Annotated in this window: 51 protein-coding genes (1 of these 51 only partly in view); 30 read left to right on the top strand and 21 right to left on the bottom strand. The window is 71.7% G+C overall.

Annotated elements, in window-relative coordinates; genetic code table 11:
* Nucleotides 1–147: 147 nt before the first annotated feature.
* On the top strand, nucleotides 148–807 hold the full coding sequence (locus ABD340_RS22080; RefSeq protein ID WP_344591219.1) for a recombinase family protein: 660 nt from the start codon (nucleotides 148–150) through the stop codon (nucleotides 805–807).
* A 408-nt stretch (nucleotides 808–1215) separates the two neighbouring features.
* Here ABD340_RS22080 and ABD340_RS22075 read toward each other — a convergent pair whose 3' ends face one another.
* Genes ABD340_RS22075 through glf form a run of 5 tightly spaced genes read right to left on the bottom strand, consistent with a single transcriptional unit; the run spans nucleotide 1216 to nucleotide 7829 of the window.
* Nucleotides 1216–2712 (bottom strand): sulfatase family protein, encoded by a 1497-nt coding sequence (locus ABD340_RS22075; RefSeq protein WP_344591218.1) that lies wholly within the window; start codon nucleotides 2710–2712, stop codon nucleotides 1216–1218.
* A complete protein-coding gene (locus ABD340_RS22070) occupies nucleotides 2709–3611 on the bottom strand; it encodes an ABC transporter ATP-binding protein (RefSeq protein WP_344591217.1) in 903 nt (300 codons plus the stop codon). The genes ABD340_RS22075 and ABD340_RS22070 overlap by 4 nt, the downstream gene beginning before the upstream one ends.
* Before the next feature lies 1 nt (nucleotide 3612).
* The gene (locus tag ABD340_RS22065; protein ID WP_344591216.1) at nucleotides 3613–4560 is read right to left on the bottom strand and encodes an ABC transporter permease; all 948 of its coding nucleotides are present in this window, start codon (nucleotides 4558–4560) and stop codon (nucleotides 3613–3615) included.
* A 10-nt stretch (nucleotides 4561–4570) separates the two neighbouring features.
* The gene (locus ABD340_RS22060) at nucleotides 4571–6643 is read right to left on the bottom strand and encodes a glycosyltransferase (RefSeq protein WP_344591215.1); all 2073 of its coding nucleotides are present in this window, start codon (nucleotides 6641–6643) and stop codon (nucleotides 4571–4573) included.
* Between the two features lie 16 nt (nucleotides 6644–6659).
* Nucleotides 6660–7829: a UDP-galactopyranose mutase gene (glf, locus tag ABD340_RS22055; RefSeq protein ID WP_344591213.1), complete on the bottom strand. Its 1170-nt coding sequence runs from the start codon at nucleotides 7827–7829 to the stop codon at nucleotides 6660–6662.
* Nucleotides 7830–8206: 377 nt separating this feature from the next.
* Here glf and ABD340_RS22050 point away from each other — a divergent pair, with 377 nt between their 5' ends.
* The 7 genes from ABD340_RS22050 (at nucleotide 8207) to ABD340_RS22020 (ending at nucleotide 19895) form a co-directional block, all read left to right on the top strand.
* Nucleotides 8207–9472, top strand: coding sequence for a hypothetical protein (locus ABD340_RS22050; RefSeq protein WP_344591211.1), 1266 nt, complete (start codon nucleotides 8207–8209; stop codon nucleotides 9470–9472).
* A gap of 10 nt (nucleotides 9473–9482) precedes the next feature.
* Nucleotides 9483–10697, top strand: coding sequence for a hypothetical protein (locus ABD340_RS22045; RefSeq protein ID WP_344591210.1), 1215 nt, complete (start codon nucleotides 9483–9485; stop codon nucleotides 10695–10697).
* On the top strand, nucleotides 10690–11613 hold the full coding sequence (locus ABD340_RS22040; RefSeq protein WP_344591209.1) for a glycosyltransferase: 924 nt from the start codon (nucleotides 10690–10692) through the stop codon (nucleotides 11611–11613). The genes ABD340_RS22045 and ABD340_RS22040 overlap by 8 nt, the downstream gene beginning before the upstream one ends.
* Nucleotides 11610–13016 (top strand): acyltransferase family protein, encoded by a 1407-nt coding sequence (locus tag ABD340_RS22035; RefSeq protein WP_344591208.1) that lies wholly within the window; start codon nucleotides 11610–11612, stop codon nucleotides 13014–13016. Before ABD340_RS22040 ends, ABD340_RS22035 begins: the two co-directional genes overlap by 4 nt.
* 67 nt (nucleotides 13017–13083) lie before the next feature.
* Nucleotides 13084–14526: a hypothetical protein gene (locus tag ABD340_RS22030; protein ID WP_344591206.1), complete on the top strand. Its 1443-nt coding sequence runs from the start codon at nucleotides 13084–13086 to the stop codon at nucleotides 14524–14526.
* A gap of 159 nt (nucleotides 14527–14685) precedes the next feature.
* Nucleotides 14686–16818 carry a hypothetical protein gene (locus ABD340_RS22025; RefSeq protein WP_344591205.1) on the top strand — a complete coding sequence of 711 codons (2133 nt, stop codon included), beginning with the start codon at nucleotides 14686–14688 and terminating at the stop codon, nucleotides 16816–16818.
* Between the two features lie 74 nt (nucleotides 16819–16892).
* Nucleotides 16893–19895, top strand: coding sequence for an ATP-binding protein (locus ABD340_RS22020; protein ID WP_344591203.1), 3003 nt, complete (start codon nucleotides 16893–16895; stop codon nucleotides 19893–19895).
* A 22-nt stretch (nucleotides 19896–19917) separates the two neighbouring features.
* On the opposite strand, the gene ABD340_RS22015 is transcribed toward ABD340_RS22020, so the two are convergent.
* Together ABD340_RS22015 and ABD340_RS22010 are read right to left on the bottom strand one after the other, a co-directional pair.
* On the bottom strand, nucleotides 19918–20733 hold the full coding sequence (locus ABD340_RS22015; RefSeq protein ID WP_344591201.1) for a hypothetical protein: 816 nt from the start codon (nucleotides 20731–20733) through the stop codon (nucleotides 19918–19920).
* Nucleotides 20734–20912: 179 nt separating this feature from the next.
* Nucleotides 20913–22226: a hypothetical protein gene (locus ABD340_RS22010; RefSeq protein WP_344591200.1), complete on the bottom strand. Its 1314-nt coding sequence runs from the start codon at nucleotides 22224–22226 to the stop codon at nucleotides 20913–20915.
* 348 nt (nucleotides 22227–22574) lie between these two features.
* Here ABD340_RS22010 and ABD340_RS22005 point away from each other — a divergent pair, with 348 nt between their 5' ends.
* Both ABD340_RS22005 and ABD340_RS22000 read left to right on the top strand, forming a co-directional pair.
* Nucleotides 22575–23825 (top strand): MurT ligase domain-containing protein, encoded by a 1251-nt coding sequence (locus ABD340_RS22005; protein WP_344591198.1) that lies wholly within the window; start codon nucleotides 22575–22577, stop codon nucleotides 23823–23825.
* Nucleotides 23826–23887: 62 nt separating this feature from the next.
* Nucleotides 23888–24607, top strand: coding sequence for a type 1 glutamine amidotransferase (locus tag ABD340_RS22000; protein WP_344591197.1), 720 nt, complete (start codon nucleotides 23888–23890; stop codon nucleotides 24605–24607).
* Here ABD340_RS22000 and ABD340_RS21995 read toward each other — a convergent pair.
* Together ABD340_RS21995 and ABD340_RS21990 are read right to left on the bottom strand one after the other, a co-directional pair.
* Nucleotides 24604–25662: a TerC family protein gene (locus ABD340_RS21995; RefSeq protein WP_344591195.1), complete on the bottom strand. Its 1059-nt coding sequence runs from the start codon at nucleotides 25660–25662 to the stop codon at nucleotides 24604–24606. The genes ABD340_RS22000 and ABD340_RS21995 overlap by 4 nt on opposite strands.
* 70 nt (nucleotides 25663–25732) lie before the next feature.
* Nucleotides 25733–26095, bottom strand: coding sequence for a DsrE family protein (locus ABD340_RS21990; protein WP_344591194.1), 363 nt, complete (start codon nucleotides 26093–26095; stop codon nucleotides 25733–25735).
* Between the two features lie 236 nt (nucleotides 26096–26331).
* On the opposite strand from ABD340_RS21990, the gene ABD340_RS21985 reads away from it, so the two are divergent.
* From ABD340_RS21985 to ABD340_RS21970, 4 genes are all read left to right on the top strand, one after another.
* The gene (locus ABD340_RS21985) at nucleotides 26332–26817 is read left to right on the top strand and encodes a heme-binding beta-barrel domain-containing protein (RefSeq protein WP_344591193.1); all 486 of its coding nucleotides are present in this window, start codon (nucleotides 26332–26334) and stop codon (nucleotides 26815–26817) included.
* A gap of 307 nt (nucleotides 26818–27124) precedes the next feature.
* Nucleotides 27125–27571: a Fur family transcriptional regulator gene (locus tag ABD340_RS21980; protein WP_344591192.1), complete on the top strand. Its 447-nt coding sequence runs from the start codon at nucleotides 27125–27127 to the stop codon at nucleotides 27569–27571.
* 43 nt (nucleotides 27572–27614) lie between these two features.
* Nucleotides 27615–28613, top strand: a complete 999-nt coding sequence (gene ygfZ / locus ABD340_RS21975) for a CAF17-like 4Fe-4S cluster assembly/insertion protein YgfZ (RefSeq protein ID WP_344591191.1) — start codon at nucleotides 27615–27617, stop codon at nucleotides 28611–28613.
* Between the two features lie 81 nt (nucleotides 28614–28694).
* On the top strand, nucleotides 28695–29216 hold the full coding sequence (locus ABD340_RS21970; RefSeq protein WP_344591190.1) for a hypothetical protein: 522 nt from the start codon (nucleotides 28695–28697) through the stop codon (nucleotides 29214–29216).
* Between the two features lie 190 nt (nucleotides 29217–29406).
* Here ABD340_RS21970 and dtd read toward each other — a convergent pair whose 3' ends face one another.
* Nucleotides 29407–29841, bottom strand: coding sequence for a D-aminoacyl-tRNA deacylase (gene dtd / locus ABD340_RS21965; protein ID WP_344591189.1), 435 nt, complete (start codon nucleotides 29839–29841; stop codon nucleotides 29407–29409).
* A gap of 19 nt (nucleotides 29842–29860) precedes the next feature.
* On the opposite strand from dtd, the gene ABD340_RS21960 reads away from it, so the two are divergent.
* Complete coding sequence (locus tag ABD340_RS21960) at nucleotides 29861–30688, top strand: beta-keto acid cleavage family enzyme (RefSeq protein ID WP_344591188.1); 828 nt, start codon at nucleotides 29861–29863, stop codon at nucleotides 30686–30688.
* A gap of 9 nt (nucleotides 30689–30697) precedes the next feature.
* Here ABD340_RS21960 and ABD340_RS21955 read toward each other — a convergent pair whose 3' ends face one another.
* The gene (locus ABD340_RS21955) at nucleotides 30698–31627 is read right to left on the bottom strand and encodes an NAD-dependent epimerase/dehydratase family protein (RefSeq protein WP_344591187.1); all 930 of its coding nucleotides are present in this window, start codon (nucleotides 31625–31627) and stop codon (nucleotides 30698–30700) included.
* A gap of 62 nt (nucleotides 31628–31689) precedes the next feature.
* On the opposite strand from ABD340_RS21955, the gene ABD340_RS21950 reads away from it, so the two are divergent.
* A complete protein-coding gene (locus ABD340_RS21950) occupies nucleotides 31690–32286 on the top strand; it encodes a TetR/AcrR family transcriptional regulator (RefSeq protein WP_344591185.1) in 597 nt (198 codons plus the stop codon).
* A gap of 1 nt (nucleotide 32287) precedes the next feature.
* On the opposite strand, the gene ABD340_RS21945 is transcribed toward ABD340_RS21950, so the two are convergent.
* The 4 genes from ABD340_RS21945 to ABD340_RS21930 all read right to left on the bottom strand — a co-directional run bounded on the left by ABD340_RS21945 (nucleotide 32288) and on the right by ABD340_RS21930 (nucleotide 36699).
* Entirely contained in the window at nucleotides 32288–32542 is a 255-nt protein-coding gene (locus ABD340_RS21945) for a hypothetical protein (RefSeq protein ID WP_344591183.1), read from the bottom strand.
* Between the two features lie 356 nt (nucleotides 32543–32898).
* On the bottom strand, nucleotides 32899–34134 hold the full coding sequence (locus tag ABD340_RS21940; RefSeq protein WP_344591182.1) for a CynX/NimT family MFS transporter: 1236 nt from the start codon (nucleotides 34132–34134) through the stop codon (nucleotides 32899–32901).
* The gene (locus ABD340_RS21935) at nucleotides 34131–34829 is read right to left on the bottom strand and encodes a FadR/GntR family transcriptional regulator (protein ID WP_344591181.1); all 699 of its coding nucleotides are present in this window, start codon (nucleotides 34827–34829) and stop codon (nucleotides 34131–34133) included. Before ABD340_RS21935 ends, ABD340_RS21940 begins: the two co-directional genes overlap by 4 nt.
* Nucleotides 34830–34911: 82 nt before the next feature.
* Nucleotides 34912–36699 (bottom strand): DUF2207 domain-containing protein, encoded by a 1788-nt coding sequence (locus tag ABD340_RS21930; protein WP_344591180.1) that lies wholly within the window; start codon nucleotides 36697–36699, stop codon nucleotides 34912–34914.
* 121 nt (nucleotides 36700–36820) lie between these two features.
* Between ABD340_RS21930 and ABD340_RS21925 the strand changes: the two genes are divergently transcribed.
* The 5 genes from ABD340_RS21925 to ABD340_RS21905 all read left to right on the top strand — a co-directional run bounded on the left by ABD340_RS21925 (nucleotide 36821) and on the right by ABD340_RS21905 (nucleotide 40523).
* Nucleotides 36821–37789 carry a neutral zinc metallopeptidase gene (locus tag ABD340_RS21925; protein ID WP_344591179.1) on the top strand — a complete coding sequence of 323 codons (969 nt, stop codon included), beginning with the start codon at nucleotides 36821–36823 and terminating at the stop codon, nucleotides 37787–37789.
* A 177-nt stretch (nucleotides 37790–37966) separates the two neighbouring features.
* Nucleotides 37967–38458 carry a helix-turn-helix domain-containing protein gene (locus ABD340_RS21920; RefSeq protein ID WP_344591177.1) on the top strand — a complete coding sequence of 164 codons (492 nt, stop codon included), beginning with the start codon at nucleotides 37967–37969 and terminating at the stop codon, nucleotides 38456–38458.
* Nucleotides 38455–38898 carry a hypothetical protein gene (locus ABD340_RS21915; protein ID WP_344591175.1) on the top strand — a complete coding sequence of 148 codons (444 nt, stop codon included), beginning with the start codon at nucleotides 38455–38457 and terminating at the stop codon, nucleotides 38896–38898. The genes ABD340_RS21920 and ABD340_RS21915 overlap by 4 nt, the downstream gene beginning before the upstream one ends.
* Before the next feature lie 161 nt (nucleotides 38899–39059).
* Entirely contained in the window at nucleotides 39060–39398 is a 339-nt protein-coding gene (locus ABD340_RS21910; RefSeq protein ID WP_344591173.1) for a DUF2516 family protein, read from the top strand.
* A 321-nt stretch (nucleotides 39399–39719) separates the two neighbouring features.
* The gene (locus tag ABD340_RS21905; RefSeq protein ID WP_344591171.1) at nucleotides 39720–40523 is read left to right on the top strand and encodes a hypothetical protein; all 804 of its coding nucleotides are present in this window, start codon (nucleotides 39720–39722) and stop codon (nucleotides 40521–40523) included.
* Between the two features lie 10 nt (nucleotides 40524–40533).
* Here ABD340_RS21905 and ABD340_RS21900 read toward each other — a convergent pair whose 3' ends face one another.
* Entirely contained in the window at nucleotides 40534–41406 is an 873-nt protein-coding gene (locus ABD340_RS21900) for an SGNH/GDSL hydrolase family protein (RefSeq protein WP_344591170.1), read from the bottom strand.
* Nucleotides 41407–41489: 83 nt separating this feature from the next.
* Between ABD340_RS21900 and ABD340_RS21895 the strand changes: the two genes are divergently transcribed.
* On the top strand, nucleotides 41490–42230 hold the full coding sequence (locus ABD340_RS21895) for an alanyl-tRNA editing protein (protein ID WP_344591169.1): 741 nt from the start codon (nucleotides 41490–41492) through the stop codon (nucleotides 42228–42230).
* A 359-nt stretch (nucleotides 42231–42589) separates the two neighbouring features.
* On the opposite strand, the gene ABD340_RS21890 is transcribed toward ABD340_RS21895, so the two are convergent.
* Both ABD340_RS21890 and ABD340_RS21885 read right to left on the bottom strand, forming a co-directional pair.
* Entirely contained in the window at nucleotides 42590–46990 is a 4401-nt protein-coding gene (locus ABD340_RS21890; protein ID WP_344591168.1) for a cation-translocating P-type ATPase, read from the bottom strand.
* 97 nt (nucleotides 46991–47087) lie between these two features.
* Entirely contained in the window at nucleotides 47088–47525 is a 438-nt protein-coding gene (locus ABD340_RS21885; RefSeq protein ID WP_344591166.1) for a hypothetical protein, read from the bottom strand.
* A 284-nt stretch (nucleotides 47526–47809) separates the two neighbouring features.
* On the opposite strand from ABD340_RS21885, the gene ABD340_RS21880 reads away from it, so the two are divergent.
* From ABD340_RS21880 to ABD340_RS21855, 6 genes are all read left to right on the top strand, one after another.
* Nucleotides 47810–48367: a hemerythrin domain-containing protein gene (locus ABD340_RS21880; protein ID WP_344591164.1), complete on the top strand. Its 558-nt coding sequence runs from the start codon at nucleotides 47810–47812 to the stop codon at nucleotides 48365–48367.
* Nucleotides 48364–49251 carry a Vgb family protein gene (locus tag ABD340_RS21875; RefSeq protein WP_344591162.1) on the top strand — a complete coding sequence of 296 codons (888 nt, stop codon included), beginning with the start codon at nucleotides 48364–48366 and terminating at the stop codon, nucleotides 49249–49251. The genes ABD340_RS21880 and ABD340_RS21875 overlap by 4 nt, the downstream gene beginning before the upstream one ends.
* A gap of 297 nt (nucleotides 49252–49548) precedes the next feature.
* The gene (locus ABD340_RS21870; protein ID WP_344591160.1) at nucleotides 49549–50394 is read left to right on the top strand and encodes an MHYT domain-containing protein; all 846 of its coding nucleotides are present in this window, start codon (nucleotides 49549–49551) and stop codon (nucleotides 50392–50394) included.
* 51 nt (nucleotides 50395–50445) lie between these two features.
* On the top strand, nucleotides 50446–51096 hold the full coding sequence (locus ABD340_RS21865) for a nitroreductase family protein (RefSeq protein ID WP_344591159.1): 651 nt from the start codon (nucleotides 50446–50448) through the stop codon (nucleotides 51094–51096).
* A 2-nt stretch (nucleotides 51097–51098) separates the two neighbouring features.
* Nucleotides 51099–52031 (top strand): tetratricopeptide repeat protein, encoded by a 933-nt coding sequence (locus ABD340_RS21860; protein WP_344591157.1) that lies wholly within the window; start codon nucleotides 51099–51101, stop codon nucleotides 52029–52031.
* Nucleotides 52032–52524: 493 nt separating this feature from the next.
* On the top strand, nucleotides 52525–53430 hold the full coding sequence (locus ABD340_RS21855) for a DMT family transporter (protein ID WP_344591155.1): 906 nt from the start codon (nucleotides 52525–52527) through the stop codon (nucleotides 53428–53430).
* A gap of 246 nt (nucleotides 53431–53676) precedes the next feature.
* On the opposite strand, the gene ABD340_RS21850 is transcribed toward ABD340_RS21855, so the two are convergent.
* The 3 genes from ABD340_RS21850 to ABD340_RS21840 all read right to left on the bottom strand — a co-directional run bounded on the left by ABD340_RS21850 (nucleotide 53677) and on the right by ABD340_RS21840 (nucleotide 56177).
* Nucleotides 53677–54627: a hypothetical protein gene (locus ABD340_RS21850; protein WP_344591153.1), complete on the bottom strand. Its 951-nt coding sequence runs from the start codon at nucleotides 54625–54627 to the stop codon at nucleotides 53677–53679.
* Between the two features lie 100 nt (nucleotides 54628–54727).
* On the bottom strand, nucleotides 54728–55147 hold the full coding sequence (locus tag ABD340_RS21845; protein WP_344591152.1) for a DUF5959 family protein: 420 nt from the start codon (nucleotides 55145–55147) through the stop codon (nucleotides 54728–54730).
* A gap of 28 nt (nucleotides 55148–55175) precedes the next feature.
* The gene (locus ABD340_RS21840; RefSeq protein WP_344591150.1) at nucleotides 55176–56177 is read right to left on the bottom strand and encodes an ArsR/SmtB family transcription factor; all 1002 of its coding nucleotides are present in this window, start codon (nucleotides 56175–56177) and stop codon (nucleotides 55176–55178) included.
* 215 nt (nucleotides 56178–56392) lie between these two features.
* On the opposite strand from ABD340_RS21840, the gene ABD340_RS21835 reads away from it, so the two are divergent.
* Nucleotides 56393–56806, top strand: a complete 414-nt coding sequence (locus ABD340_RS21835) for a hypothetical protein (protein ID WP_344591149.1) — start codon at nucleotides 56393–56395, stop codon at nucleotides 56804–56806.
* A gap of 162 nt (nucleotides 56807–56968) precedes the next feature.
* Nucleotides 56969–56982: the 5' end (the start) of a hypothetical protein gene (locus tag ABD340_RS21830; protein ID WP_344591147.1), read on the top strand. It continues 223 nt past the right edge of the window; the window shows 14 of its 237 coding nt (coding positions 1–14); the start codon lies at nucleotides 56969–56971; the stop codon falls past the right edge of the window.

Raw genomic sequence — 56982 nt, 5'->3', positions numbered from 1 at the left:
CCCCGCCGAACCCAGCCCCGAGCACCCGAAAAACCGGACTCCAGGTGAGGAAACACCTCCCCGGTGGGCCGCTGGGAGCCCTGAAATGACGACAGGATTTTCCGACAGCTAGAACGGGGCTCCGCGCCCATCGCTGGAGGAGCCCCGGTGCAGATCGTCTACTCCCGCGTCTCCACCGCGACCCAGTCCCTGCTCCGTCAGCGGCACATCCTCACCGAGGCCGGCCTTCTGGTGCGGACCGAAGGCGTCGCCGAGGGCTTCCGCCCCGCCGAGGGCGTGCGGCTGTTCGAGGACCCGGCGACCACCTCAAAGATCCCGGCGCTGGAACGGCCCGCCTTCGCAAAGATCGCGGCGATCGCCCACCCCGGCGACACCCTGACGGTGTCGGAGCTGTTCCGCCTGTGCCGCGACCTGGTCGACATCCACAACGTCCGCGCCTGGTGCCAGGCCCGCGGTGTCGCCCTGCGCGTCCTGTCCGGGCCGCTGTCGAACTTCCACGATCTCGCGGCCAGCGACGCGACGACGGCGCTCATCATCAACGTGATCACCTCGGTCGGACAGTTCCAGCGCGACCTGCAGAACGAACTCACCGCCGATGGGATCGCCGCCGCCGAGGCTGAAGGCCGCTACCGCGGCCGCCCGCCCGCCCTCACCGGCGCCGAGCTGGAAGGCCGGTCGGCCTACACCGACCAAGGCACCTCGATCGCCGCACTCGCCCGCACCCACGGCGTCAGCCGCGCCGCCATCCGGACCGCCCTGGCCGACCTGCTGCCCGACCCCAGCGTCCCAGCCCCTCGTTCACCCTGACCGACAAACACCCCTGCCGACCTGCGGATCAGCGCTAGGCGCTAATACCCGGCCGGATCTCCCTCGCTACCCCGCGTCCGCTCGTTTGGGGCTCATGACACGTTTCTTACCGGCACCCCTGGTACGGCGGGACGGGCCGGACGGTCGACATCGGATGCGACTTCCGTGCCGGAGCATGGTGGTTCTGCTGGGCGGCGGACGGCCGGACGATCGCGCCCGCTGAGGACATCGCTGGAGCGCTCAGCGTGATCGCGCGCGAGTTCGCCGCGGTGCAGCAGTGAGCGGAATACCGGCGGACCTGGGCGAGATGACGCTGGGCATCCTGGTGTTCGGCGCGGCCTGCATGGCGGTGGGCCGGCTGTTCGGGTTCCTGATCGGGAGTGAATGAACGGGTGGGCGCCGTGGGGATCAGGTGCCCTGGTCGGCGGAGCGGCAGGCCGCGCCGGCGCATTCCTTGAGCGCCGCCAGCAGCCCCGACAGCTGGTCCCGGCGCGGAACGGGCAGTTGCGCCGCCATGTTCTGCCTCGACCCCAGGTCGACGCGCAGGTCGTAGTACTCGCGCTCGCCCGCGTCGTACTCGATGTATAGCTCGTTCGTGGTCCGCACCGCCATGTACGACGGCGGATTGCCCCAGCCGCGGCCCGGATAGTCCGGGTCGCTCGGGTCGCTGACCGGACCGGCGTGCTCGATCAGGACGGAGTTGCGCCACGAGCGGACCTTCTGGCCGCGCAGGAAGGGGACCAGCGACCGGCCGTCCGCCTTCGGCGCGGTCTTGACGCCCGCCAGCTCCTCGAACGTCGGCCGCAGATCGGTGTTGGCGGTCAGCCGGTCCACGGTCCGCCCGGCGGGGACGCCCGGCCCGGTCACGATCAGCGGGACCCGCACGTCCGGGTCGTAGGCGGTGCCCTTGCCCTCGACCAGCCGGTGCTGCCCCATGTGGAAGCCGTTGTCGGAGCCGAACACGATGTAGGTGTTCTTGTCCAGGCCCCGGTCGGCGAGCGCCTGCTGGACGCGGCCGATCATCTCGTCGACCGCCTGCACCATCTGCACCCGTCCCCGGTACTTGGCGTCGATGGTCTGGATGCCCTTGGGCCCGATCCGCGGCCATGCCTGCATCCACTTGGGCTTGTCGGAGATGTCCGGCTCGTTGAAGGCGGGGCCGCGGGGCGCCTGGACACCTGGGAACAGGTTCGCGTGCCGGGGCGCGGGCTTGAACGGCGCGTGCGGCGCGAACGTGGACAGCTTCAACAAGAAAGGACGGCTCGTCGTCGACCGGTTCACGAAGTCCACGGCCTTGCCGGACAGCACGTCGGTCAGATAATCAGTCGGCCGGTTGCCGTAGCGGACGGCCTTGCCGTTCTCGCTCAGCGTGTAGTCGTAGTGCCGGTAACCGAGACTGGTCGCGTACCACTCCGTCCACCCGGGCGGCACGAACGCCTGCGACCCCGCCTGGACCTTGGACGGGTCGTAACCGTTCAAGTACTTGCCCATCAGAGCGGTGCGATACCCCGACGACTCCATCGTCGTGGCGAAGGTGTCCCGCTCGCCCCCGTTGCTGTTGAAGCGCTGCCAGCCGCCATTGGGCGGCTCGTTCGTCAGCACCTGCGTGTTGTGCGGGTACTTACCGGACAGGATCGTCGCCCTGGACGGGCAGCACAGCGTGTTGGTGGCGATGAAGTTGCTGAACGTGACGCCCTGCTCGCGCATCTTCTTCACACGCGGCATGTACTGGACCAGGTCCCAGCTCAGGTCGTCGGTCAGGACGAACACGATGTTGGGCTTGGGGCCGCCGGGCGAGACCACGCCCTTGCGGGGCTTGCCGAAATCGTCCCCGACGCCGCATGCGGCCGCCAGGACCAGCAGGCAGGCCACCAGCGCCGCGCACCGGCGCGCCCACGTGCTCAACGCTCGCCCGTCCCACCCGACGACGCAGGCGCGGCGCCCTCCGAGGCGGCGCTCGATTCCCCGGCGGCTCCCGTTTCCTTGGCGGGCCCTAGGACCGGTTCCTTGCCCGAGTCCTTCCCAGATTCCTTCCTGGAGTCCTTGCCGGGGTCCTTACCCTGGCGGCGGGCTTGGCGGTCTTCTTTCCACATCGCGCCCGCCTCGGCCACGTCGCCGTCGAAGATCTTGCGGCCGCCTCGCATCATGACTCCTCGGTCGCACAGCTTGATCAGCATCTGGATGTCATGGGCCACGATCACCATGGTCCGGCCCTCGTCGCGCAGCTGCCGGATCCGGGCCAGGCACTTCTCCCGGAACGGCGGGTCGCCCACGGCCAGGACCTCGTCGATCAGGAAGATGTCGGGTTCGGTGTGCGCGGCGATCGAGAACGCCAGCCGCATGAACATCCCGGACGAGTAGAACTTCACCTGGCTGTCCAGGAACCGCTCCACCCCGGAGAACTCCACGATCGCGTCGAACTTGCGGCGGATCTCGGCCTCGTCCATGCCCAGGATGGCGCCGTTCAGGAAGACGTTCTCCCGACCGGTCAGCTCCGGGTGCAGGCCCGCGCCCACGTCGATCAGACCGGCGATGCGGCCGCGCACCCGTACTGATCCGGAGTCCGGCGACAGTACCCCGGAGATCAGCTTGAGCAGGGTGCTCTTGCCCGAGCCGTTCACACCCATCAGCGCGACCGTCTCGCCCTGGTGGATCGTGAGGTCGACCTCGTCGAGGGCGTTGAACGACTCCGACAGGCTCTGCCTGCGCACCGCCCGCACGGTCATGTCCTTGATGGAGCGCGCGTGCCGGATGGTGAACCGCTTGCTGGCCGAGTCGACGACGATCGAGGGGAGGGCGTTCACGTCACAGCTCCTGCGCGAATCGCTTCTGCAGGCTCGCGAACGCCCACTGACCGGTCAGGAACACCGCGACCGCGAAGCCCAGCGAGGCCACGGTGCGTGCCTCCAGCGCCGGGACGGGCGGCAGCGCGTCCGGCGCGCCCGGTTCCCAGAACGCCCGCTGGAACAGCGTCACGGCGCTGACCAGCGGGTTGGTGAGGTAGATCTGGGCGGCCCACGCGGGCAGGTGGTCGCGGACGTGGGTCCACGGATAGATCATCGGCACCGACCAGGTCACGACGATCATGGTGATGTCCACGACCTGCTCCATGTCGTGGAAGAACACGTTGACCGCCGCGCACAGCAGCCCGAGGCCCGTCCCGAACAGGATCACGATGACCAGGCCCACCGCCGCACCGGCGAGGCCGGACAGGGTGGGCCGCCAGCCGTACGACAGCGCCCCGCCCAGCAGGATCGCCATGGCCGGCAGGAAGTGCACCAGCGACACCAGCAGCGACGCGGTCGGGAACAGCTCGCGGGGCAGGTACACCTTCCGGACGAGCGGCGCGTTGTGCAGCACCGAGCGGGTCGACGACTGGAGCGTCTCGGTGAACAGGTTGACCAGCACCATGCCGGAGAACAGGTACACCGGGAAGTCCTTGATGACCCGGTCCATGCCCATGAACAGGCCGACGACGAAGAAGTAGACGGCGAAGTACACCGCGGGCCGCACGTACGACCAGCCGAGGCCGAGCATCGAGCCCTTGTAGCGGGCCCGCAGTTCGCGGCGCACCAGCAGGCGCAGCAGGTAGCGGCGCTGGAGGACCTCGCGGAAGCCTCCGGCCGACGCCGGGTCGCGCAGCCCGCGCATGCCCATGGGGGGTTCGCCGTCCGGGGCGGATGCGGCGGCCATGTCACCGCCCGCCGTCCCGGGTCCGGACCCGGGACGGACGGCGGACTCCGCGGCCGTCACCGTGCCTCCCTCATACAGGGGGACGCGAGGCCTCGAAGGTCTCGCGCCACCGCTCCGGCGACGTCAGCTCACCCATGGCCGAGCGGTACTCCCTGGTGAGCCGCGGCCATTCCTTGTAGAGCCGGCCGTGCAGCGCGCTGGTGCGCTGCATCAGCGACCGGAACCGCTTCGGGTCGCGCTGGTACCAGGCCGCGCCCGTGCCGTCGGCCGCCGACACCAGCGCGCTGTCGAACTGCGACAGCTTCCACCAGCGCAGGTCGATGTGCGGGACGAGCGCCTGCGGGTTGCGGACGGCCGCCGCGTCCACCGGCTTCAGCTGCTTGATCCCGCCGACCACCGCCGCCTTGATCATGCCCTTGCGGTCGCGCGGCGGCGCGGCCTCGCGGCCCTTGCGCGGCGGCTTGGTGCGCCGGATCGCCGGGAAGTCCTCCAGGTCCTCCTGGTACGCGGCGTCCGGGAACCGCTTGCGGAAGGCGCGGATCTCGGCCATCTTCGTGACGATCGAGGTGTGCATGTGGTCCGGCCCGCGCAGCACGTCCTCGATCGCCATCAGCATCAGCTCGGCCGCCGAGTACTGCATCGCCAGCGCGTGCTTGATGGACACGAACAGGCTTTCCTTGAGCAGGTTGCCGCCCCGGTCGTAGGGCGAGTGCACCAGCGCCGACACCAGCCGGTTGCGCTCGTGGAAGTACGCCTGCCAGTCGATGGTGTCGTCCTTGTCGTGCCACGGGACGTGCCAGACCGCCACGCCCGGCAGCGACACCGTCGGGCAGCCGGCGGCCCGCGCCCGCACCCCGTACTCGGCGTCGTCCCACTTGATGAACATCGGCATCGACAGCCCGACGTTCTTGATCACCTCGACCGGGATCAGGCACATCCACCAGCCGTTGTAGTCGACGTCGATGCGGCGGTGCAGCCAGGCCGTCTCGCGCATCCGGTGGAAGGCGAAGTCGTGCCCGTGGAAGGTGTGCGGGGCCGGGCCCCAGAACCAGCGGTACGGCGCCAGCGTCTCGCCGTAGGCGTGCAGCACCGAACGGTCGTACAGGCTGAACATGTGGCCGCCGACGATGGTCGGCTTGCGGGTCAGGTCGCCGAAGGTGACGGCCCGCAGGATGCCCTCCGGCTCGGCCACCACGTCGTCGTCGAGCAGCAGCACGTAGTCGCTGGTCCCGGCGCGGACGGTCTCGTCCATGGCGCGGGCGAAGCCGCCGGAGCCGCCCAGGTTGCCCTGGACGATCACGCGCAGCCGGCCGTCCAGGGCCTTGGCGGCGTCGGCGAAGTCGGGATGGTCCTCGACCCGCCGGTCGCCCTGGTCGATCACGAAGATCTCGTCGATGACCTCGAGCACGTCGGTGGCCCGGCCGAGCGCGAGCAGCTGCTCGACGCAGAAGTCGGGCCGGTTGTAGGTCGTGATGCCGATGCTCGTGCGGCCGGTGCCGTTGCGTCCGGGCAGGGTGCCGGTGCGGGCGCACCACTCGGCCCGTTCCATGACCGCGGGCGTCTCCCCGGCGACGAGCTCGAACCAGTACCAGCCGCCGTCGACGAACGGCTTGAGCGGCAGCGTGAAGAGGCGCTCCTCGGTGGCGGCCGCGTGCACCTCGTGCGATTCGAGGCGCTGCGAGTGGCCCTTGGAGTTGGACCGGTAGACCAGGATCTTCGCGTCGCCCCGCACCCGGACCCGGAGCACGACCTCCTCGATCCGCGTCCAGCGCCGCCAGTAGCTGGCCGGGAATGCGTTGAAGTAGGTCAGGAACGACACCCGCCGCCCGGCGGGCACCACGACCCGGCGCCGGTCGTGGCCGCGGCCGCCGGGCGCCTCGGGCTCGTCCTCGAGGTCGGACCCGTCCCAGTACTCGGCGGGCTGGAACTCCGCCGAGGCGGCGGGCGCCGCGCTCTCCGCGCCCGCCGCGCTCTCTGGGGCGCCGATGGCCGCCGGGTCGGGGCCGTCCTGGTCGGCCTGCTGGGTCCGGACGATGTTCCCCTCGATGTAGAGCTTGAGGATGTCCTGGTCCCGGTCCACCGGCATGACGACGCGATGCAGGACCCGCAGCCCCTCGCCCCCGGCGGTCGTGCCCGTGCTCATCGGCTCCCCCTGGTCGTCATTCGGCCGTTCCTTCACCGGAAAGCTTCGCACCTTCGGTGAAGTGCGGGCGCAGCCTGTTCTCGACCATGTTCAGCGCACTGGCGATCGCCATGTGCATGTCGAGGTACTTGTAGGTGCCCAGGCGGCCCCCGAACAGGACGCCGTCCTCCCGCCGGGCCATCGTCCGGTAGCGCAGCAGCCGGTCGCGGTCCTCGGCGGTGTTGATCGGGTAGTACGGTTCGTCGCCCCGTCCGGCGAACCGCGAGTACTCCCGCATGATGACCGTCTTGTCGCCAGGGTAGTGGTCCCGTTCCGGGTGGAAGTGGCGGAACTCGTGGACGCGGGTGTAGGGGACGTCCTCGTCGGCGTAGTTCATCACCGGGGTGCCCTGGAAGTCGCCGGTCGGCTTGACCTCCATCTCGAAGTCCAGCGTGCGCCAGCCCAGCTCGCCCTCGGCGAAGCCGAAGTAGCGGTCCAGCGGGCCGGTGTAGACGACGGGCACGTTGCCGGCGACGTCGCTCCGCATGTCGAGGAAGTCGGTCTCCAGCCGGACCTCGATGCGGGGATGGTCGGCCATCCGCTCCAGCCAGGCGGTGTAGCCGTCGACCGGCAGGCCCTCGTGGACGTCGTTGAAGTACCGGTTGTCGAAGGTGTACCGGACCGGGAGCCGCGTGATGATCTCGGCGGGCAAGTCGCGCGGGTCGGTCTGCCATTGTTTCGCCGTGTAGCCGCGGATGAACGCCTCGTACAGCGGCCGGCCGATCAGCGAGATCGCCTTCTCCTCCAGGTTCGCCGGGTCGGTGACCTCGGCGGCCTGCTCGGCGACCAGCGCCCGCGCCTCGTCGGGGGTGAACGACCGGCCGAAGTAGGAGCAGATCGTGCCGAGGTTGATCGGCATCGAGTACACGCGGCCCTTGAACGTGGAGAAGACCCGGTGCTGGTAGCCGGTGAACCGGGTGAACCGGTTGGCGTACTCCCACACCCGCTCGTTGGAGGTGTGGAACAGGTGGGCGCCGTAGCGGTGGATCTCGATGCCGGTCTCGGGCTCCGGCTCGCTGTAGGCGTTGCCGCCGATGTGGTCGCGGCGGTCCACGACCAGGACCCGCAGGCCCAGTTCGGACGCGCAGCGCTCGGCGACGGTCAGGCCGAAGAAGCCGGATCCGGCCACTACAAGATCAACGTTCACGAGGCGATCCCGGGGGACGACGACGGTGGCCGGTCCCGCTCGCACCCCGGCACCCGGTCGCGTGCGGTTCCCGGCGGGCCCCCGGGACGCGCTCCGGACCGTCCGGTCGCGGTGCCGGTGCGGGACCGAAAAGGTGACGGGCGGTGACGGCGCGTTGTGAGAAGTGCCATGTTGGGGGGTGACCTGGTGCGACCTGGGAGTCGGTGGCTGATCGGCGATTGATCCGGAGAACGGGACGTAAGGGGCAAGTGCGCAGCTAAGATACCCGCTGGCCGATGCATGCGCGGGCCGTTCCCGGCCTTGGTGATCGATATCCCGTTCCGCCGACCGCCGTCCCCTGACGTCCCCGGACGTTCCCGACCCCCGGGTGGTGATCCGTGACCTCCGCCGTGTACGTGCACGTCGGCGCGCCCAAGAGCGGCACCACTTTCCTCCAGAACGTGATGTGGCACAACCGCGAGGCCCTCGCCGCGCAGGGGCTGCTCTACCCGGGCGGCGACGACGTCTCGGCGCACGTGTGGGCTGCCTTCGACCTGCGCGGCGCGTTCTTCGACGGCCACCGCGACCCGGTCACCCGCAACGCCTGGGCCCGGCTGGTGGACGAGGTCCGCGCCTGGGACGGCCCCGCCGCCGTCATCTCCCAGGAGTTGCTGGCCTCGGCGCGTCCCCGGCACGTCGAGCGCGCGCTGGCCGACCTGGACTTCGCCGAGGTCCACCTCGTCTACACCGCCCGCGACCTGGCCCGGCAGATCCCCGCGCACTGGCAGGAGGACGTCAAGAACCGGTCGGCGATGACGTTCGGCGAGTTCGTCGCCGGCCTGCGCGACCCGGAGTCGGCGCGTTCGCCGTGGGTGCGGGAGTTCTGGCGCATGCAGGACGCCGCGGGCGTGCTGGAGCGCTGGGCCGGCGACGTCCCGCCCGAGCGGGTGCACGTGGTCACCCTCCCTCCTCCCGGCGCGTCCGACGGCCTGCTGCTGGAGCGCTTCTGCGCGGTCCTCGGTGTGGACGCGGCCGCGCTGGACACCTCGCAGGTGTTCGGCAACCCGTCGCTGGGCGTCGCCGAGACCGAGCTGATCCGGCGGATCAACCTGGCCACCCGCGACTCGGTCGAGTGGCCCGTCCACGACGTGTACGTCAAGCACGACCTGGCGCAGTCGGTGCTGACCCGGCGCGCCGGGGCCGTCCGCATCCGGCTGCCCGAGGCGTACCGGCCCTGGGTTCTGGAACGCTCGCGGGAGCTGGTGGAGGCCCTGTCCGCGGCGGGGTACCGGGTCGCGGGCGACCTCGACGACCTGCTGCCGGGTCCGTCGGGCGGGTCCGCGGCGTCCGACCCCGACCAGGTCCTGGACGGCGACGTGCTCGACGCGGCCCTCGACGCGGTGGCGCAGCTGCTGCGGCAGTGCGCCGTCCAGCACCGGCACGGCCCCGACGCGGCCGCCGGGTCGGCCGACCTGATGCGCGAGCAGGTCGCCCGGCTGCGGGAGGACGCCGCGCATCTGGCGGCGGTGTCGGCGTCCCCGGTCAAACGGGTCGTGCGGAGCCTGAGCGAGCGCAACCGCCTGGTCATGAGCGCCCGCGCGGCGTACTGGCGGTACGCGGAGACGGCCCGGCGTCCCGCGGACGAGACGGAACGAGGCGAATGAGCACCGAAAAATGAGCACTGACAAGCGGATCTTCCTGCACATCGGAGCGCCGCTGGTGGGCGCCGGGGCGTTGCAGGACGCGCTGTGGCACAACGGCCCGGCACTGGCCGCGCACGGGGTCTGCTATCCCCTCGAAGACCCCCACCAGCACTTCGCCGCGACCATGGACCTGCGCGAGATGTCCTGGGGCGGGCAGCGCGACCCCGCCTGGAGCGGCGTGTGGGACCGGGTGGCCGCGCGCGTCCGGGAGTGGGACGGCGACCGCGTGGTGCTGTCCCAGGAACTGCTGGGCGGAGCGACGGAGGCGCAGGCGCGGCGGGCGGTGGAGTCGCTCGGGCCGGGTGAGGTGCACGTGGTGTTCACCGCCCGCGACCTGGCCCGGCAGATGGCCGCCGACTGGCAGGAGCACGTCAAGCACGAGCACACCGTGACCTTCGACCAGTTCGTGGACGACCTGGTGATGAAGGGGATCGAGGCGCCCGCGCCGTTCGGCGAGATGTTCTGGGGGCTGCACGATCCGGTGCGGGTGCTGGCGGCCTGGGGCGCGGCCGTCCCGCGCGAACGGGTGCACGTGATCACCGCGCCGCGCGGGGCGTCCGGCGGCGCGGGCCTGTGGGGACGGTTCGCCGAGCTCGCCGGGATCGCCCCGGAGTGGTGCGACCTGGGTCCGATCCGCGAGCACGACCCGCTGGGCCTGGCCGAGGCCGAGCTGATCCGCCGTGTGAACGAGCGGCTCGGGTCGTCGCTGGGCGGCGACTACGAGCCGCTGGTCCGCCGCCACCTGGCCAACTCGCTGCTGGCCGACCGCGCGGGCCGGGACGGGCACGTCGAGGTCGTCGTGCCGGTGCGGCACCACCCGTGGATGCGCGCCCGGTCGCAGGAGCTGATCGACGGGCTGGCGGCGGCCGGGTACGACATCGTGGGCGACATCGCCGAGCTGATGCCCGACCTGGGCGGCGCGGCCCCGGCCGAGCCGGTGGCGGCGCACGCGCTGAACGAGGTGGCGGTCGAGGTGATCGAGGCGCTGCTGCGCGATCTGGCCAGGTCCCGGGAGCGCACCCAGATCGCGGAGATCAACCACGAGCTGGCGCAGGTCCGCGAGCAGCTGTCCCGGCTGAGCGCGGCGCCGCCGGCCCGGCCGTCGGTGATGCGCCGGTCCGGCCGCCGCTTCCGCGGTCCCGGATCCGGTCCCGCGGGCGGCGCCGGGGGCGGCGGCCGTGCGTGAGGGCGGCGCCGGGCCCCGGGTGGTCGCGGTCGTCGTCACCTACAACCGGCGCGACCTGCTCGTCGAGGCGCTGGAGGCCGTCCGGGCGCAGACCCGCGGGCCCGACGCCGTCATCGTGGTCGACAACGCCTCGTCCGACGGCACCGCCGGGCTCGTGCGGGAGCGCTTCGGCGAGGCGGAACTGCTCGCCCTCGCCCGCAACACCGGGGGCGCCGGGGGGTTCGCGACGGGCACCCGCCTGGCCCTGGACCGCGGTGCCGACCTGGTCTGGCTCATGGACGACGACACCGTCCCCGAGCCGGACGCCCTCGCCGCGCTGCTCGCCGCCCGCGACCGCGTCCCGGGCCCGCCCGCCCTCGTCGCCAGCCGGGTCGTGTGGACCGACGGCCGCGACCACCCGATGAACACCCCGCGGCCCAAGCCCCACGCGTCCGCCGCCGAGGTGCGGGCCGCGCGCGAGGCCGGCTGCGTGCCGATCCGCTCGGCGTCGTTCGTGTCGGTGCTGGTGGACGCGCAGGCCGTGCGCGAACGCGGCCTGCCCATCGCCGACTACTTCCTCTGGAACGACGACTTCGAGTTCACCACCCGGCTGCTGCGCGGCCGGACCGGGGTGCTGTGCGGCGACAGCGTGGTCGTCCACAAGACCAGGACTTTCGGGTCGACCGACGTCGATCCGGGGGAGCGGTTCTTCTACGAGGTCCGCAACAAGGTGTGGCTGTTCACCCGCAGCCCCGGGCTGGCACCGGCGGAGCGGGTGCTCTACGGTGGCTCGACCGCCCGAAGATGGACCTTGACCTTCGCACGCTCCCAGGACCGGGCCGTCCTGCGCCGGGGGCTCTTCCGCGGCCTGGCCGCGGGATTGCGCGCGGGCCCGCGTTCCAACGACGAAGCCCTCCGAGACCTGGATACCCGATGAGCCGGCACGCGCCCCCGAGCTTCGCCTCGCCCGCCTCGACCCGTCCCGGGCCGCCCACCGCCGGGCGCCGTGCCGGCGATGACGCCGGGGGCACCGGCTCCGGCGCCCCGCCGGCCGGCCGGTCGCGGCTGCGCGAGCTGGACCTGCTGCGCTTCATCGCCGCCGCGACGGTGATGATCTACCACTTCACCGGGGTGCCGACCGCGGCGTGGGGCCAGGACGCCCGGGTGCTGTTCAGCGAGATCTCCGACTTCACCCGCGAGGGCCTGCTCGGCGTCGAGCTGTTCTTCCTGATCAGCGGGTTCGTGATCCTGATGAGCGTGTGGGGCCGGCAGGTCGGCGACTTCGCCGTCTCCCGGATCACCCGGCTGTTCCCGGCGTACTGGTTCGCGGTGACGCTGGGCCTGGTGATCTTCCTGGCCACCGGGATCCACGCCGGCACCACCGGCGAGGTGGGCGTGGCGCGCAGCTACCTGCCCAACCTGACGATGCTGCAGGACGGCTGGCACGTCCCCAAGATCGAGGTCCTGTACTGGACGCTGTGGACCGAGCTGCACTTCTACGTGCTGATCGCGATCCTGGTCGCGGTGGGGATCAACTACGCGCGCTGCGTGATCTTCATGGTGACCTGGCTGCTGGCGGCGGCGTTCGCGGTCGAGGCCGGCGGCAAGTTCGTCAACTCGCTGCTGATCTCCGGCTGGGCGCCGTTCTTCATCGCGGGCATGGCCTTCTACCTGATCCACCGGTTCGGCTCCAACGTGATCCTGTGGCTGATCGTGCTCGGCTGCTACGGGCTGAGCACGCACTTCTCGGTGGAGCGGCCGGAGAAGGGGTTCCGGTGGCCCGGCGTCGACGAGTGGCTGATCCCGACCATCCTGGCGGTGCTGTTCATCGTGATGGCGCTGGTCGCGACCGGCAAGCTGGGCTGGCTGCGCTGGCGCGGGTTCACCGTGATGGGGGCGCTGACCTACCCGCTGTACCTCATGCACGAGACGGTGTCCCGGCCGCTGATCAAGACGCTGTTCCCGTACTACTCCAAGTGGAACGTCCTGGCGCTGGCGATCGTGACCTCGCTCGCGGCCGCGTACCTGGTCCAGAAGCTGATCGAGGGGCCGGCGCAGCGGGTGCTGCGGAAGCGGCTGAAGGCCGCGCTCGCGCAGATCCGCGCGAACGGCGAGCGCGCCGAGCGGCCGCCACGCGGCAAGCGCGGCGACCCGGCGCTCCAAGGCGAGCGGCCGCCGCGCGGCAAGCACGTCATCCCCGGCGCGGGCGGTGCCCCCGACCCGCTCCCGCCTCCGCAGCCGCCTTCCCAGCCGCCCGGCTATCCGCCCGCCTACCCGCCCCCGCCGTCGCCCCCGCCCGGCGCCGCGCCCGTACCCGGGACGACGCCGTACGGGTCGTGATCGCCGCCCGCGTCTCCCCGCCCCGCCGCTGGCACCGGGGCGGGCGCGGGCCTTATGCTGCGGCGAAATGATCTCCCCCGGCACCCGCTCCCGGGCCTTCCTCACCGCGCACTGGCCGTTCCTGATCCTGCTCGGGCTCGGCGTGGCGCTGCGCGTGCTGACCGTGCTCGGCTACCGGTGGGCGATGTGGTTCCCCGACTCGTTCGAGTACCTGGCCGGTGCGCTCGACCCTGAGCCGCACCCTGCCCGCCCCGGCGGCTACGCCTTCTTCCTGTGGGCGCTGCGGCCGTTCCACAGCTTCGAGCTGTTGATCGTCCTGCAGCACCTCATGGGGCTGGGCGTGGCCGTGATGGTGTACGCGCTGCTCCGGACGAGGTTCGGCCTGCCCGGCTGGGGCGCGTCCCTGGCGGCGGCGCCGGTGCTGCTGGACGCCTACGAGGTCCAGCTCGAGCACATGGTGATGTCCGACACGCTGTTCACCACGCTGATCGTGGGCGCGGTCACCGCGGCGATGTGGCGGTCGAAGCCCGGCCCGAAGGCCGCGGCCCTGGCCGGGGCGCTGCTCGCGATGGCCGCGCTGACCCGTTCGATCGCGCTGCCGCTGGTCGTCCTGCTCCTGCTCTACCTGGTGGTCCGCAAGGCCGGATGGCGGCCGGTGGCGCTGGCGGCGGCCGGGGCGGCTGTGCCGCTGGCGCTGTACGCGACCTGGTTCCAGTCCGTCCACGACCGGTTCGCCCTCACCAACAGCAGCGGGATCTTCCTCTACAGCCGGGCGATGACGTTCGTCGACTGCGAGAAGTTCGACCGGCCCCCGCCGGCGCGCGAGCAGGTGCTGTGCCCGGTCCTGCCGCCTGAGAAGCGTCCCGCCTCGCACTTCTACATCTGGGGCGCCAAGTCCGTGCTGCGCAGCGACCCCAGCGTGCCGCCGTGGTTCTCCCCCGAGCAGGAGGAGTTCGCCCGCGGTTTCGCGGTGCGGGCGATCCGCGCGCAGCCCGGCGATTACGCCTCGACCGTGTGGGACGAGCTCCGGATCGGCTTCTCCTGGACGCGGCCGGTCTTCCCCGACAAGAAGACCTACGCCTACTACGAGTTCGGCAGCCAGGAGGGGCCGCTGCCCAACTTCATCAAGGCGGACGTCGCCGCCTTCGACGCCGGACGCAACGAGACGCGGATCGTCGAGCCGTACGCCGGGTTCCTGCGCGGCTACCAGGACCACGTCTACCTGCGCGGCGCCGTCCTGGCCGCGCTGCTGGCGGCCGGGCTGGCGGCGGTCGCGGCGGGATGGCGGCGGCGCGGCGGGCCGGCGCTGCTCCCGTGGAGCCTGGCGCTGGCGATGACGGTGATCCCGCCGGTCACCGTGATGTTCGACTACCGCTACCAGCCGCCGGTGATCCCGCTCGCGTGCGTGGCGGCCGCGCTCGCCCTGCCGCGGCGGACGAGGCCGCGGCCGGATACGGCCACGCCCGCGCCGGCCGAGGCCGAGACCGTGCCCGGTCTTTCCCCAAGGTGACCGGCATGACCGAAATGGCGTTCAAAGTCGGTCATTGGTGCCACTGTTCGGTTGAACGTGGAGCGTAAATCCCGGATCCTCTTTACTCTGTGCAGTGTAGGAAACCAACCCGAACCCCAGGCGTTCCATACCTTCCCGTAACCCCAGGGGTCTCTCGACGTGACCGCTTCTGAATCCGGCCGGCCGCCGGTGAACGGTGCCGCGATGGCGCGGCTGGTCCAGGCCGACCGCGTCTACGTCGGCTGGCGCTACGCGCAGGTCCATCCCGACCCCGGACCACCCCCGCCGCGTCCGGAGCCGCGGGAGCCCCCGCCGGCCCCGCCCCCCGAACGGCGCCCGGGCGAGTACCTCGCCGGCCGCCCGCTGCGGATCGCGGTGGCCGGCGGAGGCATCGGCATGGCGCTCTTCCTGACGTGCGGCGCGCTCGGCGTGGTGCCGTGGGCGTTCGCGGCGGTCGCGATGGTCGCCTGCGCCGTCGTCCTCGCCATCACCGGGTTCGCGCTGTGGCAGGACGAGCGCGCCGTGCGGGCGCGGCTCGTCCAGGAACGGCTGCGCGGCGAACGGGAGCGGGCCGCCTGGCAGCGCCGGCGCGACGCCGCGTCGTCCGACTACATCGCCGCGTACCAGGACTGGGAGGAGCGGCAGCGGGCCTACGCGGGCCAGCGCGAGTGGTACCCGGTCGCGGTCCCGCCCGGCGTCGACCGCGTCGACGTGGTCGGCGGCACCCTGGCGGGCTGGGCGGCCGCCGTCACCACGATGGGCGCGGCCCGGCTCGCCGTCGGCGCCCGCCTCACCGTCATCGACCTGTCCGAGGGCGCGGTCGCGCACGACCTGCTGCGGGTCGCCGCGGCGCGCGGCGACGACCCGCTGGTGTGGGTGCTGCCCGCCGACCTCCCGCGCCTGGACGTCACCCGGGGCCTCAGCCGGGAGGCGACGGCCGACGTGCTGTCGCTGGTGGTCGGCGCGGGCGAGGAGCAGGACGGCACCCGCGACCTGTCGTTCGACAACTCCATCCTGGAACGCGTCATCGAGGTGCTCGGCGACGACGCCACGATCCCCCGGATCACCGCCGCGCTGCGCGTCCTGGCCCAGGTCGGCGACCCGCGCGACGACCTGCGCAAGGGGCTGCTCACCGACGCGCAGCTGGAGCGGATCGCCACGCTGTTCGGCCGGGACGCCACCGACCGGATCGTGGTGCGCCGCGCCTGGGCGCTGGAGGCCCAGCTGCGCAAGCTGGAGAAGCTCGGCTCCGAACCGGTGCGGCTGCCGCCGTCGCGGCTGCACGTGGTGTCCATGGACCGCCGCGCCGGGGTGCTCACCAACCGGGTCCTCGGCACGTTCGTCACCACCGCGCTCACCCACCGCGTCCGCGAGTCGCCACCCGGCGACCGCTGGGACCACACATTGTTCCTGTGCGGCGCGGAGAAGCTGCGCGGGGACGTCCTGGACCGTTTGATCGACGCGTGCGAGGCGACCGGGACGGGCCTGGTGCTGCTCTACCGGTCCATCCCCGGGCACGTCCGCGAGCGGCTGGGCCGCCGCGGCCACGCCGCCGTCGGGTTCATGCGGCTCGGCAACCCCGAGGACGCCCGGATCGCCGCCGAGCACATCGGCGCCGACCGGCCGCTGCTGGTCGCGGAGATCACCGACTCGGCGGGGGAGTCGCTGTCGGAGGTGGCCGCGGACGGCTACGCCAGCACCGTCGCCTATGCCCGGTCCCGCGGCGACGAGCTGACCGACCCGGTGTGGTCGCCGCTGCCCGCGCCCGCGCCGGACGACTCCGCGCTGGTGGAGGGGATCAGCTCGGCCACAGAGTGGGGCCGGACGCTCGCCGCGACCGAGGACCGGCGCCGCGACGAGGGCGGCGAGCTGAAGCAGGGCTTCCGCGAGCTGCGGATCGAGGCCCCGCAGCTCCAGGAGCTTCCGCCGACCGCGATGGTCTTCACCCATGCCGGCGCGTCGGGGCGGCGCGTGCTCCTGGTGGACGCCAACCCCGGCATCATCACGCTGCCGACCGCGCATTCCATGGAGTTCGAGGAGTACCTGCGCGAGCAGGAACAGGAGACCCGTCCCCCGGACGACGAGCCCGGCGACGAGCCCGGCGAGGACGACACAACGGCCGATGGAGAGCCCGAGGAGCCGCTGGCGGCCCCGACAGGCCAGCGCACACCCGGCCGCCCGTGGGCGTCGCGCGCGAGGCACGCCCTCCCCCGAGGAACCAACCCGCGAGGCACGCGCATAGTCCCGCCAATGAAACCGAACGGCAGACACGCCGCCGACCCACCCCCGTAGGCGCGGCCCATCGCCGTCCTGCGGAAACGTTGTGCTCGGTGGCGTGCGGGACGTTCGGAGGAAAGGATGCCTGGGTGACCCTGCCCCCGCAACGGCCCCCGGCGCCCCGTTCTCCGGGGTTGGTTCCGCCGCCGCACCTGGGTGCGCGGGCGGACGTGGACGGCTCCGCGCCGTCCGTGCTGCCCGGGCCCTGGTACCGCATCCAGGCCATCCCCGCGCCCGAGCGTCCCGCGTCCGCGGAGTGGGACTTCGTGAGCGTGCTGCCCGCCGCGCTGTCGGCCGCGCGGCGGCGGTCGCCGTTCGTGGTCGGCTGGCTGTCGCCCGGCGGCGGCGCACCGCTCGAGCTCATCACCAACGCCGGTCCGGTCGGCCCCAACGCCGGTGAGCGGCAGGGGCTGCTGTTCCCCAGCGGCGCGCGCGGCGTGCCGATCGGCGACCGGTGGCTGCGGCACGCCGAGCGGATGGTGTGGACGCGCTGCCCGGGACGCCTCGCCCCGCAGGTCGGCCGGGGCGAGACCGGCGCCAGCCTGTTCGAGTCGACGCTGGTCACGCTGATGGAACGGCCGTTCGGCTGGTTCGTGGTCGCCGAGCCGACCGACGAGCGCCGGATGGACACCGAGATGCGCGAGCTGCACCACGAGCTGCGGATGCTGCGCCGCGGCGAGGACGAGCAGGCCCGGCTGGCGGTCGCCCGCGCCGACCAGCGGCTGGCCGAGCTGGACGCCTTCCGCGAGGCCGGGCTGTGGCAGGTGCGGGTGCTGGCGGGCGCGGCCGACCGTGAGGAACTGGCCCAGATCGCACCGGTCCTGGTCGGCTCGATGGAGCTGGGGCACCACCCGTACCGGCTCAGGTCCGGGTACGGCGGCGGGACGTTCGCCGAGGTGCTGCGCCCCGACCCGGCCCCGGCGGCGTCGCGCGCGGTGCTGGACTCCGACCAGGGGTACCCGTTCACCGCGACCGCCGGGGCGCTGGCCGCGCTCGCCGGGCTGCCCCGCCGCGAGGTGCCGGGCCTGCGCGTCCTGGACGCCGGCTACTTCGACGTGACCTCCGAGACCGACGACCCGGCCGGGACGCCGGTGGAGCTGGGCGCGATCCTGGACGGCCAGGACCGCGAGGTCGGCCGCTTCACCGTCCCGCGCGCCACGATCAACCGGCACGTGTTCGTCACCGGCGCGACCGGGGCGGGCAAGTCGCAGACCGTCCGGCACCTGCTGGAGCAGCTGACCCGGGCGGGCATCCCGTGGCTGGCGATCGAGCCCGCCAAGTCGGAGTACGCGGCGATGGCGGGCCGCATCCGCGATCTCGGCGGCCCGGTCACCGTGGTCAACCCGTCCGACCCGGGCTCGGTGCCGCTGTCGGTGAACCCGCTGGCGCCCGAGCCCGGCTACCCGGTGCAGGCGCACATCGACATGGTCCGGGCGCTGTTCCAGGCCGCCTTCGACGCCGAGGAGCCGTTCCCGCAGATCATGGCCCAGGCGCTGCAGCGGGTGTACGAGGCCAACGGCTGGGACGTGGTCACCGGCGGCGGCGTCCCCGGCTCCCTCATCGAACCGGCCGTCCCGACGCTGGAGCAGCTCCAGCACGCCGCGCTGCAGGTCATCGGCGACGTCGGGTACGGGCGCGAGCTGATGGCGGACGTGCAGGGGTTCGTGGACGTGCGGCTGCGGTCGCTGCGGATCGGCTCGGCGGGCCGGTTCTTCGAGGGCGGGCATCCGGCCGACGTCGGCGGCATGCTGCGCGACAACATCGTGCTGGCCATCGAGGACGTCGCCAACGACGAGGACAAGGCGTTCCTCATGGGCACGCTGATCATCCGGATCGTGGAGCATCTGCGGATGCGGGAGCGGCGCGGCGGCGGCACCGGGACGCCCGGGCTGCGGCACGTCATCGTGATCGAGGAGGCGCACCGGCTGCTGCGCAACCGCGGGCCGGAGCGCACCAGCTCGCACGCGGTGGAGCTGTTCGCCGGGATGCTGGCGGAGATCCGCGCGTACGGCGAGGGCATCATCGTCGCCGAGCAGATCCCGACCAAGCTGGTCCCGGACGTCATCAAGAACACCGCGCTGAAGGTCGTGCACCGGCTGCCGGCCTTCGACGACCGGCACCAGGTCGGCGCGGCCATGAACCTCGACCAGGACCAGTCGCGCGAGGTGGTGTCGCTGCGTCCGGGCGTCGCGGCCGTGTTCGCCGACGGGATGGACCGTCCGCTGCGGGTGCGCATCCCGCTGGGCGAGGGCCGGGAGGGCGTGCTGCCCGGCCCGCCGCCGCCCGTCGACGGCCGCCGCTCGGCCGCGTGCGGGTGCGAATGCCGTTCCGGACGGGCCTGCACCCTCTACGAGCTGCGCGAGGCCGATCTGCTGGCAGGCCACCCGGACTGGGCGTGGCTGCGCCTGTGGGCCGACACGCTGGTGCTCGCGCACGTCGTCAACCGCCCGCTGCCCGCCGTCCCGGCCGAGCTGGGACGGGTGTGGTCGCGGCTCGCCCCGCGGCTGCGCGAGTGCACGCTCGCGACGGTCCTGGAACGGGCCGTGACCCGCCGCTCCTGGGCGCTCCGCAACGCCTTCCTGCCGTCCGAGCTGACCGCCGCCGTGGCCGACGTCGCGCAGAAGCTCCTGGACGGCGACCACACGCCGGCGGGGACGCTCCCTGGGCCGAACTGGGTCGTCCCCCAGCTGCGGTGGCTGCACGAGCTGGAGCGGCTCTTCCCGTATGGCGCGGGCGTCCCCGACAAGCACACGCCGGCGCCGCCTCTGGAGTACCAGCTGCCCGGCCTGCGCCAGCCGCCGGAGCCCAAACTCGGCCATCGCCTCCGCGCCCTGCGCCGCCACCCGCTGTCGATGGAGCTGGAACGCAACCGTCCCATCGCGATGACGGCGCTGGGCGGGGACGACGAGCAGGCGGGCTTCTACAAGGACCTGTCGGTCGTCGCGATCGGCCTGGACGAGGACGAGCAGATCGCCGACGTGGCCGACACGATGCAGGTGGGCTCCTGGTTGGAGCCCGTGCTGAGCTGGCCGGAACGCCTCATCGCCCCGTTCGGGGACCCGTCCCGCGGCCTCCCTTTCCTTGAGGGCTGAAGGGCACTGGGGAGCGGGCAGGTCAGATGTCGTCGGGGCCGCGGACGGCCAGCCCGGCCTTCTCGGCGTTGGGGCGCCAGTAGTCGACGAATTCGCGCTTGGCCTGGCTGGCGCGCTCGTTCATGGGGGCCACGTCGCCGTCCGACGGGCAGCCGGGCGCGACGTCCAGGTAGCCCTGGTTGGACTCGACCGACGCTTCCAGGGCCCGGACGAGGGCGTCGCGCATCGCGGTGCCGTTCTCCAGCGCGTCGACCTCGAGGGCCTTGGCCTTGCCGACCTGCTCCTGCCGCTGGCTGCGGATCCGTTCGAGGCCGGAGACCGGGCAGCCGCCGGTCACCACCGAACCCAGCTCCGACCTGGTGCTGGACATCTCGGTCAGCAGCGCGTCGACCTGCCCGGCCTGGCGCTTGAGCGCGGTGGCGTCGCCGCTCTCGCTGGGGGAGTCGCCGACCGGCTCGCTCTGCGCCCCGGGGCTCTGCCCCTGGGCGGGGAGCGAGCTGTTCGCGGCGGGCGTGCCGGTGCCGCCGGAGCTCGGCCAGAAGATGATGGCCAGCGCGATCGCGGCCAGCGCCACCACGCCGCCGCCGAGCAGGATGAAGGGGAGCGGGCTCTTCTTGCGGTGCTGGTCCGGGTTCCACATCTCCGGTTCCGCCCACCGGTCGTGGTCCCAGGGCTCGTCGGACAGCGAGAGGATGGTCTCGCCGTCGTTTCCGCCCGGCGGCGGTCCCGGGGGCGGCGGGGACGAGGGGGTGGGCGAGGACGGCCAGCCGGCCGGATCGGCGGGCGGCCCCCACGGCGGCGGCGCGGCCTGGGGGTCGGGAGTGGTGGCGTCTTCCATTCCGCTCAGGGACGCGTTGCAGTGTGTACAACGCGGCAACGAGGGAGTCGTGTCGTTACCGCAGCCAGGGCACCGCATTCCCACACCCTCCCCGAGAAGCTTGACGCAAACAACATACTGTGCGCGCGTCGCGACGGCCGCTCCGTCGGAGCGTCGCAATCCGCTCGTGATCGGACGCCCTACAGGCCGTTCCAGATGCGCGGAGGCAGCGAGTTGTTCTTGGCGACCGGGTTCCACATCGCGACGAACTGCTTCTTGGCCGTGGTCGCGCGGCGTTCGGCGGCGGCCCGGCCGGGGGCGCGCGACACGTCCGGACGGGGCTTGCCGCGGCACTTCCTGCTGACCACGTTGGCCCACGCGTACAGCCGCTGGTCGGCCTCCAGCGACGCCTGGAACGCCTGCCGCAGCGACACCCGCATCCGGTCGCCGTTGCGCAGCTGGTCGAGCTGGAGGCTCTGGGTGCGGCGGATCTGGTTCGTCCGGCGCTGCGCGACGACCTGGAAGCCCTTGATGGCGGTCGGCAGCGTCTCGCACTTGCGGGTGCCGTTGAGCGCGGCGGACAGCTGCCGCTTGGTGTCGGCGCTGGCGTTCAGCAGCTTGTTGACCTCGACGGCCTGCTGGCGTCCGGCCGCGATCGGCTTCTTCTGCGCCACCTGCGTGTTGTTGCTGGGCGAGGGGGTCGGCTTGGCGACCGGCGGCGCCTTCTTCTCCCCGTCCGGCCACAGCACCAGGCCGACGGAGACCACCGCCACCGCGACGAGCGCGACGACGGCGATGAGGAGCGGCTTGCTCGCCTTGCCGGACGAACCGGGCGGCGGCGGATAGTCGGGCATGCCACCTGGCCCTGGCCCCATGTACGGGCTCATCGGCGGGCCGAGGGTGGGGTCCGAGGGACCCATCGGCACGCCCATGTTCATGCCGGGCTGGTCGAACCGCGTCGCCTCGGCTGGGGCGCCCGGGCCGGGGTAAGGGGAGTCGACCATCGTGGCCTCCCCCATCGCACCGGGTGCGGGAGGCTGCGGAGCCCACTGCTGGAAGCCCGGGTCCTGGTCCTGCTCGTCCGGTTTGCGGGGACGCGCGAACCACGACTCCGGGACGATCGACTCCGCGCCGCCGCCCTCAGGCGTCCCGCCGCCGAAGCCGCCGGGCGCGGCCGGCGGGGCCGGGGGAGGGGGAGGCGGGGCCGCCTGGAAGCCGCCGCTGTCATTGGAGTCGGCGAGGTTGATCGTCCACTGCGCGGTCGTCTCGCCGTCGGAATCCTCCGGCGGGCCGGAGGGTTCCGAGTCCGAGTCGGACGCCCAGGACGGCTTGGGCGGCGGTACGAACAGCGTCTTGTCGCCGATCGCCTGCGCGTCGGCCTTGGGCGGCGCCGCGGGATCCGCCATCGGCACCGGCGCGCCCAGGGGCACTCCGGGCTGGTCGATCGGGGCGTCGCAGTTCGGACACTTGCCGAGCGTCCCGGGCGTGTTCGTACCGCACGTCGGACACTGCATCGCTCTGACCTCGCCTAGTCGCCGCCGTTGCCCGCCGGAGAGGGGCGGGGTTTCTCCCCCGCCGAACCGCAGGGCTCCCGACAAAGTACTGGGTAACGCCGCACTTGGACGTGGTCATGGGTATCTCGGACCCATCGCGCTTCCGCTGCCGGGGGTCGCACCGAATCATGACATCTGCGGACAGGTCAAGATATGCCGGACTGGTTTACCGAAAATCGTGTGATGCTCGTCGCACTCCCTTCCGCCGCCCGCCGCGGCCCATCTCCCCGGCATGCCGCTCCACTGTGCCCTCCGTACCAGCTAGGCTCGGAACGGCTTCAGAGGCGCAAACCGGAGAAGACGGAGTTCATGAGCGATCTTCCGCTGCGTTCGCAGCTGGCCGTCGCACTCGGCCGGACGGCCGCCAGGATGTCCCGGATGGCGGGCCGCGGGGACGGTTCGGTGATCGGAGGCCGGATCGGCCTGCGACTCGACCCCGAGCTGCTGACCAGGCTCGCCCGGGACCGCAAGCTCGTCCTCGTCAGCGCCACCAACGGCAAGACGACGACGACCCGGCTGATCACCTCGGCGATGACGCCGCTGGGGGAGGTCGCCACCAACGCGTTCGGCGCGAACATGCCCACCGGCCATGTCTCCGCTCTCGCCTCCGCCCCCGGCGCCCGCTACGGCGTCCTGGAGTGTGACGAGAAATACGTGCCGATGGTGCTGGCCGAGACCGGTGCCAACGTGGTCGCGCTGATGAACCTCAGCCGCGACCAGATGGACCGCGCGGCCGAGATCTGGCTGCTGGCCGGCAAGTGGCGCAAGGCACTCGAGGACAGCCCGCAGAGCCACGTCATCGCCAACTGCGACGACCCGCTCGTGACCTGGGGCGCGTCCACCGCCAAGAGCGTCACCTGGGTCGCCGCCGGGCAGCACTGGCGCGAGGACTCCTGGTGCTGCCCCGAATGCGGCGGCCCCCTGGACCGCCAGGACACCGATGAGGACAGCGACTGGCGCTGTCGCGAGTGCCACTTCGCCCGTCCCCGCCCCGACTGGATCCTGAAGGGCGACGTGGTCACCGGCCCCGACGGCCGCTCCCTGCAACTGTCGAACCTGGCCCTTCCGGGACGCGCCAACCGGTCCAACGCCGTCGTCGCGCTCGCCGTCGTCGCCCAGTTCGGCGTCCCGCCCGAGCAGGCACTGCCGCTGCTGAGCGAGGTCCGCTCGGTCGCCGGCCGCTACACCACCGTCGAGCACGAGGGCCGCCAGATCCGGCTGCTGCTGTCGAAGAACCCGGCGGGCTGGCTGGAGGCGTTCGACGTCCTGGAGCCCGCGCCCGGCCCGGTGGCGCTGTCGGTCAACGCGCAGGGCCCCGACGGGCGCGACACCTCCTGGCTGTGGGACGTCGACTACCGCATCCTGCGCGGCCGCCCGGTGTGGGTCACCGGCGAGCGCCGGATCGACCTGGCCGCCCGGCTGGAGGCCGCCGATGTGCAGTTCACCGTGGTGGACGACATCGACCAGGCCGTCATGGCCGTCCCACCCGGCCGCCTGGACGTGATCTCCAACTACACGGCCTTCCAGGACATCCGAACAAGGTACGGCCGTGTCGTGTGACCGTCGCGGGTCTGACCGCCTGTACAGCCTTCCAACCGAGTCAGTCCGAGCGAGGTACGGCCGTGTCGCCTAACCGTCCGTTGAAGATCGTCTGGATCTACCCCGACCTGCTGAGCACGTACGGGGACCAGGGCAACACCATCGTCCTGGAGCGGCGCGCCGCGCTGCGCGGCATCCCGACCGAGACCGTCCACGTCCGGTCCGACCAGCCGGTGCCCGCCGACGGCGACATCTTCCTGCTCGGCGGCGGCGAGGACCGCCCGCAGATCCTGGCCGCGCAGCGGCTGAGCAGGGACGGCGGCCTGCTGCAGGCGGCCCAGCGCGGCGCCGTGGTGTTCGCGGTGTGCGCCGGCTACCAGCTGCTCGGGCACGAGTTCGGCGGCGAGGAGGGCCAGCCCGTCCAGGGCCTGGGCCTGCTCGACATCCGCAGCGGGCGCGGCGAACGGCGTGCGGTCGGCGAAATCGTCGGGGACGTCTCCTCCGAGCTGAACGTCCCCCGCATCACCGGTTTCGAGAACCACCAGGGCGTCACCCACCTGGGCCAGAACGTGAAGCCCTTCGCCCAGGTGCTGGTGGGCGTCGGCAACGGCTCCGGCGGTTTCGAGGGCGCCTACAACGGGCGCGTGCTCGGCACGTACATGCACGGCCCCGCCCTGGTGCGCAACCCGGGCCTGGCCGACCTGCTGCTGCGCTGGGCGGTGGGGCAGGAACTCCACCCCATCGAGGACTCCTGGGCGGGCCGCCTCCGCGAGGAGCGCCTGAACGCCGTCATGACCGCCTAGGCCTCTGAGCCCGGTCCGCCGCCTCGCTGCGAGGCGGCGGACCGGGACTCGGCCTCGTCCCGCTCCTCGCGCTGCCGGTGCTTGCGCAGCGAGCCCGCGTGGGCGCGCTCCTCCGGGTGGCCGCGGACGCGCCAGAAGCTCGCCACGGTCGTGACGGTGAGGATCAGCAGGATCACGCCCAGCGACAGCGGGGTCGGGATCTCCGGGATGGACTTGCTGACGTCCTCGTGCAGGAACAGCAGGATCAGCTTGACGCCGATGAACGCCAGGATCAGCGACAGGCCGATCGACAGGTAGACCAGCCGTTCCAGCAGGCCCTCGATGAGGAAGAACAGCGCGCGCAGCCCCAGCAGCGCGAACGCGTTCGCGGCGAACACCAGGAACGGCTCCTTGGTCACGCCGAACACCGCGGGGATGGAGTCCAGCGCGAACAGCAGGTCGGTGCTGCCGATCGCGATGAAGACCAGCAGCAGCGGCGTCATCACCCGGCGGCCGTCCTCATGGGCGAACATCCGGCCGCCGTGGAAGTCGGTGGTCACCGGCATGATCTTGCGGCTGCGCCGGACCAGCCAGTTGTCCTCGACCTCGGGCTCCTCCTTGCGGTGCCGCATCAGCTGGACGGCCGTCCACAGCAGCGCCAGCCCGAACAGCAGGAAGGTGAAGGAGAACGCGGTGATGGCCGCGGCGCCGGCCGCGATGAAGATCGTCCGGAGGATGAGCGCCGCCGCGATCCCGAACAGCAGCACCTTCTGCTGGTAGATCGCCGGGACCTCGAACCGGGACAGGATGATGACGAAGACGAAGAGGTTGTCCACCGACAGGCTCTTCTCCACCACCCAGCCGGCGAAGTACTCCGTGCCGGCCGTCCCGCCGGCCACGGCCAGCACGCCGAAGCCGAACAGGATCGCGACGGCGACGTAGAACACCGACCAGAACGCGGCCTCCCGCAGCCCGACCGCGTGCGGCCGCCGCACCGCGACCAGCAGGTCGAACACGAACAGGGCGATGATCAGGCCGACCGTGGCGATCCAGGCCCACAGGGGGATTTCGATCACGCCGTTCAACTCCTTAGCGTCGCCCCTGTTCATGTCCGCTGAGTGGGAGATCAACCACCGGCGGCGGGGCTCAGTAGACCAGGGCCTGCGCCCCCTCGGTGGAGATCTCTTCCACGAAGGTGGGGGCGCCCGCGATGCGGACGCCGGGGATCACGTCGTCGGGTTTGATGTCGCGGCGGGCCGCGCACTGGGTGCAGACCGTCACCTGCCCGGCGGACAGGACGGCGGCCAGCAGGTCCTCCAGCGGGGTGGCGTGCGCCAGCCGGAACTCCTCGGCCCGGCCGGGCAGCGCGAACCAGGTGGACTCGCCGGTCAGCCAGAGCGAGACCGGAAGACCGCTGGCCACGCCCGCCGCCGCGACCGTGAAGGCCTGGTTGCACCGTTCCGGGCCGTCCGCGCCGGCCGTCGCCTTGATCACCAGAGATCTCGCCATACCGGGAGCGTAACCCGCGCGGGTGCCCGGCCGGCCACCCGCCGCGCGGACATAGGATCAGGCGCCGTGGGCATGGTGAACGCGGTGGTGGTGGTCGTGGTCCTCGGACTGATCGCGGTGGCCGCGGTCCTTCTGGTCGTGCGGCTGTCCCGGCTGCGGTAGCGGGCCCCGGCGAGAGTCCCGGCACCGGAGATCGCGGTCCGACAAGGGGCGCGGCGCCGCTACCCTCGGTGCCCATGGAGCTTGAGCTGCACCCCGATCTCGAACCCCTGAGGTTCCTGCTCGGTACGTGGGAGGGCGCCGGAGTCGGCGGCTATCCCACGATCGAGGGGTTCCACTTCGGCCAGGAGATCTCCTTCACCCATATCGGCAAGCCGTTCCTGGTCTACGCGAGCCGTACCTGGCTGATCGAGGAGGACGGTTCGCTGGGCCGTCCGCTGGCGACCGAGACGGGGTACTGGCGGCCGCGGCCGGACCACCAGGTCGAGGTCACGCTGGCGCACCCGACCGGGATCGTGGAGATCTACCTGGGGAACGTGGCGTTCAACCGGGTGGAGCTGGTCACCGACGTGGTGGCGCGGACCGAGAGCGCCAAGGAGGTCACCGGCGGCAAGCGGCTGTACGGGCTGATCGGCGAGGACCTGGGCTGGGCGTACGACATGGCGGCGGTGGGGCAGCAGCTCCAGTCGCATCTGTCGGCGCAGCTCAAGCGCGTCTCCTGAGCGGAGAATGAACGATCCCCGGACCTTCCCGCCGGGTGGCGGGGCGATGGGCAGGACTGGTCCATCGGTCCGGGGATCGGGTAACTGCCTGGTATTCGCCGGTCACCGACCGGCTGCACCGCCCCCTGGGGGGCGGGTACGAGGCGGAACGGCGACTAGCGGACAGCCACCTCGCGAGTCCTAGAATCAACCATTTTCTTGGACCACCTCCTTTCGCGCGTACTCGCACGCTATGCGAGCGCCCGCGATCCGGGCAAGCGGCTTTTTCGCGATCTCATCCGTGACGCCGGGCACATAGACTCGGAACATGTCCGAGACGTGGCAGGAGGAGCTGCGGGCCAAGGGGTACCGGGTCACGCCGCAGCGCCAGCTGGTGCTGGAGGCGGTCACCAACCTCGAACACGCGACCCCGGAGGAGATCTGCGCCGAGGTGCAGCGCACCGCCCGCGGGGTGAACATCTCCACCATCTACCGAACCCTGGAGCTCCTGGAGGAGCTCGGGCTGGTGAAGCACGCTCATCTGGGGCACGGCCCGCCCAACTACCACCTGGCGGCCGACGCCGAGCACATCCATCTGGTGTGCCGGGAGTGCGGCACGGTCAACGACGTCGACCCGGAGGCGGCGGCGGGGCTGGCCGGACGGCTGGAGGGCGCGTTCGGGTTCGAGACCGATGTGCACCACCTGACCGTGTACGGGCGGTGCAAGGACTGCCGTCTCGCGGCGGCCGCCGGAGCGGGCAGCACGACCGGCTGAGCCCGAGGGTGAATCCCGCGCCGCGGCGCATAGTGTGGGCTTCATGGAGAGCCCGCTGCTGCAGTTGCCCGGGGCCGTCCCCGCGGACGCCCCCGACCAGGAGATCGCCGCGCACTACGGTGAGCCGGCGCAGGAACAGCGCGCCCTGGAAGCCGGGACGGCGTTCGTCGACCGGAGCGACCGGGGGGTCGTGCGGGTCTCCGGGCCCGACCGGCTGAGCTGGCTGCACAGCCTGCTGAGCCAGCATCTGGAGCGGCTGGCCCCGAACGAGCCGACGCAGGCGCTGTTGCTCAGCCCGCACGGGCACGTCGAGCACCACCTGCACCTGGTGGACGACGGAGAGGCCGTCTGGGCGCACGTGGAGCCGGGCACCGCGCCGGCCCTCGCCGAGTTCCTCGACCGGATGCGGTTCATGCTGCGCGTCGAGGTCGAGGACGTCAGCGGCTCCCACGCCGTGGTGACCGTCCCGGAGGGCGCCGAGGTCGAGGCGGCGGCCGTGCTGCCGGATGTGGCCGGGCTGACCGCGCGGATCATCGACCGGTCGGAGCTGCCGGCCCTGGCCGAACGGCTGCGCCCGGCCGGGATCTGGGCGTACGAGGCGCTGCGGATCGCCGCGCACCAAGCCCGCTTCGGGCTGGACACCGATCACCGTTCGATCCCGCACGAGATGGGCTGGATCGAGGCGGCGGTGCATCTGGAGAAGGGCTGCTACCGGGGCCAGGAGACCGTCGCTCGGGTGCACAACCTGGGGCGCCCGCCGCGCCGGCTGGTGTTCCTGCATCTGGACGGCAGCGTCGACCGGCTGCCCGCGCACGGCGACCCGCTGGAGATCCCCGGCGGCCGCACCGTCGGGTTCGTGGGGTCGGCGGCCCGCCACCACGAGCTGGGCCCGGTCGCGCTGGCGCTGGTCAAGCGGAACGTGCCGGTGGACGCCGAGCTGCTGGCCGGCGGGGTGGCCGCGGCACAAGAGGTCGTGGTGTCCCCCGACACCGGCGCCAACGCCCAGATCGATCTTCGACGACGCACGGCGAATCGCGGGTAAAGCACCTGGCACCCGGGCAAAATCGTCTCTCGTAGACGAAAACCTGTCCGGCCGCCCCCAGGGGAAGGTGGGTCCCGATCGATGGTCGCGACGCCGGGGAACGAGGAACCACCGCCGCAGCGGAAGGGGGCGCCGGGCAAGCGCGGGGAGCCGGGCCGGCGCCGCCGGCCGCGCCGGGAGTCGGCGCTGGTCTGGTGGGGGCTGTTCGCCCTGTGGGGCGGGGTGGCCTGGTGGCTGGGGTCGTGGCGGCTGGCGCTGCTCGGGCTGCTGCTGTGGTGCCTCTACCAGTTCCTGCTGGTCCCGGCGCTGTGCCGGGTGATGACGCGGCAGGGGTTCGCGTGCCCGGCGCACGTCCGGGGCCGGCTGTTCGCCTGCCGGGACGAGCACCAGCAGGTGAAGAACGACGCGCTGTGGCGGCTGGTGGGGATGCGCAACCCGCTGCGCAAGAAGGCCGAGCCCGACCCGAACCGCGAGACCGGCCAGATCGTGGTGTCCCCGGAGGTGCGGGGACGGCTGGCCCAGGCCGACCGGGCGCTGATCCTGCTGGCCGCCGCCGGGACGCTGGTGACGATCGCCGGAATGATCTACGGCTACACCGCCTGATCCGCGACCGCTACCGATCCGCGACCGCTGAGAGTCGATTCGCAGTGGCCTCAGGTACCGCGCGAGCGCGCTACCTGGCCGGTGGGGCGATGCCGGAGGCGAGTCTCACCGGGCAGATCGCGAAGCGATGTCGCGCTCGCCGAGGCCCGGTTAGGGGCGAGCCGCTAGGCGAGCGCCGTAGGCCGGGACTTTAAACACCGTCGATCTCGAGGATCAGCGTGATGGGGCCGTCGTTGACCAGGGCGACCTTCATGTCGGCTCCGAAGACGCCGGTCTCGACCTTCGCGCCGAGCGCCCGCAGTTCGGCGACGACGGCGTCCACCAGCGGTTCGGCGACCTCGCCGGGCGCCGCCGCGATCCAGCTCGGGCGGCGGCCCTTGCGGGCGTCCCCGTACAGCGTGAACTGGCTGATCACCAGCAGCGGGGCGTTCAGGTCCGAGCACGATCTCTCGTCCTGGAGGATCCGCAGGCCCCACAGTTTGGCGGCCAGCCGCCGGGCCTGGGCGGGCGTGTCGGCGTGCGTCACGCCGACCAGGACCAGCAGCCCCGGACCTTCGATTTCTCCGACCACGCGACCCTCGACGGTCACGCCGGCCTCGCTCACTCGCTGGACTACGGCACGCATGACCATGCATTCTGCCTGCATGGGAGCAACGACGCTCATCACGGTGGCCCCGACCGGCGCCGAGTCCGCGAAGGCGGACGTCCCGGCGCTGCCGGTCACCCTCGGCGAACTCGTCCAGACGGCCCAGGAGTGCGAGGCCGCCGGGGCGGCGGTCGTCCACGTGCACATCCGGGACGGCGCCGCGCGGCCCACGCTCGACCTGGCTCGGCTCCGCGACACGGTGCGGGCGCTGCGCGAGGAGACCGGGCTGATCGTGCAGCTGTCCACGGGCGGCGCGGTCACCGACCCGTACGAGGACCGGCTGCGGGTGCTGGAGGCCGGGCCGGACGGGTGCTCGCTCACCTGCGGGACGGTCAACTTCGGCGACGAGGTCTTCATGAACCCGTGGCCGTTCATGGTGGAGCTGTACCGGCGCACCCAGGAGCTGGAGGTCGTCCCGGAGTTCGAGCTGTTCGACCTGGGTCACGTCGCGGCCCTGAACCGGCTCCTGGACAAGCACGGCGCCCCGTACGGCGGGCGCGTGCACTGCGATCTGGTGATGGGGGTGCCGGGCGGGATGCCGGGCGACGCCCGGACGCTGGTGGCGGCGGTCGAGGCGCTCCCGGCGGGGGCGACCTGGTCGGCGACGGGCGTGGGCCGCACGACGCTGCCGGTCATGTACGCGGCGCTGGCGGCGGGCGGCCATCTGCGGGTCGGCATGGAGGACACGCTGACCTATGCCAAGGGGCAGCCGGTGGTCGCGAACGTCCAGCTGGTGGACCGTGCCGCCACCTTGGCGGACCTGGCTCAGCGCCCGCCCATGCGTCCCGCCGAAGCACGCGCCTTCCTGGGTATGAAGCCCCGCTGACCCCGCTTTTCAGGCCGCGTTGTGCCGAAACCAATCGAGGGTCGTGGCCACGCCTTCGTCGTGCGGGGTGACCTTCACCGGTCCGAACGCCTTCTGGAAGGCGGAGTCGTCGGCGATGAACGGCCGGTCGCGCTGGTACCAGGTCTCGCCGAGTTCGCGCACGGTCGGGTTGAACAGCCCGATGAGGCGTTGCGCTCCGCGGCCGAGTCCGGCGATCTTGGGCTTGCCGCCGGCCGCGGTCCGCACGAGGCCGAGGAACTCGCGGCCGGTGATGGCCTCGGCGGCCGGCAGGTGCCAGCCGCGCCCGTCGGCTTCGGCGCGCTCGCCGAGGGTGGCCAGGCCGGCCGCGATGTCGGGGAGGTAGGCGACGGTGTGCGGCTGGTCGAGGTCGCCGACCCAGCGAGCGGTCTTTCCGGCCAGGGCGGCGGCGAAGACGGTCGGGCCGAGGATGGTGTTGACCCCTGAGGGGCCGTAGTAGTCGGAGGCCCGTCCCAGGGTCGCGCGGATCCGCCCGGACCGGTGGGCGTCGAGGATCAGCTCGTCGACTTCGGCGCGGACCCGGCCCTTGGGATTGGCGGCGGCGTGCGGCAGGTCTTCGGTCATGGGGCCGTCGACGGGGCCGTAGACGTAAAGGTTGTCGGCCATGACCAGCTTCGCTCCGGCGGCCTCGACTCCGGCGAGGACGGTGCGGATGAGCGCGGGGAACTCCGCGACCCAGCGTTCGTACCGGGGCTGTGCGCATTGGTAGACGACCGCGGCGCCCTGGCAGGCGGCGATGGCGCCGTCGGTGGTGGTGATATCGGCCTGGACGTGGTGCGGACCGGTGGCCGCGCCTCGGCTGACGGTGCGGACGCGGTGGCCGCGGGCGTCGAGTTCGGCGGCGACGGCTTTGCCGATCGCGCCGGTAGCGCCCAGGACGACGTGCAGTTCTTCAGTCATTGCTGCTCCCGAACAAGTTTAGTAACGCTGTTACGTAACGACGTTACGGTACGCTCGTCGCCATGGCAAGGCCGAGAACCCGCGATTACGGCGAGCTTCGCCGCGAACTCGTCGACGCCGGCGGCCGGCTCCTGGCCGCCGCGGGGCCGTCGGCGTTGACCACCCGCCGCGTCGCGGAGCAGGCGGGGGTGTCCACCACGGCCGTCTACAACCTCTTCGGCGACAAGGGCGGCCTGGTCCGCGAGATGTTCCTGGCCGGATTCGAACGTCTCGCCGCCGCCTTTGCCGCCGTTCCCCGCACGGACGACGCCGTCGCCGATCTCCTCGCGCTCGGCCACGCCTACCGCGCCAACGCGCTGGCCAACCCGCACCTCTTCCAGTTGATGTTCGGGCGGCCGGTACCCGAGTTCCAGCCCGACGCCGAGACCGGCGCACTGATCCGGCCGACCTTCGACACGCTGGTCGCCGCCGCCGCCCGCTGCGTACAGGAAGGCGCCTTCGCGCCCGCCGAACCCTATGATCTCGCCGTCAGGCTCAACGCCCTCGCGCACGGACTGGCCAGCCTCGAATTGCGCGGCGCGCTCGGCGACGCCGAGGAGGCGCGCCGCCACTGGGACGGCGCCTTCGACAGCATGGTGCGGGGGCTCGCCGGTAGCTGAGCTACCAGGGCATGTCCTTGTACTTGGTCTTCCCCGGGGCGTAGCTGTGCGAGAACATGCCGGGCGTGTAGCGGTAGTAGCCGCCCTGTTCGGGCCCTCGGTGGGAGTCCTGGTCGTGGAAGTGCTCGGGGTCGCGCTGGTCGTGCGAGGCGCGCCGGGTCAGCAGCAGCCAGGTGATGATGGCGGCGACGACGAGGGGCACGGCCAGCAGCCCGATGCCCACGCCGACCGGGGCGGTTTCAGCGAGAACCGTCATCGCGACCCCTCCAAGAAGACCCCAGCCTCTCGTCGAACACTAGTGCTATCGTCTGACGTGTCCGGTCGGCGATGGCCAAGCTGGCCGGGCCTACCGCCGGGCTGGTGGAAAGTCAGGTCTGGGGAGCCGGTGTAAGACCGATGGGCGGCACTCCATCCCTCGCCGTTTGTTCGGGTCGGCTGTCGGCTGTGAAGCAGAAAGATCAACCTGTGAGGGTTGGATCCCCCTGCTGCGGCTCGGGGAGAGGTCAAGTCCATGCGTGCCACCTCCGGGAGGTGAGACCTGAATGGGCCGGTCGTTCTGATCGTAGGCTCGCTCAGGTTCAGCACGTCCTCCGGTGCCGAGAAGTTGACCGGTTATCTCCCTGGCTGTGGGGAAAACTGGGGGCTTTTCGGCGCCGGGGCGGACGGGGCGATGACGCGGTTCCGTCCGGCGGCCAGGCCGGGGATCGCCAGCGCGGCGGTGACGGCGAGCACCGCGGCGATCGGCGCGTTCCAGCCGCCGGTGGCGTCGTGCAGGGCGCCGACGGCCAGCGGCCCCAGCGCCGCGATCACGTAGCCGCAGCCCTGCGCCATCCCGGAGAGCTGGACGGCCACCCGGGCGTCGTGCGCCCGCAGGCCGAGGAGCGACAGCGCGGTGGCGAACCCGATCCCCTGGCCGATGCCCAGTACGGAGGCCCACAGCCAGGACGCGCCGACCGGCGTCCAGGTGATCCCGGAGAACCCGGCCATGGTGAGCGCCACCGCGATGAGCACCAGCGGGCGCTGGTCGCGCATCCGCCGCGCCAGCAGCGGCACCGCCAGCGCGCCGCTCGCCTGGAGGAGGTTGGTCAGCGCGAAGACGTAGCCGGAGGTCTCCTCGGTCATGCCCCGGTCCTGGAGGATCGTCGCGAGCCAGCCGGCGGTCACGTACGCCAGCAGCGACTGGACGCCCATGAAGAAGGTGACGTTCCAGGCCAGCCCGGAGCGCCACACCGCCTTCGCCGCACCCCGTCCCGGCGGCGTGCCGGCCGGTGTGGACGGCGCGGGCGCGCGCAGCAGGCGGGGCAGCCACACGAGGCCGGCGACGGCGGCGGGCAGCGCGAACAGCGTCAGCGGGACCCGCCAGGAGCTGTCCAGCGCGTTCTCGATCGGGATCACCACGGCCGCCGACAGCGCGGCGCCGCTCGTGATGGCCACCGTGTAGATCGAGGTCACCAGCGTGATGGACCCCGGATGATCGCGCTTGATGATCGCCGGGATCGCGATGTTGCCGAGGCTGATCGCGATCCCGGCGATCAGCGACCCGGTGAACAGCGCGGCGGGGGCGTCCAGCATCCGCAGCAGCAGCGCGACCACCAGCAGGCCCATGCCGGCGACCAGCAGCGCCTCGCTGCGCGGTGCGCGCCGCAGGAACGGGGCGGCCAGCCCGTACGCGCCGAAGAACAGCAGCGGGAGGGTGGTGAGCGCGCCGGCCGCCGTCCCGGACAGGTCGAAGTCGTCCCGGATCTCGGTCAGCAGCGGCCCGACCGCCACGATCGCCGGGCGGAGGTTGACGGCGACCAGCACCAGCAGCAGGATCCGCAGTGCCGTGGCCGTCCGCCGCCCGCTCACAGGTCCTCCTGCCGCTCGTCGCCGACCAGGCCCTCCAGGACGGCCAGGGCCGGTTCCACGATCGCGGCGGCGGCCCGTCCGGCGGCCTCGGGGTCGCGGGCGGCGACGGCGTCGAGCACGGCCCGGTGCGCCGCGGGACCGGCCTCGGGCACCTCGTGGTCGAGGCGGATGGTCCGCATGGAGTCGCGCAGCCGGTCCAGGAAGAAGCGGTGCGCCTCGACCAGCAGGGGGTTGCCGGCGGCCTCGACGACGCCCTGGTGGAAGCGGGCGTCCGCGTCGCCGAACGTCTCGGCGTCGGTCGCCGCGTCGCGCGCGGCGAGCAGCAGGGCCAGCCGGTCGAGGTCCTCGGGGGTGCGGCGGCGCGCGGCCAGCCGGGCGGCCTGGACGTCGTAGGCGAGCTGCACCTCGAACACGTCCCGCAGCGTCGCGCGGGCGACCTTGCGCAGCAGCGGCCGGGGGTCGGCGCTGCTGCGCACGTACGTGCCGTCGCCGCGGCGCACCTCCAGCACGCCGACGTGCGCGAGCGCGCGGATCGCCTCGCGGACGGCGGGACGGCTGACGCCCAGGCTGGCCGCGAGGTCGAGCTCGCCGGGAATGCGCCCGCCGACCGGCCAGGTGCCGCCGCTCACCTGTGCCTGCAACTGTTCGAGGACGGCCTCGACGGTCGATCCGCCGGGCACCGGGCTGAGGGCCACCACGCACTCCTCTCATCGGTCAGATGTCAGACATCTTACCGATGTGCCCCTTTTGTCCCGCTACTGGGGCGGGGTCACAGGCTCACAGACCCCGGGACTGGGAGATGGAACCGGAGGTGGCCAGCGTGAACGTGCGCATCGACTCGCCGAACTTCGACAGGTCCCACTCGGCGGGGCCCTCGTACCAGTACAGGTTGTCGGCGCCCTCGGCCCGCTCGCCCGCGTCCTCGACCGTCTGCGCCCACTTCGGCACCGCGCCGAACACCACCGCGTACGGCAGGAACCGGGAGAACAGCGCGATCCGCTGCCGCGGCCCGGCCCCGTCGCTCGTCAGCGCCCCCGCCCCCTCCGGCAGCTCGCCGCGCTCCAGGAACGCGCGGAACCCGATCGTGTGCGCCAGCACCGTCGAGCCGCGGGCGGTCTTGGCCGGCATGTACTGCCCGCCGTACGCCAGCGCCGCCCCCGCGATGATCACTGCCAGGCCGACCAGCGCCAGATCGGTGGTCAGCGCCAGCGCCACCGTCCCCGCCACCCCGAGGGCGGTCAGCACCATCCCGGCGATCGTCCAGCGCGACCGGACGGTGTCGGGACGGCGCGCGAACCAGCCCTGCTCGACCACGTCGTCGTACATCGCCGACCGCACCCGGTCCAGCTGGGTGGCGAACGTGCCGCCCAGCTCCGACAGCTTCACCGACTCGCGCGGCGCCCCGTCCGGACCGGTGAACAGCGCCTCCAGCAGCAGCCGCTCGTACTTCAGCAGATCCTCGGGCGCCTGCCGGTCCAGCTTGCGCAGCGCCCAGTCCAGCCGGCCGGTGACCGCGCGGTCCTCCTCCTCGATCATCAGGTAGCCGCGCACCGCCAGATCCACGATGGTCGCGGTGACGTCGATGACGTCGGCGCGCTCGTCGATCAGCGTGCCGATCTGGCCCGGCCGCACCCCGTCCGGCGGCTCGAACTCCGAGCCCGCCACCGGCGCGTGATCGCCCTCCGCGGCCTTCCTGCCGACCACCCGGGCGTCCCGGCCGCGCAGCAGGTAGAGCGCGCCGATCCCGCCGGCCAGCAGTGCCAGCAGGCCGAGCAGCGCGGCGCCGGTGACGCCGTTCACCGAGAACGCGGTCGCCACGGTGTGCCGGCGCTCCTGGATCGGCCTGCCGCCGGTGGCCCCGGAGGGCAGGCCGACGACGACCGTGAGGTACTCGCCCGACAGCATCTGCTGCTGGCTGAAGACCGCCTGGGTGTGTGTGTGGTTGGTGTAGAACTGCGTGCAGCCGATGGCGCTGTCCAGCGGCCCGGCGAAGCAGTTGACGTTGCGGATCATGGCGCCGCCGTCCACGGTGACGCGGGCCTCGTTCACCGGGACGTCCCAGCCGCCGACCGCCGTCCAGCGCAGCTCCTCGACCGGGCCCATCGGCGCCACCAGCCCGCGCACCTCGTAGTCGAGGACGACGGTCCGGCGCCCGGTCAGGGCGCCGCTCCCGGTGAGCTTGAGCGCCGTGCGGGTGCCGGTCTCGGCGACCGCGACCCGGGTGGGGCCGCCGTCGGGGCTGGCGGCCCGGACGTTCCCGATCCGGTACACCCGGTCCTGGGTAACGCTCTCGTGCCGCCTGGTCACGAACGTGCGCTCCAGCGACCGCCCGCCGCCGAACTCGTAGGTGATGGTCTCCCTGACGCGTGCGACGCCGCCGGGGCCGACGCGCAGCGCGACCTCGTCCTTGATCACCCGCTCCGGCGCGGCGCCGCGCGGAGCCGCGGCCGACCGGGCCGCGGGTGCCTCGCCCGGCAGGGCGGCGGCCGCCGGAGCGGGCACGAGCAGAGGAAGAGGGGCGGCGATGGCCAGGGACGCGACCATTGGCCGCAAGCGACCCAACATGGCCGCAAATCGTAGCGGCTGCGGGTGGACCGCCGGTGGAGCGCGGGGGTCCGGCCGGGGCCGTGGCGCCGTTCCGCGAGGACGATCGTGGTGTTCGGCACCTGTGCGATGATTTTCCGCTATGGCAGGCCAATCCCCCTCATCGGCACCGGCTCCCGTGGCGCCGCACGGCCTGCCGGACCGGGCCGCGGGGACCGTCTACCGGTACGAGCCGCGCCGCCGTCCGCCGCGCCGGGCCGCGGGCGCCGCGGGTGCGGGGATCCTGGGCGGACTGGCCGCGCTGGTGGTGGGGATGGTGCTGGGCTTCGCGGCGTTCGGTGGCGACGACGGCGGCCTGGCCGCATCCGGTCCGCGCCCGGGCTCGCCGGTCGACCGGAAGGCCGCCACGGAGAGCCCGCTGTACGGGACGGGCGCGCTGACCCCGGTGAAGTGCCGCGTCCCCGCCATCCAGTCGGGCTCGGACTCGATGCGGCGCTTCATGGACGTGCTCACCGACTGCCTGGACTCCTCCTGGCGGGGCCAGTTCGGCAAGGTGCGGATGAACTACGACCCGCCGAAGCGGGTCTTCTGGGACGCCCCGGGCCGCAGCCCGTGCGGGACGTACCCCAGTCCGGGCGCCTCGGCGTTCTACTGCCCGGCGAACAACACCATGTACGTCGGCCTCCAGCACATCGTGGACACGTCCGGCGGTGAGCCGCTGTCGAACTACGCCGTGTTCGCGCGGGTGGTCGCGCACGAGTACGCCCACCACGTCCAGGACCGCGCGGACATCCTGCGGTACGGGCAGCAACAGATGGAACGCGCGCAGGCCCCCGCGTCGCGCAACGAGACCAGCCGCCGCATCGAGTTGCAGGCGCAGTGCTTCGCGGGCGCGTTCCTGGGGGCCGAGCGGCGGACGCTGCCGATGACCCGCCAGCAGTACGACGCGCTGCTCGCCGATGTGCGGGGCCGCGGGGACGAGCTGCAGCCGGTCGACAAGCGCGACCACGGCTCTGGCCGCAACTATGCGGGCTGGGTCGTCAAGGGCTACCGCGACCAGAGGATCGCGGTCTGCAACACCTGGACGGCACCGTCCGGCGAGGTCGACTGACCGGCGCCTGGAGCGGAGCGCCAGCGGAGTGGAGGGCGCTGGCCAGGTTTTTCACCTGCGTCTGGTTATCGCCGTCACATTTTTGGGATCATGTGATCACGGCATGTGAGCATCATCACGGCCGAGTGCTAGCTACCGTGCTTGCAATTGCAAGCACCATGACGCAGGGTGGAAGACATGGCGGGTTCGAAGGTCGGCTCGATCGGGGAGTACATCCGGGAGCAGCGCACCCGGGCGAAGATCTCGCTGCGCCAGCTCGCCGATGTCTCGGGGATCTCCAATCCGTATCTGAGCCAGATCGAACGGGGCCTGCGCAAGCCGAGCGCGGAGATCCTGCAGCAGATCGCCAAGGGGCTGCGGATCTCCGCCGAGGTGCTGTACGTGCAGGCGGGGATCCTCGAGGAACGCGAGGCCGACACCGACCTGCAGGCCGCGGTACGGGCCGACCTGGCCCTGACCGAACGGCAGAAGCAGGTGTTGCTCGACATCTACGCCTCGTTCCTGAAGGAGAACGAGGCCGCGGGCGTGCTGGCCGAGCACGACGACGCCGACGGCGAAGCCGCCGGCGTCGCCGCGGACGAGACCGACGACGCCGAGCACGACCAAGTACAGGGACTGAAGAACGGGGTCCGCAAGGAGTCCCGGCAAGGAAAGGAAGAGGTCGGATGATGCTTACCAGCACCTTCCGTGACAGCAAGGCGTTCTACGCCGCCGCAGGCGCCGGCGACTTGACCAGGGAGAAGCTCCGCGAGGTGCCCGATCAGGTCACCAAGGCGCGCGAGTCGGCCAACAGGTACCAGGGCGAGGTCCGCGAGAACCTCGACCGGTACCGCGACCAGGTCCGCCACACGGTCGACCGCTACCGCGGCGAGCTGCGCGAGAACGTGGGCCGGCTGGAGGTCAAGGACGTCCCGGGCGCCGCGGTGGCGTACGTGACCAACGTGGGCACCCGCACCGTCGATTTCATCGACGGGCTCGCCGAGCGCGGCAAGAAGGTCGTGCACCGCGAGGCCGAGGAGATCGCCGAGATCACCGAGCGGCCCGCCCCCAAGCCGCGTTCCGCGCAGCAGAAGAGGACGGGCGCGGCCGCGAAGAAGAGCCAGAGCTGAGCCGCCCCGCCGCGGCGGGAGCACCGGCCCCGGGGAACGGCCCCGGGCGGGGCTCCCGGCTCCGATCACGACCACGAGGCCCGGCCGGGATCAACCGGCCGGGCTTCGTCGTTGACTAGGGTGGGCACACGGTCCACTGCGACGAGAACGGGTGATCACTGATGGTGGAAGGGCTCCGATACTTCTTCTGGTTTCTTGCGATCGTCGCGTTCGTCTTCGAGGTCCTGGCCCTTCTCGACATCCTGAGGGTGCCCGAAGGGGCCTTCCCGGCGACCGACAAGCAGACCAAGAAGCTCTGGCTGATCCTGCTGGTGGTCGCCAACGTGGTGGGGCTCGGCGGCGCGGTCGGGTTCCTCTCCCTGCTGTCGTTCCTGCCGATCGCCGCGTTCATCGTCGCCGCGATCTACCTGGCCGACGTGAAGCCGGCGGTCAAGCCGTACAAGAACAAGGGCAAGGGCCAGGGGGGCGGCTCCAGTTCCGGCCCGTACGGCCCCTGGTGATCGTCCGCTAGGGGCCGCCTCGTCGTAGGGCGCTGCCATACTCTCGCGCATGTCCGCCATGCCCCCCGCAAAGCCCACGTCGTCGACTCTCTACCTGGACTGGGTTCGGGCCAACGCGCCTGAATGGGAGCCGGCCGCAGAGGACCTCATCAACGAACTGGACACGGGGATCGCCCGGGCCTTCCACAAGCCCGGCCGGTTCGTGGACGGCTTGAAGCGGCGGGCCGAGCGGGTCCCGCCCGAGCACTTGCCGTGGTTCTGGGACACCGTAGGCCAGCGGCTGAGCGTTTCCCTCCCCAAGCACGCGGGCAGCGCGTACGGGTGGGCGAGGGCGGCCGAGGCCGCGCACGGGCTGCCTGTCGGCGGGCCATACCGCCCGCCGGGATCCCCGACGACCCCGCCGAGGCGGCCAAGGAGCACCTGTTCGGCCCTGCCACCCACCCTGTCACGCCCTACCAAGGCGCGCCGAATCCGATCGTCTACGACGACGGGCTGCTGCTCGTGGACGCCGGCAGCGACATCGAGCGGGCCATGTTGCGTCCCTCGGCGCTCGCCGACCCGGAGAAGTTCGAGCAGGCGGTCCGGCTGTGCGAGGACCACGGGCTGCCCGGCCTGCTGCGGAGCATCCGCCTGGTGAAGACGATGTACGACGGCGGATTGGCGCGGATGGTGGAGCGCGCGGCGGCATCGCCCGTCCCGCCCGGCGGTTACGAGGCCAACCCGCTGCTGAGCGTCGCCGACCTGGTGGACGAGGTCGCCGGCGAACTCGGCACCGACCGGGACGCCGCCGCGCTCTACCTCCAGTTGCTCACCCTGGCCCGTCCCACCGACCGCAACATTCGCAAGTGGAACGGCTGGAGCGCCGGCAAGCACAAGGCCGTCCAAGCCGGACTGGTCGGGCTCGGTGCCGTCCAGCAGGACAAGCGGTCGCGCGCGGGCCGCTCGGTCTTCGTCCCCGGTGGCTGGACCGAGGTCAAGGCGCCGGAACTACCGCTGGAATCCGCCAAGCTGGAGCCCCACCTCGCCATCGTCGACTCCAGGAAGGAACTGGCAGGACCCTTCACCCGCCTGCTGCCGCCCGCACCGCTGCACGAGATGTTCGCCAAAGCATGGGCCGCACGCTGACAACACGCCGCTAGGGGGCGCGTTTGCGGCGCGGCTCGACCTCGTCGGGCTCCGTCCCGCGGCCCGGGATCGCCTGCTCGTGCCGGTCACCGGCCGGGGCGTGCGACGGCGGGGACGGTTGCGGTGCGGTGTAGGCCACCTTCGTCCGCCCCAGCACCGGCTTGTCCAGCTTCATCTTCCGCAGGTCCGCCGCGAGCCGCTGGGCGATGTAGACGTTGCCGTCCGGGTTCGGGTGGGTGCCGTCGGAGCGGATGAACCGGTCGGCGTTGCCGTTCCGCTTCCGCACCTTGCCGGTGATCCACTTGCCGGCCAGCGGGTCGACGAACGGCACCCCCCGCGCGGCGGCGACCCCGCGGAGCACGTCCCGCACCGCCAGCGCCTTCGGCGCGGGGTCGCCGCCCCAGAGCGGGCCCATCAGCAGCAGCTGCGTGCGGGGCCACCGCTCCCGCACGGTGTCCAGCAGCCGCCGCGCCTTCTCCGCGACCACGCCGGGCGGCATCCGGACGTCGTTGTGGCCGCCGGAGATCACCACCATGTCGGGCGTCGGCCGCCAGGCGAGCTGATCGGTGAACAGCGAGGAGAAGGTCTCCCCGGTGCCGCCGGTCCCGGCGAAGCCGGTACGGGCCAGCCCCGCCACCACGACCTGCCAGCCGAGGATCCGGGCGGTCTCGGCGGCGTACGCGCGCTCGGGCTTGAGCCCGCGGATGCCGACGGTGTAGCTGTCGCCGAGGACGAACACCACGGGCGCGCGGCGTTGCGGCGCGTCCTGCGCGGCGCCCCGGCTCGGCGGGGCGGACTGCGAGCCGCCCAGCCGGGCGGCCGCGGCCACGCACGCACACAACACCAGCACCGCCGCCATGGCGGCCCAGACCAGTCGGGGCACGCTGCAAGCCCTCCGTAAGAAATCCGCGGTCGGTACGGACAAGATCGGGAGCGCGCCCCCGCGCGGCCCTTAGGCTGACGAGCATGAGCACGGGCACTCACCATCACGGGCGGACGGCCCGTCTGGAACTGGACGACCAGTCACTACGCGACTGGGACGCGATCGTCCTGGACGCGGGGCCCGAAAGGATCATCCTCGACAGGTCGGCATTTTATCCCGGCGGCGGCGGTCAGCCACCGGACCGTGGCGTTCTGTTGTGGCAAGGTGTCCAAACCCGGATCGCGGGAGTTCGCAAAAGCGACGAATTGGAACTGATTCCGGTCGAGGGCGACCCGGTCCCGCCCGCCGGGACGGGCGTGCGCTGCGCGGTGGAGGACGACCGCCGCAGCGCGCTCATGCGCACCCATTCCGGCCTGCACCTGCTGTGCGGCGTGGTCTTCCGCGACTACGGCTGCCTGGTCACGGGCGGGAACATGGAACCGCTTTCGGCGCGCATGGACTTCGATCTCCGTGAGGTGCCGCCGGGCTTCAAGCAGGCCGTCGAGGACGCCTGCAACCAGGAGGTCGAGGCGGACCGGCGGATCCAGGTGAAGTCGCTGCCGCGCGCGGAGGCGTTCGAGATCCCCGACATCATCCGCACCGCGACCAACCTGGTGCCGCCGGAGGTGGAGGACGTCCGGATCGTCGACATCGTGGGGCTGGACACCCAGGCCGACGGCGGCACGCACGTCGCGTCCACCAAGCAGATCGGCCGGATCAGCGTGGCCAAGGTCGAGAACAAGGGCCGCGGCTTCCGCCGCCTCCGCATCAAGATCTCCGACTGACCCGCGGGGGCGGCGGCATGGCCGACGTCAGCGTGAGCGCCCTCCTGGCGGACGAGGGCCAGGAGGACGATGGGGGTGGAGTGGCTGCTGTTGGTTCTGTGGTCAGGCGGCCGGTTGGGGCTGGCGCAGTACCGCCAGTGCGACGCGCATGACGATGGCCTCGGCCAGCATCACCAGGGCCTTGGCGAGCACGGTCGACAGGAAATCGGGCACAACACACCTTCTCGTGACTGTCGCTCGAGATCGTTAATGACGATCAAGCTGGATGTTCCGGTATGACCGATTTATCTCATTCGGTCGGGCCGCTTGTCTCGACTAGCACGTTGCGACCAAGTGAACAGTATCTGACCTGCGCAAACTCATCTAGCCGCGGTGCGGGTGACGATCACCGCGGCGATCGCGTACGCGATGGCGGAGCCGGCCGCGATGACCCAGCAGTGGGGGAGGAGCGGCTGGGAGCCGAAGAACTGGCTGAGGCCGGGCGTCTGGACGATGGCCACCAGGGCCGCCAGGGAGACGAGTCCCGACACCAGGACCAGCGGGCTCCGGCCGCCCGCGGCGATCGTCTGCAGGAGCTGGGTGCCGACAAGGGCCACCAGGCCCGTCGTGAGGGCCTGGGCCCGGGTGCAGACGAGCCGCGCGAGCAGCGTCGAGGTCTGGGCGGCGCCCGCGGTGGTGATCGCCCGGGTGGTGATGTCCCGGGTCAGCACGGCCCCCAGAGAGGTCTCCGGCCCTTCCCTCAGCAGGTCCTCGCGGGTCAGCCCCGCGGGCCGGCGGACGGCGAGCGCCAGCGCGGGCAGCATGTCGGTGAGCAGGTTGACCAGCAGCAGCTGGCGGACGTTCAGCGGGCTTCCTCCGCTCGTCAGCGAGCCGCCGACGGTGAAGGCGATCTCGCCCAGATTGCCGCCGAGCAGGACGGCGAGCGCGTCGCGGGTTGATCTCCACATGGCCCGGCAGTCCGCGATGGCGTCGGTGATGGTCTCGATCCGGTCGTCGGTCACGACCATGTCCGCGGTCTCCCGGGCGGCGGGTGTGGCGCGCTCGCCCAGCGCTATCCCGACGTCGGCCAGCCGGATGGCGGGGGCGTCGTTGGCGCCGTCGCCGGTGACGGCGACCACCCGGCCCGCCGTCTGCAGGGCCTCCACGACGCGCGCCTTCTGGGCGGGGCTCACCCGGGCGAACACCGCGACGCCGGGCAGCTCCCGGGTCAGCTCGGCGGCGTCCTTCTCGTCGAGCTCCGCGCCGGTCATGACATGCCCGTCCAGCACCCCGAGCTCGGCGGCGATCGCCTCCGCGGTACTCGGATGGTCACCGGTGATCATGATGATCTGGACGCCCGCGCCGCGCAGCCGGTCCACCGCCTCGGCGGCGGTCCGGCGCACCGGGTCGGCGATCCCGAGCAGCCCCAGGAAGCGCAGGTCCCGGATCCGCGACTCGTCGAGATCCACCCGCCCGGACGCGGGTCGCTCCGCCACCGCGAGAACCCGGTAGCCGTTGCGGGCGAGCCGTTCCACCTCCTGCTCCACCAGCCCGCGGGCCGTCCGGTCGAACGGCGCGAGCCCGTTCCCGGCTCCGCCGGCCCAGGTGCCGCAGCGCTCCAGGACGATCTCCGGCGCGCCCTTCACGCTGAGGTGCTGCCCGCCCGGGTGCCGGCCGAGGACGGCGTGGTAGCCGCGGCTCGGCTCGAACGGGAGCTCGTCGACCCGTCGCCATGATCGGAGTCCCTCCGCCGGGTCCATGTCGAGTTCCGCCGCGGCGTGCACGACGGCCCGGTCGGTCGGGTGCGGGACGTGGTTCCGGCCGCCGTCGCTGTCCGGGCCGGCCCGCAGCGCGGCGGCGACGATCTCGCGCAACTCCGGCGTCAGCTCCTCGACGGACGCCGCCGTCGCCCCGTCCGACACCTGGCGCAGCCGCAGCCGTCCCTCGGTCAGGGTGCCGGTCTTGTCGAAGCACAGCACGTCGACCCGGCCGAGCGCCTCGACGGTCGAGGGGTTGCGCACGAGCGCGCCGTGCCGGGACAGGCGGCGGGCCGTGGCGAGCTCGGCCGCGGTCGCGACGAACGGCAGCCCCTCCGGCACGGCCGCGACGGCGAGGCTGACCGCCGAGCCGAGCGCCTGCCCGAACGTGCGCCCGGACAGCAGGTCCACGCCCATGAGGACCGCCCCGGCCGCGAGCGAGGCGGGCAGCGTCACCTGGGTGAGCGCCAGCAGGCGCGCCTCCACGCCCCCCGGCCGCCGCCCCTCGGGGATCAGCCGGGCGGTCCGGCCCATCTCGGTCTGCGGTCCGGTGGCGACGACGACGGCGGTCGCGTTCCCGGCGGCGACGACCGTTCCCTGGTAGAGCATGGAGTGCCGGTCCGCCACCGTCCGGGCGACGCTCGGCTGGGCGATCTTGGTGACGAGCTGCGACTCGCCGGTGAGGCTCGACTCGTCCACCTCCAGCCCCTCGGCCGACAGCAGCCGGGCATCGGCGGGCACGGCGTCGCCGGCCGCGAGCGCGATGACGTCGCCCGGGACGAGCCGGTCCGCGGTGGCCCGGCTCTCCACGCCGCCCTCGGCCGCGGGACGCCGGATCCGGATCCCCACCGTGCTCATCTCGACGAGCTGCCGCAGCGCCCGGTCGGCGCCCATCCGCTGCACGCCGGACATGACCGCGTTCACGCCGAGCACGGCGCCGATCAGCGCCGCGTCCGTCATGGACCCGACGACCGCGGAGATGCCCGCCCCGGCGGCCAGCGGCGGCGTCAGGGGGTTGTCCAGCTCCTCCATCGTGATCCGCGCCAGGCCGGCGGGGGGCGGCTCGGCGCCGGCCGCGCCGGTGCGGCGCCTGGCGGCCTCCTCCTCGTCGATTCCGGACGGCGTGGAGTCCAGCCGGGCGAGCACGGCCTGGGCGGGCCAGGCGTGCCACGGCGTGCGGTCGGCGGGCACCGGCAGGGGACGCCGTTCCAGGGAGATCCCGACGTAGGTCCCGGTGACGAGCGCGAACACGGCCGCGGTGTTCACGGCCAGGAGGGCTCTGCGGGGCGCCTCGGGCGCCGTGCTCGCCGCCGCCAGCATCACGCCCGCCGCCTGCCCCACTGCGGCGATCCGCGCGCTGCGCGTGCTCGTCTCCCGCGCGGTCGCCATGGCGTCGACGACGGTCCACGCGCCTTCCAGACCGGGCCCGCACAACAGGTGCGCACCCCAGGGGGGACGGTCCGGAGACCGCAGCAGCCCGATGCCCAGGTCGGCGTGCGCGAGCGCGTCTCCTTCGCGCGCCGAGATCAGGGCGACGCCGTGCCCCTCCCGCTGAAGGCGGCGCACCGAGGCCAGGAGCCGTCGTCCGCCGGCCACCCGCCGGTCGATCGGCAGCCGCGGATCCAACCGCCGCCCCGTCCCCGCCGCGACGACCTGGCCGGCCTTGTGCGCCGCCGCCACCACCGCCTCGACGAGGGGATCGGGCTCGGGCAGGAGGGACACCAGGGCCACCAGATCGTCGTCTCTGACCAGGGCCAGCACGGTCGCGCCGCGCTTGTGAAGATCCGCGGCCGGTTCCGCGGCGGCCTTCCGCCGGGTCGCCGGGCCGGGCCGCCAGGACTTCAGCGGGCCCGCCGACCAGCCGCCGGCCGAACGCCACCGCCCGGGGTCGTCCAGGTCGACCAGTTCGTGGGCGCGTCGGTGGCATTCCTCGGCGGGGACGGCGTCGGACACGGGCACGACCTCGTCGATCATCTGCCGGCCGGTCCACAGCGCGGAGGCGTCGATGACCACCGTGTCGATGCGGTCCAGCCGGCGCATCGCGCGGGCGTCCAGCACGACCACGCCCTGACCGGCGAGGATCCGGCCGAGCTGGGCGGTGAACGCCTCGCGGCCGAGCCGCGCCGCCCGCGGTATGCCCGACACCAGCACCCCTTGCGCCTGCCGCGCGTTGCGCGTGACGGCGAAGGTGCCCGCCGCGGCCGCGAGCGACACCGGGGTGAACTGGAGGAGCCGCTCGACCGGCCCCGGCGGCAGCGGGACCGGACGCGGCAGCCTCTCCAGGGGATCGACCTGGTGCGCGGCGCCGGCTTCTTCGCCGCCTTCCAACCCGCGCTCGTACCGCCCCCACGAAGCCCTGTATGCCTGGACCTCGCTCATCCGCAAGCCTCGGTGGATGACTTCGAGGGCGAGTCCCGTCGACTGCTGCGCCGCCGTCTGGGCGAACACCCCTCCGCCGCCGAAGACGAGATCGGTCGTGGGAACGCCCAGGCCGTACTCCACGACCCCCCGGATCCAGGGGGTGAGGTCCGCCATCGCCAGGAGGGCGGGAATGGCGGGCGGAGCCGGCACGGTGCGGGCCACCTTGCCCGCCACGGCGACGCCGCATCCGACCACGGCCGCTCCGAGGAACGTCCCCTCCCGAATGAGATGCGAGACGTCTCCCGCCACCGGGGCCGCGAAGGGCGCGCCATCGAGGCCGTGCCGCCGCTCCTGCTCCTCGGCGACTTCGATGAGGCCGGCCGTCTCCACACCCTCGTCGTGGGTCACGACGAGGGCGCCCAGCACCCTGTTCACCTCGACGGCGCGCACGCCGTCGACCTCCAGCAGCTCCTTCTCCAGCGCACGCGCCATCGGGTCCGCCTCGGGGGTGTGGAGGCCGCGCACCCTGATGTGGAGACGGCCCGTCGAGACCCGGAGCACCCGCGGCGCCGCCGCTGCCGCCACGGCGTCGCGGACGGCGTCCGGTACCGGCAGCGCTCTGGCGAGACGCGCGGCGGCTCCGAGCAACTGGCGCAACGGCATGCCATCTCCGTAAAGGTGTGGTCGTTACCCGGGCGAGGGCCGTCGCGTGTGCCGTTGGTGGCCGCTTCCGCCACGATGGCCGGGGCTGCTCCTGCTCTTACTTCTTCGCTCGTTCCTGCTCACCGGTCGCCCAGGGCCGCTGGTCACGGGCACGGCCCGCGCGCCGCGCGATGCCGACCCCCACACCGATCGCCAGCGCCACGGGCCAGTCCACGACCCCGAACGCGGCCAGCGCCCCGAGACCGGCGTAGTAGACCATCCTGTCGCGTGGCGGGAGGTACGCGGTCACGGCCTTGCCCACGTCGGCGACCTCCCGTCCGCTGACGGGAAGGCGCGGGGGCGCCGGAAGGTGAACCCGGTGGACCGTCACATGCGGGGTGACGACGGGGACCGGGACCGTCGCCGTCCTGCGCGACTTCTGGGCGGTGCCTTCCTCCTTCGCGGCGGCCTTCCGCGTCGTGCCCGTCCGCCGGTTCTGAGCGCCCCGCCGCTGCGCCGTACGTGTGCCGGTTCCGGTCTGCTGAGCCGCGGCCATGTCGAGTCCCCCATCCTCAACCTTCAGCCTTGCCCGCCGCCATCGGGGATGAGCCCGACGGCGGCGTTCGTAACAGGCTGCCCGGGCAAGGCCACCCCAAGCGGGCTGTGACCGTCCCATAGCCACTACTTGAGAGCCGCATGCCCTCCCGATCCCGGCGCGCCGCTCACCGTCCACGCAGCGTTCACGGAGTGGCGAACCGGCCTGGCGAGCCGAACACCGCGCGGAGCCGTGGGCCATCCGCCACGACTCCCCGCACTCGCGGTTGACTGATCATTTGGGCGGTGGTAGACGTCTACCAGCGTCGCGGTGCACCCGGCAATGAGGCCGCCGAGGGCATGGAGGCGCGGGACCAAGGGACGGCCTTGGCATCACCTCATGGACGCCTGGCGGCGTTCGGCCATCAGCTCATCGAAGTGCACATCTGGCTCCGCGAGGAGCTCGCGGCGCTGCGCGAGGACCTCGACTCCGGTGCGCGGCCCCGCGAACTGCGGGCCCACTGCCTGACCTTCTGCTCCGCCCTGGACCGGCACCACACCGGCGAGGACGGCGGCGCGTTCCCCGAACTCGCCGAGCGGTTCCCCGAGCTGCGCCCGGTGCTGGACGAACTGCGCCGCGACCACCGCCTGGTGGACGACTCCCTCCGGCGGCTCCAGGAACTGGTGGAGGGGGAGAGCGACCCCGTCGAGGTGCGGCGGGAGCTGGACAGCCTCGCCGCGCTGATGGAGACGCACTTCGTCTACGAGGAGAATCGGATCGTCTCGGCGCTCAACACGCTGGACGTGCCGGACTGGGACCGTTCCCGGCCGGATTTCCTGATCAATGAGGAAGGGACGCCTTGACGCACGTATCCATCCAGGAAATCGCGCTGGACGACCGTGACGGCGGCCCGTACGCGATCACCACCGGGCCGGACGGCGCCCTGTGGTACACGCTCGTCCACAGCAGCCGGATCGGGAGGCTGGTGCCCGGCGGCGAACCGGTGAGCCACCCGCTCGACCCGGACCGCGGGCCGACGATCATCACCGCCGGGCCGGACGGCGCGCTCTGGTTCACCGGGTACCGGGCGCACCGGATCGGCCGGATCACCACGGACGGCCAGGTCACCGAGTACCCGTTGCCCACGCCCGAGTGCGGGCCGTTCGGGATCGCGCCGGGGCCGGACGGCGCGCTGTGGTTCACCGAGACCGCCGCGGACCGCGTCGGCCGCATCACCACCGACGGGCGGGTCACCGAGTTCCCCCTCCCGGTCGACGGCGCGTTCCCGTCCGCCATCACCGCCGGGGCCGACGGCGGGATGTGGTTCACCCTGAACCAGGCCAACGCCATCGGCCGGATCGACGCCGGCGGCGCGGTCACCGTCCACCCGCTGCCGACCGGGGCCGCCGCTCCAGTTGGGATCGCCGCGGGGCGTGACGCCCTGTGGTTCGTCGAGATCGCCGCGGGGCAGATCGGGCGGATCACCCACGACGGCCGGATCACCGAATTCCCGCTGCCCGACCGCACGGCTCGTCCGCACGCCATCACCGTGGACGCCGCCGGCACGCCGTGGTTCACCGAGTGGGGCGGCAACCGGGTCGGCTCCGTCGCCCCCGACGGCTCCATCGCCGAGTACGACCTGCCGACGCCCGGATCCGAGCCGCACGGCATCGCCCTCGGCCCGGACGGCGCGCTGTGGACGGCGCTGGAGAACGGCTCGCTCGCGCGAGTGGACCCCTCGCGCTGAGCTTCCGCGGGTTTTGGAGGGGGCCAAAAGCGGCCACCGGCAGGTCCTTTGTAGGCACCAGCCCGGATTGACCGGGAAGAGCCGTATTTATGCTGGTCGCGGTGGCATAGGAGCTGTTTCTGTGCCACCGTGCCGCCCGCGGCAAGCGTTCCGGCGCTTTTTATCGTTCCAAAGAACACCCGCGTTACCGCGATGACGATCTCCTCACCAGGCGTAGCCGGCACGTCTCAGAATGCTCATGGGCCCGTATGTAGCCTTTCCGCGAATTGGCAGGGGGATTTCCGGGGGACGGGTTCCATGACCCACGTTCAACACTTCACCTACGGCGGGTTCACGCCGGTCATCGCCTACCTGATGTCGTTCATCGGGTCGCTGCTCGGACTGCAGTGCACGGCCCGCGCGAGGGCTTCGGAGGGACGGTCCAGGGCCGCCTGGCTGGCACTGGCGGCGGTGTCCATCGGCGGCACCGGAATCTGGGTCATGCATTTCATCGCCATGCTCGGATTCACCGTGACCGGCATGGAGATCCGCTACGACGTCCCGCTCACCCTGCTCAGCGCGCTGATCGCGATCCTGGTCGTCGGCGTCGGGGTCTTCCTGGTCGGGTTCGGCGGGGGGCGGGCGAGCGTGGTGCTCCCGGCCGGCCTCGTCACCGGCCTCGGCATCGCCAGCATGCACTACACGGGCATGATGGCCATGGACATGCACGGCGACATCTCCTACGACCCCCTGATCGTGCTGCTGTCCGTGCTGATCGCCGTGGTGGCGGCCACCGCGGCGCTCTGGTTCACGATGCGGGTCAGCGGCCACACCGCCACCACCGGCGCGGCGCTGCTCATGGGTGTGGCGGTGTCCGGCATGCACTACACGGGCATGGCCGCGATGCGGGTGCGGGCCGCGCAGGCCTCGGGCGAGCCGTCCGGCGCCACGGCCGCCGACTTCCTGACGCCCCTGCTCATCGGGGTCAGCACGGTGGCGGTCGCGCTCCTGGTGATCGTCTCGGTGTTCCCGGGCGAGGAGGAGATGGTCTACATGGCGCTGCTCGAGAAACGGGCGCGGCGGCGCGGGCCGCGTCCGGCCGTCCCCGAGAAGAAGGCGGACCAGGCCCCTTCGTGGTTCAGCGAGCGGCCCCCGAAATCCTGACGGGCCGCCACGGTGGTTGTCGCGATGATCGCCGCTCGGCACGATGGGGGGATGACGACTCTGCCGCTCGGCCCGGACGAACTGCTCACGACGACGCGTACGGTCCGCAAGCGCCTCGACCTCACCCGTCCCGTCCCCCTCGAACTGGTGCGGGAATGCCTGGAGAACGCGCTCCAGGGGCCCAGCGGGAGCAACTGGCAGGGCTGGGAGTGGATCGTCGTCACCGACCCGGAGCCGCGCGCGAAGATCGGTGAGTACTACCGGCGGTCGTTCGAGGTGTACGCCTCGTCGATCACCTCCGCCGGCGAACTCTTCAAGGACGACCCCGAACGCGCCGAGACCCAGCGCCGGGTCTCCAGCAGCGCCGTCCATCTGGCCGAGCACATGGGCGAGGTGCCGGTCCTGGTGATCCCGTGCCTGCGCCTGGAGGGCGGGAAACTGCCCAACGGCAACCAGGCGGGGCTGTGGGGATCGCTGTTGCCCGCCGCGTGGAACTACTGCCTCTCGGCGCGGGCGCGCGGGCTCGGCACCGCGTGGACCACCCTGCATCTGGCGTACGAGCGCGAGGTGGCCGAAGTGCTCAACTTGCCGGAGAACGTCCGCCAGGGCGCGCTGCTCCCGACCGCGTACTACACCGGCGAGACCTTCAAACCCGCTCCCCGCGTCCCTCTGGACGAAGTCCTGCACCTCGAGCAGTGGTGACCATGACCACGGGCGACCTGCTGAAGAAGTACGCCTGGGAGGCGGAGGACCGGAAGTCGGGCGACCTCGAAGGCTCGTTCACCGAGATCCGGGCCCGCTACGAGGAGGCCTTGCGCGACGGCCCGGACAAGGCCACGGCAGCCACCGGCCTTGCCGTCTTGACCGCCGCGAAACTGCTGGCGTACGTCCGCAACGATCTCGGCGAGCGATGGTGGGACCACGAGGAACCGCCCCTGCCCCTCAACGATGACCAGGTGACCGCCCGCTCGCTGGCCGAGGACGTCGTCCAGGCCGCCCGGCGCGCCCTCGAACTCGACCCGTCCGACAACCTGGCCGCCTTCACCCTGGGCCTGACGCTGGAGCACCTCGGAGACCGGGACGGCGCCGTCGAAGCGCTCCTGACGGCCCTCCGCCTGGACCCGGCCGACCACGTCGTCGAGGAATGGCTGCCCCAACTGGGCCATCGCCCGCCGGAACGCCCGGCGACACCCGTTCCGTGCCGGCATTCCCACGCCTTCTTCCTGCTCCGCCACGCCCAGATGGTCAACAACAGCGGTGATCGGGCCGAGTGGTCGTGGCCGCTGGACGACGCGGCCGACGTCCGCCGGATCGTCGACGGGTGGATCGGTGAGTTCCCCTGGGACGTCGTCTTCGAGCAGGAGGAGGACGACGACCCCGACTACTGGGACCCGGAGTCGCCGGACTTCGACCCGACCCCCGACCACGACCTCTCCGTGGAGATCCACATACCCGGCGAGCCGACCGCCGTACGGGACGTGAACCAGGGCCTGCGCCGGACGCCGGACGACGAGGTCGACATGGACTGGCAGGTGGTCCCCCTGCCCCAGTCGCTCCCGAACCCGCTGCCGCCAGGCCGTCCCATCCGGACAGGCGGCGTCACCTACTTCTCCGGCGAGAACCAGCGGGACCTCTGACCGCGGGGCGCCGGGCCCGCGTGCCTCCTCTACGCGTGCCCGACGCTACGTTCCCCGGCACACAGGGGCCACTGGCCTCAGGCGCATACCCGCTACGACCAGCGCGGCGGCCCACGGGCACCGATCGGTCTCGATCTCCAGCGGCACTTGGAGTTCCTCGAGTTCGCCGTCTCGGACATCGAGGTTGACCACGTGCACCTGCTGCGCTGATCGGCGAGGTCGGCGAGACCCCGCTGCTGTGAAGCGTGACCCGCATGTCAGACTTGTGGCGAGAACGCAAACACGCAAACAGAACTGACTCCGGCTCTCTCGAGTCGTGTCCGTAACCGGGCGCAATCGAGGAGCCGGGGGATATTTCCCGGGACTCCTCGGTGCGCCCCGCACATCAAAGGGGAGTCCCTTGAAGGGAAGGTTTCAAAAACGAAGTCCATGGAGCGCGATCTCCAGGACTCTCAAAGTTCCGCGGGAAATCTGGGTCAAGGCAAAGGCCCGGATGTCCGCTGGCGTCGCGATCCCCATCTTGATGGTGATCCTGACAATGCTGCTGGGGCAGGTCGGCACTTTCCTGTCCATCAAAACAGGGTTTCTCAAGGAGGTCGACGCTCTCACGACGAGTTGCGTCACCGGCATCGTCATGTCGGTGGTTCTTTGGATAAGGGTGCGACCGTGGCGGGAGAAGGCCAGCTGGGCGTTATGGTGGCGAGCGGTCACGATAGGGATCGTGATCGTCGGGACCTCCATCGCCGGTGACACGGCATTCAGGGTCCTTGAGGTGGCAACCGTGACCGCTCTGATGGTTGTCGCGACCTCTCACATTTCCGTTGCCTGCAGAATTGTGGCGGAATGGACGAGGGGACGACGCGGCCTGGGTGATCTTCGGTGGCTGGCGGGCTCACTGTGTGGTGTCCTGCTGCTGTCGCCTCCCGGGGCGGTATCGCCGACGGGATTGTTCCTGGTCGTCGCCGGGTCGGCGTCCTACCACCTCACTCAGAAGTTCAGGTCTGATCTGCCCGACGATGATCTCGACACCTACTCGGCTCTGTCCAGACTGCCGATGGTGCCGTTCTTCTTCGTCCTTCTCTTCTATTACGGAGACGGGGCGGCGGGAGTCGTCGACATGGGCTTGATCAACTTCCTGATCTGCGTCTGGGCAGGGGTGGTGGGATCGATCATCAGCCTGGTCAGAAACACCGCATGGAAAAAGGGGGTTCGAGCGGTTGGTGAATCCATGCTCAATCCGCTCATCCCTGCGCTAACCGCCCTCGTCGGAGTACTGGCGGGGCAAACACTGCCGTGGCCGGCTTTCGTGGGCATCGGCTTGATCGTGCTGTCGAGCATCGGCGGCGCACGATCCGATCTGCGTCAGCAGAAGGCGGAGCAGCAGCAAGGGTCTGACTGACCTTACGCGGCGGGGAGGAACTGTCCTCCCCGCCGTACATCGCCGGTCCAGGACACCGTCCAGACGTCGCGGTCGACCGGGCGGCGGACGGACTACGGGCGGGTGCCGGGCACCGGCCATCCACCGGGAGGCGATCCAGTGGCTGTGGATTTCCGGGTGACCGCCACCGCATCGAGCGGATCCGCCAACGCGGACGCCCCATCTGGCGCAGAGCAGAAGAGGCCGAGACCACCGCGGCGATCGCCGTCAGGCGTCCGCCAATCCGCTGATCTTCCACGCACCGCCCACCCGGACGAACGTGACCCTGAGGGCCAGGGCGGAACCAGGGGAGCCGGTGATGTCACCGAGGTTGACGAACATCAGCAGTTCAGCGGACCGGTCATCACGCCGGATGATCCCGGACCGGCGAACAGAACTGCTGTACGAGAGGGACATCCGCCCCTGACGGACCAGGGTGCCGTCGCGCAGGATGATTTCAGGCCGGCGGGTGGAATCGCCGTCCGGGGCGGACGTCCGTTTTTCACGGGCCAGGATCTGAGCGTACTGCCGCGGGGCAGCACCCGTCAGGCGGCTCAGATCGGGTCCTGCGGCTTTCGACCGAGGTGCACCGATGACCGCGCCCATGACCTCTTCGGCCTTTTCGATGAACCGATATTCCTCGGTCGGCTCGCCTCTGAGGGCCCTGGCTTCGAGGAGCACCACCTGGGAGCCGGATGTCGGGTGCAGAGAGCCCATCCGCCAACCCTGTGAGGTAAGGATCATGACCACGTCATAGCGGCGCATGGCATCGACGCCTTTGGCCCTGCCCCGCACGACGGCCATCAGCGTTACCCATGGCTGATCGGTCCTGCGGCTGCCCGTGACCACCAACGTGGACACCCTCGCCGCGGACAACCTCTCGCGCGGCTGGGAGAGCGGAGCGTTCTCGAACAGCCGGCCACGGAGATATCCCGTGGTGACCGCCGTGTCGATCCGCTGACGTTCGCCGGGATCGCCGAGGTCCGCCGTGCTGAGGGTGAGCAGCTGGCGGGTCGCGACCTCGGCGGCCCGCTCACGGTCGGCCGCGGGGAGCGGGGGGACGGGCGCGTCCGTGGGGGCCAGGACCGCCAGTGCGATGGAACCCGCCAGGACGACCGAAACGGAGACCAGCGTGGCCTGGGCACATTCGGTCATGATCTTCCAACGCCTGATCGACATTTGATCATGATCGCAGCGAGTTCACCTTCACCGTACGGAGCACATCGACACCGGCGCCCGCTTCTCCACTGCCGTCTACGGAGAGTACGGCCGGTGATCGCTACGCGCTTTCCCGTGCTTCCAGCAGTGTGCGGAGGCGGTCTCGGTGGTCGGTGATCCAGTCGTCCGGCAGGTCCACGGGCACTCGCACCGTGACCATTGAGCGCGTTTCGTCGTCCACTACGACTTCTGGGCAGTCCCGTTCTCCGGTGAGCCGGATGGAGACGGAAGGGCCGCGGGACATTCTCATCCACGCGATGTCCTCGCCGGCGTCGAGCGTGTCGAGGGCCTCGGCCCAGGAGCGCAGCTTCCGGTCGTCCAGGACCAGATCGGTGCGGCCGCTCACGAACGGCGTCTCGACGATGATCTCGGCCGCGAGTCCCGCCGGCCAAGACGGCATGGGGCCGACGACACGGATGCGAACGCTGTTCCCCTCCTCGTCGGCGAGTACGACGAGGTCCATTGGCGCGATGTCTGCCACATCGGGATTGTCGCGCACTGCGGCGGTGTCATTCCTCCGGTGGGCATTCCTGGCCGGAGGGCGCGTTGATCAGGGACTCGCCCGCCGGTCGCAGGGAATGGACGACGTGGCCGCCGTGCCGGACGGTGCTGATGAGACCGGCGTCGCGGAGCACGCCCGCGTGCTGGCTGGCCGACGCGAGGGAGATTCCGGTGCGGCGGGCCAGTTCGGTGGTGGTGCAGCCGCCGGGAGCGCTGAGTTCGGTCAGGACGGTGGTGCGCGTCCGGCCGAGCAGGGCGGCCAGCGGACGTCTCGGGTCGCGCCGGGAGGACGGGGCCAGCCAGGTCAGATCGTGTTCGATCGGGAAGGCGAGCACGGGTGTGAGGTCGGTGTCGTAATAGGTGAAGGGCTGCTTCCAGCAGAAGAACGACGGGAGCAGGCGAAGGCCCCGCCCGTCGAGGTGGACGTCGTGCTCCCTGCCGTAGGGCAGTTTCAGGACCGGTGAATTCCACTCGGCCTCTGGGTGCAGATCTGTGAGGACGGCCTCGATGCCCGCGTGCAGGAACGTCCGGCCGCGGTTGGTGAGGTCGGCGTGCACGCGGGCCCGGATGCGGGCCCAATAAGGGTCGAGCGCGTGCGAGTGATAGTCGCGCAGCGCTCGCCCGAGCGTGTGGAGCGACCGGGCGGAGCCGTCGGCCAGTTCGGTGTTGGGGCCGCGCAGTGTTTGCTGGGCGGCCAGGGTGGCCATGTCTCCGCGGACGAGCCGGCGGGGTGTCGCTAAGACCAGGTCGAGCCCGGTGCCGAGGTCGCTCGCCTCCTGTGCGGGGGTCAGGAAGTCGGGCGAGTAGCCGACGGGCGGTGCGAGATGGAGGAGCCATCGAGTGGACGGCGGCAGCTCCGCCCGGACGCGCCGCCGCCAGCCGTCGTAGATCATCCGCCCTTCGCCGTCGGTGAGTTTGTGCAGGCTGAGCAGCAGTTCCCACATCGGTTCCGGACCGGTGGCGAGCCGGGTGCGGCCCAGGTCTTCCCCCGTGAAATGAATGCGCAGCATGGAGCAAATACCCCCGTATGTCGCTGACATGCCGTCGCGATCTTCTCCCGACACTAGATGATCAAGCACTTGATTGGCCGCATCCGGCCGTGGTTTCAGGCAGGAGTGAAAGGTCCGTCGGGTCCTTGCGGAAGCGGCTGATGATCTCTTCACGTCCCCCGCACGGGGCGGGAGACGTGAACGGGGGAAGCAGCTCCCTCGGGGAGGAGTTCACCATGAAGATCGCGAGGATCCCGGCGCTCACGGTGGCGGGGGCCGCCGTCGGGTTCGCCGTCCTCACGGGCGGGGGCAGTGCGCTCGCCGAGACGGCCGTGCCCGAGCCGGCCGCGCAGTCCAGCACGTCCAAGGCCGCGGTCAAGGCGACCTGGAACCACAACAAGGTGAAGGGCGCCAAGTCCTCCGGGACCATCACCACCAAGAAGGCCACGGGGTCGATGAAGGACACCCGCAAGGACGGCAAGTGCGCCCGCGTGCGGGTCGAGTGGTGGTCGAAGAGCGGCAAGTACGACAAGGACACCTTCAAGGTCTGCGGCAAGGGCAAGACGAAGAAGATCTCCGCCAAGCCGGGTGACAAGGGCAACTACTGGACGGCCAACTATGCGAGGGCGGTCACCACCGACACCGTCTAGTAACGAGCGAAGCGGCGTGCCGGGGACCGTGCCGGTCCTGGCACGCCGCGGTCCTCAGTGGAGCCTTTGCGCCGCGGCATGGTCGCCGGACAGCAGGGCCATGCGCCAAGGTCTGGTCAACCCAGGTTGACCAGACCTTGGTGGTCAACTTAGGTTGACCTCATGGACGTTGAAGA

Origin of the sequence: Actinomadura vinacea, assembly GCF_039532545.1 — a bacterium.
GTDB classification, from domain to species: Bacteria; Actinomycetota; Actinomycetes; order Streptosporangiales; family Streptosporangiaceae; genus Spirillospora; species Spirillospora vinacea.
The sequence above is the reverse complement of the archived record's forward strand: the minus strand, read 5'-3'. Positions and strand labels throughout refer to the sequence as shown.

Bases quoted from the DNA above. Each gene is read 5' to 3' on its own strand.
- ABD340_RS22035 (WP_344591208.1), top strand. From the start codon at position 11,610: ATGAGCCGGCACGCGCCCCCGAGCTTCGCCTCGCCCGCCTCGACCCGT.
- ABD340_RS21915 (WP_344591175.1), top strand. From the start codon at position 38,455: ATGATGCTTACCAGCACCTTCCGTGACAGCAAGGCGTTCTACGCCGCC.
- ABD340_RS21870 (WP_344591160.1), top strand. From the start codon at position 49,549: ATGACCCACGTTCAACACTTCACCTACGGCGGGTTCACGCCGGTCATC.
- ABD340_RS21850 (WP_344591153.1), bottom strand. From the start codon at position 54,627: ATGTCGATCAGGCGTTGGAAGATCATGACCGAATGTGCCCAGGCCACG.
- ABD340_RS21920 (WP_344591177.1), top strand. From the start codon at position 37,967: ATGGCGGGTTCGAAGGTCGGCTCGATCGGGGAGTACATCCGGGAGCAG.
- ABD340_RS21855 (WP_344591155.1), top strand. From the start codon at position 52,525: ATGTCCGCTGGCGTCGCGATCCCCATCTTGATGGTGATCCTGACAATG.
- ABD340_RS21840 (WP_344591150.1), bottom strand. From the start codon at position 56,177: ATGCTGCGCATTCATTTCACGGGGGAAGACCTGGGCCGCACCCGGCTC.
- ABD340_RS21960 (WP_344591188.1), top strand. From the start codon at position 29,861: ATGGGAGCAACGACGCTCATCACGGTGGCCCCGACCGGCGCCGAGTCC.
- ABD340_RS21885 (WP_344591166.1), bottom strand. From the start codon at position 47,525: ATGGCCGCGGCTCAGCAGACCGGAACCGGCACACGTACGGCGCAGCGG.
- ABD340_RS21930 (WP_344591180.1), bottom strand. From the start codon at position 36,699: ATGTTGGGTCGCTTGCGGCCAATGGTCGCGTCCCTGGCCATCGCCGCC.
- dtd (WP_344591189.1), bottom strand. From the start codon at position 29,841: ATGCGTGCCGTAGTCCAGCGAGTGAGCGAGGCCGGCGTGACCGTCGAG.
- ABD340_RS21895 (WP_344591169.1), top strand. From the start codon at position 41,490: ATGAGCACGGGCACTCACCATCACGGGCGGACGGCCCGTCTGGAACTG.
- ABD340_RS21925 (WP_344591179.1), top strand. From the start codon at position 36,821: ATGGCAGGCCAATCCCCCTCATCGGCACCGGCTCCCGTGGCGCCGCAC.
- ABD340_RS21955 (WP_344591187.1), bottom strand. From the start codon at position 31,627: ATGACTGAAGAACTGCACGTCGTCCTGGGCGCTACCGGCGCGATCGGC.
- ABD340_RS21890 (WP_344591168.1), bottom strand. From the start codon at position 46,990: ATGCCGTTGCGCCAGTTGCTCGGAGCCGCCGCGCGTCTCGCCAGAGCG.
- ABD340_RS21835 (WP_344591149.1), top strand. From the start codon at position 56,393: ATGAAGATCGCGAGGATCCCGGCGCTCACGGTGGCGGGGGCCGCCGTC.
- ABD340_RS21990 (WP_344591194.1), bottom strand. From the start codon at position 26,095: ATGGCGAGATCTCTGGTGATCAAGGCGACGGCCGGCGCGGACGGCCCG.
- ABD340_RS22010 (WP_344591200.1), bottom strand. From the start codon at position 22,226: ATGCAGTGTCCGACGTGCGGTACGAACACGCCCGGGACGCTCGGCAAG.
- ABD340_RS21945 (WP_344591183.1), bottom strand. From the start codon at position 32,542: ATGACGGTTCTCGCTGAAACCGCCCCGGTCGGCGTGGGCATCGGGCTG.
- ABD340_RS21910 (WP_344591173.1), top strand. From the start codon at position 39,060: ATGGTGGAAGGGCTCCGATACTTCTTCTGGTTTCTTGCGATCGTCGCG.
- ABD340_RS22045 (WP_344591210.1), top strand. From the start codon at position 9,483: ATGAGCACTGACAAGCGGATCTTCCTGCACATCGGAGCGCCGCTGGTG.
- ABD340_RS21950 (WP_344591185.1), top strand. From the start codon at position 31,690: ATGGCAAGGCCGAGAACCCGCGATTACGGCGAGCTTCGCCGCGAACTC.
- ygfZ (WP_344591191.1), top strand. From the start codon at position 27,615: ATGGAGAGCCCGCTGCTGCAGTTGCCCGGGGCCGTCCCCGCGGACGCC.
- ABD340_RS22060 (WP_344591215.1), bottom strand. From the start codon at position 6,643: ATGAGCACGGGCACGACCGCCGGGGGCGAGGGGCTGCGGGTCCTGCAT.
- ABD340_RS22015 (WP_344591201.1), bottom strand. From the start codon at position 20,733: ATGGAAGACGCCACCACTCCCGACCCCCAGGCCGCGCCGCCGCCGTGG.
- ABD340_RS21980 (WP_344591192.1), top strand. From the start codon at position 27,125: ATGTCCGAGACGTGGCAGGAGGAGCTGCGGGCCAAGGGGTACCGGGTC.
- ABD340_RS21860 (WP_344591157.1), top strand. From the start codon at position 51,099: ATGACCACGGGCGACCTGCTGAAGAAGTACGCCTGGGAGGCGGAGGAC.
- ABD340_RS21865 (WP_344591159.1), top strand. From the start codon at position 50,446: ATGACGACTCTGCCGCTCGGCCCGGACGAACTGCTCACGACGACGCGT.
- ABD340_RS21985 (WP_344591193.1), top strand. From the start codon at position 26,332: ATGGAGCTTGAGCTGCACCCCGATCTCGAACCCCTGAGGTTCCTGCTC.
- ABD340_RS22005 (WP_344591198.1), top strand. From the start codon at position 22,575: ATGAGCGATCTTCCGCTGCGTTCGCAGCTGGCCGTCGCACTCGGCCGG.
- ABD340_RS22030 (WP_344591206.1), top strand. From the start codon at position 13,084: ATGATCTCCCCCGGCACCCGCTCCCGGGCCTTCCTCACCGCGCACTGG.
- ABD340_RS21970 (WP_344591190.1), top strand. From the start codon at position 28,695: ATGGTCGCGACGCCGGGGAACGAGGAACCACCGCCGCAGCGGAAGGGG.